Raw genomic sequence first — 57,159 nt, 5'->3', positions numbered from 1 at the left:
GCGGCGGCGCCCTCCTTGTCGCCGGACAGGTACTTGTCCTGGATCTCGGCGGCCTCCTTCTCGTACCCCATGCGCTGGGCGAGCTGGTTGTAGAAGTTCTGCTTGCGGCTGCCCATCCCGCCGACGTACAGCGCGGTGTAGGGGCGGAACATGTCGGCGAGCGCGGTCACGTCCTTGTCGGCGCCGACGGCGAGCGGCAGCGTCGGGCAGACGTCGAAGCCCTCCATCGTCAGCCCGGCCTTCTCCCGGCCCGCGCGCAGGTACGTGATCGCGGTGGCCTCCAGGTGCTCGGCCGAGGGGAAGATCAGCAGCGCGCCGTCGGCGATCTCACCGGTCTGCTCCAGGTTCTTCGGACCGATCGCGGCGACGTAGAGCGGGATGTGCTCGCGCTCGGGGTGGACGGTCAGCTTGATCGGCTTGCCCGGGCCGCCCGGCAGCGGCAGCGTCCAGTGCTCGCCCTCGTAGGAGAGCCGCTCGCGGGTCATCGCCTTCCGTACGATCTCCACGTACTCGCGGGTCCGGGCCAGCGGCTTGTCGAACTTGACGCCGTACCAGCCCTCCGAGACCTGCGGACCGGACACACCGAGGCCGAGGCGGAAACGGCCGCCGGAGAGCGAGTCGAGGGTGGCGGCGGTCATCGCGGTCATGGCGGGCTGGCGGGCCGGGATCTGGAAGATCGCCGAGCCGACGTCGATGCGCTCGGTCTGCGCGGCGACCCAGCTGAGCACGGTCGCCGCGTCGGAGCCGTAGGCCTCGGCGGCCCAGCAGACGGCGTATCCGAGCCGGTCGGCCTCCTGGGCGACGGCCAGATTGTCCGCGTCCATTCCGGCACCCCAGTAGCCGAGGTTGATCCCGAGCTGCATGACCGATCCCCTTACCCATCAGTAACGTCCCTTGTGCCGGAGACCCTAGCGCGCGGACGGGCATCCTGGCAGGAACGGGTTCCGGCTCTGATCATCCGGGTTGTCCACAGGGCCACCACGAGGTGAGTTCTGGCCAGTAATCTCGGCGTCCATGGAGCAGAGGCATCTCGGCCGTACCGGCCTTCGCGTGTCCCGGATCGGACTCGGCACCCTCACCTGGGGGCGGGACACCGACGAGCATGACGCCGCGGAGCTGTTGAAGGTGTTCTGGGAAGCGGGCGGGAACCTCGTCGACACCGCGGACGTGTACGGCGACGGGGAGGCCGAGTACGTGCTCGGACAGCTCATAGAAGGGCTGGTCCCGCGCCGGGACCTGGTCATCTCCACCAAGGCAGGCAGCGTGCCCGACCCGGACCGCCGGTTCGACGGCTCGCGGGGGCACCTCCTGTCGGCACTCGACGCCTCGCTCCAGCGTCTGGGCACCGACTACGTGGACCTGTGGCACGTGCACGCCTTCGACGCGGGCACCCCCCTGGACGAGACCCTCCAGGCGCTCGACCTCGCGGTCAGCAGCGGACGCGCCCGGTACGCGGGGGTGTCGAACTTCTGCGGCTGGCAGCTCGCCAAGGCCGCCACCTGGCAGCTCGCCGCGCCCGGCACCCGGACCAGGCTGGCGAGCACGCAGATGGAGTACTCCCTGCTGCAGCGCGGCGTCGAGCGGGAGGTCCTGCCCGCCGCCCTCGACCTGGGCGTCGGACTGCTGCCCTCCTCGCCGCTCGGCCGGGGCGTGCTCACCGGGAAGTACCGGGACGGCACGCCGTCCGACTCCCGGGGCGGCTCGGAACACCTCGCCCCCTTCGTCGCGCCGTACCTGGACGACACGGCGAGCAGCATCGTGGACGCGGTGGCGACCGCGGCGGACGGCCTCGCCGTCACGCCGCTGCAGGTCGCGCTCGCCTGGATCCGCGACCGCCCGGGGGTCGCCGCCCCGATCGTCGGCGCGCGCAACGCGCAGCAGCTCATGGGCGCGCTGTCAGTGGAGGCCCTTAGTCTTCCTGACGAGATCTGCCGGGCGCTCGACGACGTGTCGGCACCGGTGCACCACTATCCCGATCACGACTGGAGCACGCTGTGAGCACGGAGCCCGAGACCACGGAGGAAGCGGAGCCGAAGGCCCCGGGCGCCACGGCGGAGGACCGCACCCCCGGGGCCGCCGCCGCGGCCTCCCCGGCCGTCGGCGCCGACAGCGGGCCGGACGGCGACGGGGACAGCGGCCGGGACACCGGCGAGGACACGGACGCAGCCGCCGAGGGCGGAGCGGCGAGTGCCGGGGAGCCGACCGGGACGGCCGCGGACGGGGCCGACGGCGAAGCGGCCGGCGCCGAGGGGACCGGGAGCGAGGCGGCCGCCCAGCGCTCCGAGGCCGAGGCCGAGCTGGCCGCCCAGCGGCTGGAGCGGGAGCGGATCGAGCGGCGGAAGGCGGAGAAGCGGGGCCCGATCGCCGCCGGTGCCGGGCTCAGCGGCACCGCCGCCGATCTGCTGGCGGCGGTACGGGCCGTGGAGAGCGGCGAGAAGCCCGTGGCCCCCGTCCTCCGCCGGCCCGAGCCCGCCCCGCGCGCGGCCGCTCCGGAGCCCGCCCGCCGCCCGCAGCAGATGTCCGCACCGGCCGCGCCCGCGCCGGCTCCCGCCCCGCGGACCGTCGAAGCCGTCCGGGCCGTCCTGACCGGCGCCGGCGCCCCGGACGGGCTCGCGCCGCAGGTCGTCGCCGCCCTGGGCGAGGGCGCGGACGGGCAACTGCGCGAGGACCCCTGGCAGTTGCTCCGGGTCACCGGGGTGCGGCCCGAGCAGGCCGACGGGTTCGCCCGGGCGCTGCTCGGAACGGAATGCGGTCCGGACGACGAACGGCGCGGCCGCGCGCTCACGGTGTGGCTCCTCGAACAGGCGGCGCTCGCCGGGCACACCGCCCTGGACGCCCCGGCGCTCACCGCCGCGCTCACCCAGCGTGCGGTCCCGGACCCGGACGCGGCCGTGCAGAGCACCCTCGCGGAGGGCGAGGCGCTGGTCTTCCAGGACGCGCTGGAGACGGCGGCCCCCGTGGCGGCCCCCGCGCGCGACGACGCCGGGGACGACGCCGGCGAGGGCGAGGAGCGCCCCGTGCGCGTCCTCGTGGGCCTGGAGCGGTACGCGCTGGCCGAGGAGAGCCTCGCCGACGGGCTGGCCCGGGTGATGAACTCCGCGCCGAAGGACGACGGTTCCGGGGCCGACTGGGAGCGGGCCGCCGACTCGGCCGGCCGCTCGGCCGCCGAGCTGATCCGCACGGTCGCGGGCCACGGCCTGGTCCTGCACACCGGCGGGGACGCCTCCCGCGCGGAGGCGGCGGCCCTGCTGCGGGCCGCGCGGGGTCTCGGCCTGCGCGCCTGGGCGGCCCGGCACACCACCGGCGGCGCCGACGTCCACGCCTTCGGGACGGCCCCGCGGGGCCTGCCGGGCGGACCGGAGGACGCCGCGGACGGTGAGCACGGGGAGCACGCGGAGCGCGGCGAGTACGGGGAGCGCGGTGCGGACTCCTTCGTCGTCACCGTCGCGGATCTGCTGTCGGGCGTGCGGGGCCCGGGCCGGGACGCGGACGGCGCCCTGGACCTCGACCTCCTCGTCGTCCTCGACGCGCCGCAGCTCGACGTGGAGACGGGGGCCGCGCTCGCCGAGTCGTTGCCGGACGGCGCACGGCTGGTGCTGAGCGGTGACCCGGGGGTGCTGTGGTCGGCGGGTCCGGGCAGGGTCTTCGCCGACCTGCTGGCCGCGCGCGTGTGCCCGCAGGTCGCCTCGCGGACGCCGGACCCGGGACCCCTCGGCGAGCTGGTCTCCGGCATCGGGATCGGCGAGCTGAACCAGGTCGAGGCACCCGGCAAGGAGGTCGTGATCGTGCCGGTGCGCGACGCCGGTGAGGCGGTGCACCGCACCGTGCAGCTGGTCGCGGACTCGGTGCCGCGCGCGATCGGCATCCCTGCCGAGCAGACGCAGGTGATCACTCCGGGGCACGGCGGCGCGGTGGGCACGCGCGCGCTCAACACCGCGCTCAAGGAGCGGCTGAACCCGGGCCCCGGCCGGTTCGGGGGCTTCGACCCCGGCGACCGGATCGCGTACTCCCCCGCGCCGGGCCGGACGATGCCGGGCCATGTGGTGCGGGCCGACGCGGAGGGGCTGCACCTGGACTGCTCGGGCGCCCCCGTCGTCGTACCGAAGGAGCGGGTGGAGCAGTCCGTCCGGCCCGGGTGGGCGCTCACGGCGCACCAGGCGGTCGGCCTGCGCTGGCCCGCCGTGGTCGTGGTGCTCCCGGGGGACGCCGCGGCGGCTCTGACCAGACCGTGGGTCTACACCGCCTTCGGCCGCGCCGAACGCCATCTGTCGGTGGTCCACGGGGTGGAACAGGCACTGCAGCGGGCGGTCGCCGAGGTCCCGCAGAAGCCGCGCACCACACGTCTGCCGGCGCTGCTCAGGGCCCAGGTCCCGACAGCGGGCTGAGAAAGGGAAGGGCGGTCACCGGGCTCCGGTGACCGCCCCTCCTCGTGCCGGGATCAGCGATCGGCGTCCAGGGGTTCCAGGTCCGCGTCGTCGTCCAGCTCGGAGTCGGTGTCGAGGTCGTCGTCCAGTTCCTCGTCGTCCGACTCGTCGTCGAAGACAGCGCTCACGTCGAAGCGGCAGACGACGCGCTGCGGGTCGATCGCCTCGAAGGGGCTCTCCAGCCACTCGCCGGGGTCGGCCGGTTCGTCCGCGGCCGTGACCCAGAGCGTCGAGTCGCCCTCCTCCAGCCCGAACTCCTTGTGCCGGGAGGCGATCTCGTCCGGTTCGAACTCGCCGAACAGCACTCCGAGCGCCCCGTGGACCGTGCCGGACGCCGCGTCGAAGCCCGCGGCCGCGGTGGCGCCGTCCTCCTCCACCGCCTCGACCCGCTGGGCCTGTGCGAGCAGTCGCTGGGGCTCCGCCACCGCGTAGTCCCGGCGGATCAGGACACTGAGGGCGTTCGGCTCCTCGGGGCCCGTGTACGGCGGCAGCGTGTCGTCGCCGGCCGGGATCTCGAAGGGGGTCACCTCGTCGTACCGGTCGTAGAGCAGCTCGTCGTACTCCTCGGCCGCGGCGGCCAGCTCGTTGAACGCCTCGTAGACGGCCGGGTCGTCATCGCCCGACCTGCGCTCGACCGCGGCCAGGTGACGGTCGAGAGCGGTCTTGACCGCCTCTGCGGCGGCGCGTACCTCGGCAGCGGTGGGCTGCACAGCATCAGACATAGTGCAGACGCTATCCGTACACGGCCTCTGCCCGCACAATAGATGCGATGCCGGAATACGAATTTGTCGAGGTGTACGTGCCGCGCGGGGTTTCCCGCAAGGAGGCCACACGGCTGCTGACCGACCACGCGGAGTACGGACACTGGGAGTTGGACCGCCTCAGCCTGCATCGCGACGGCAGCCGCAGGGTGCGGTTGCGCCGGCGGATCATCCGCCAGGTGCGCGCCACGTGGTGAGCGGAAGCGGCTGAGGCGGAGCGGGCCCGGCCCGTGCGGGGCCCGCTCCGTCCGCCGACGCCACCGGGGGACACGGGTGGCGTCGCGATGGCGCCTGCGCGGGTACGCGCGGCCTGCCGCGTCCGTCCCTGTCCCCCGGGGTCCCCCGGTGCCGTCTCCCGGGGCGTCCGCCCCGCCCGTCATGACGGTCAGGCGTTCGCGCGCGCCCGCCGGTACAGCACCGCGCCCGCCAGGAGCGCGCCCGCGCCCACCGGGATCACCGCGCCGAGCGGCAGCTCACTGCCGGTGTGGGCGAGCTGGGCGGCACCGTGCGGCTGCGAGACGGACTGCGTTCCCCGGTGGATCGGGTACGCGGTGGACGGCGTACCGGGGTTCCCGGGCTGACCCGGAGTGCCGGGCTGACCCGGAGTGCCGGGCTGACCCGGGGTGCCGGGGGTACCGGGCTGACCCGGGGTGCCGGGCTGACCCGGAGTACCGGGAGTGCCCGGGGTTCCGGGCTGGCCCGGATTCCCCGGGTGGCCGGGGTGTCCCGGGTGCCCAGGGTGACCGGGCTCGCCCGGGTACCCAGGGTGACCGGGAGGACAAGGCTCACCGGGGTGTCCCGGGTGACCGGGCTGGCCGGGGTGTCCGGGGTGACCCGGGTATCCAGGGTGACCGGGCTGACCCGGGTGTCCGGGATGTCCGGGGTGACCCGGCTGGCCCGGGTGTCCGGGGTGACCCGGCTGGCCCGGGTGCCCGGGGTGACCCGGCTGGCCCGGGTGCCCGGGGTGACCCGGCTGGCCCGGGTGTCCGGGGTGACCCGGCTGGCCCGGGTGTCCGGGGTGACCCGGCTGGCCCGGGTGTCCGGGGTGACCCGGAGGGTTCGTCTGGTGGCCACCGCCACCGTTCCCGCACGCGTTGCCCAGTGCCCCGTTGCCGAGTCCGATCACGTTCACGCTGTTGCCGCAGAGGTTGACCGGGACGTCGACCGGCACCTGGACATGGTTGCCGGAGCCGACCCCGGGAGAGCCCACGGCGTGCCCTCCGGCGTGCGCACCGCCGGCGCGACCGCCCCCGTGACTCCCTGAGGACGACCCTCCGCCGCCCTGGTTGACGCATGTGTTGCCCATCGCCGGGTTCAGCAACCCGACGACGTTCACGGTGTTTCCGCACGCGTTGACCGGCACGTGCACCGGCGCCTGCACCGTGTTGCCCGACAGCACACCGGGCGAGTGGGACGTGAAACCGTTCGCTCCCGAGTCGGCGTGCGCGTAGCCCCCGGTCGCGGCGATCACGCCGGTCGCGGCCGCCACGGTCATCAGGCCCTTGCGGGTGACCTGTCGCATAGCTGTATTCCCTGCCTTAGCCATCGGCTTGGACGATCCGGAAAGCGCGCGCACCTCACCGGCGCGTGCGCGGAAGCCGGTCGGCCCCTCGTGGAGCCGGGCTCGTCTGGAGCCGGCCTCAGGGGGTGGGGCACAACGTCAGTGGTTGATGCAGGTGTTGCCGAAGGCGGGGTTCAGCAGCCCGATCACGGAGACCGTGTTGCCGCAGACGTTCACCGGGACGTGAACGGGCACCTGGATGACATTGCCGGAAACGACGCCCGGGGAGTGCACGGCGGCACCCTGAGCACCCGAGTCGGCGACAGCCAGGCCCGCACCCGCGAGAACCAGACCACCAGTGGCAGCCGCAGCGGCGACGACCTTCTTGATCATTATTCCTCCTTGTTGGCAATGCGATCCCAGCTTCGGATCGCATCACCTGTAACGAGGAAGGAGTAATGGAGCTACGAGCTTATGGTCGGATTCACTCGTGCCGGGCGACCTCCGTACGCACGGTCGATTGCGGGCGTCAACACGTCAGGACGCCTCGATGAACCGGTCGAGCACGCGGACACCGAACTGCAGCGCGTCCACCGGCACCCGCTCGTCGACCCCGTGGAACATGCCCGCGAAGTCCAGCTCGGGCGGCAGCTTCAGCGGGGCGAAGCCGAAGCAGCGGATCCCGAGGTCGGCGAAGGACTTCGCGTCCGTGCCGGCGGAGAGCATGTACGGGACGGCGCGGGCGATCGGGTCCTCGGCCGACAGCGCGGTCTGCATGGCGTCGACCAGTGCCCCGTCGAAGGTGGTCTCCAGTGCCTTGTCGGCGTGCACGTCCTCGCGCCGGACCCGCGGGCCGAGGATCCGGTCCAGATCCGCGAGGAACTCCTCCTCGTGGCCCGGCAGATAGCGCCCGTCGACATGGGCGGTCGCCTGCCCCGGGATCACGTTGACCTTGTAACCGGCTCCCAGCTGGGTCGGGTTGGCGGTGTTCTGCAGGGAGGCGCCGATGAGCTTGGCGATGCCGCCGAGCCTGGCCAGCGTCTCGTCCATGTTCTCCGGGTCGAGCTCGGTGCCGAGCGCGTCGCCGAGCTCGTCCAGGAAGTGCCGCAGGGTCTTGGTCACCCGCACCGGGAACTTGTGCCGGCCCAGCCTGCCGACGGCCTCGGACAGCTCGGTGATGGCGTTGTCCCGGTGGATCATCGAACCGTGCCCGGCGGTGCCGTCCACGGTCAGTTTCATCCAGTGCATGCCCTTCTGCGCGGTCTCGACGAGATACAGCCGCAGCTTCTCGTTGACCGTGAAGGAGAACCCGCCGACCTCGCCGATCGCCTCCGTGACCCCCTCGAAGAGGTCCGGGTGCTTGTCGACCAGGTGCCGGGCGCCCCAGGTGCCGCCGGCCTCCTCGTCCGCCAGGAACGCGAGCACGATGTCGCGGGGGGGTTTGCGGCCGGTGCGCAGCCGGTCCCGTACGACCGCGAGGGTCATCGCGTCCATGTCCTTCATGTCGACCGCGCCGCGGCCCCAGACCATGCCGTCCGCGATCTCCCCGGAGAAGGGGTGGTGGGTCCAGTCCGCCGCGTTGGCCGGAACGACGTCCGTGTGCCCGTGGATGAGCAGCGCGGGGCGCGAGGGGTCCTCGCCCTCGATGCGGGCGACCGTCGAGGCACGGCCCTGGTGGGACTCGAAGATCTGCGGTTCGAGCCCGACCTCCGCGAGCTTCTCGGCAACGTACTCCGCCGCCTTGCGCTCACCCGGCCCGGAGTGGTCGCCGTAGTTGCTGGTGTCGATCCGGATCAGCTCGCGACAGAGGTCCACGACCTCGTCCTCGCCGGAGACGCCCCTGGTCGTGTTCGACTCGCTCACGCTGTTTCCTCCCACTGTCACCGCTGGTGGTCCTCCCTCATCCTCTCCCCCACCCCCCGCCCGACCCAAGGCCGGACCCGGCCCGTCACGCGCCGTTCACGCGGCGACGGGGCGTGATCGGAGGCCCTCGAAAGCCTGGTAATGTTTCCTCTGTCGCCGCGAGGGAAACCCGCGCGACAGACACCTTGTCCGGGTGGCGGAATGGCAGACGCGCTAGCTTGAGGTGCTAGTGCCCTTTATCGGGCGTGGGGGTTCAAGTCCCCCCTCGGACACACAGTGATGAGCGAGGGCCGCGACCGTCAGGTCGCGGCCCTCGCTCATTGTGTCCACGGTGTCACGGACGGATGTGGGGCAGATCTCGTCAGCCTGACATACCCCCACGTCAGCGCCTCCCCCACACAGCGGAATGATCGGTTCCGATGCCTCGCGCGGCCCCCTCACATGGCTGATGACCAGGCACGGGGCTAGCGTCGTACTAAAATTCCACGCTTGTTTGGTGCTGGACCGGAATATCCCCAGGCATACCTGCGGGCCCCCCAGCTCCCCGGACACTCCGGGAACAACTCGTGAGGACCTGATGGCAGCCCTCGAGCAAGGCCCCGCTTTCGCACTGTTCGACGAGGAGGTGCGCGCGGAGTTCGGCGACCCGGCGCGCTTCTCCGCCTCCGCCGCCGCCTCTCCCCGCACCCTGGTCGACATCCTCGACGCGTCCGTCCGCGCCCACCCCGACGAGCCCGCCCTGGACGACGGGCACCGCAGCCTCACCTACCGTGCCCTGTCGGTCGAGGTCGAGTCCCTGCGCACCCGGCTGAGCGACGCCGGGGTGGGTCTCGGCGACCGCGTCGGCGTCCGCGTCCCGTCGGGCACCAACGATCTGTACGTCGCCGTCCTCGCCGTGCTGGCGGCCGGCGCGGCCTATGTGCCGGTGGACGCCGAGGACCCCGACGAGCGGGCCGAGCTGGTCTTCGGGGAGGCCGGGGTGCGGGCCGTCGTGGGCGCCGGCCACCGGCTGACCGCCAACGGCGTCTCCGAGGTTCCCGCCGCCCGGCCAGGAGTGGACCATGACGCGTGGATCATCTTCACCTCCGGCTCCACCGGCAGGCCCAAGGGCGTCGCGGTCACCCACCGCAGCGCCGCCGCCTTCGTCGACGCCGAGGCGGACCTCTTCCTCACCGATGACCCCATCGGGCCCGGCGACCGGGTCATGGCCGGCCTCTCCGTCGCCTTCGACGCCTCCTGCGAGGAGATGTGGCTGGCCTGGCGGTACGGCGCCTGCCTGGTGCCGGTGCCGCGCTCCCAGGTCCGCAGCGGCGCCGACCTGGGACCCTGGCTGGTCGAGCAGGAGATCACCGTGGTCTCCACCGTGCCCACCCTGGCCGCTCTCTGGGAGCCGGAGACCCTCAACGAGGTCCGGCTGCTGATCTTCGGCGGCGAGGCCTGTCCGCCCGAGCTGGTGCAGCGGCTGGTGACCGAGGGCCGCGAGGTGTGGAACACCTACGGCCCCACCGAGGCCACCGTCGTCGCCTGCGCCTCCCTGATGACCGGCGAGGAGCCCATCCGTATCGGCCTGCCCCTCAACGGCTGGGAGCTCGCCGTCGTCGACGAGGCCGGCGAACCGGTCGCCATGGGCGACAGCGGCCAGCTGGTGATCGGCGGGGTCGGTCTCGCCCGCTATCTCGACGCCGAGAAGGACGCGGAGAAGTACGCGCCGCTGGAGTCGCTCGGCTGGCAGCGCGCCTACCGGAGCGGTGACCTGGTCAAGGCCGAGCCCGAGGGGCTGGTCTTCCTCGGGCGCGCCGACGAGCAGATCAAGCTGGGCGGCCGCCGGATCGAGCTCGGTGAGGTGGACGCGGCCCTGCAGGCGCTGCCCGGCGTCGCCGGGGCCGCGGCCGCGGTCCGCACCGCGCGCGGCGGGAACCAGCTCCTCGTCGGCTATGTCGTCACCCAGGACGGCTGGGACCACGCGAGCGCCGTCGAGAAGCTGCGTGCCGCGCTGCCGGCCGCCCTCGTCCCGCTGCTCGCCCCCGTCGGGGACCTGCCGACCCGGACCTCCGGCAAGGTCGACCGGGCCGCGCTGCCCTGGCCGCTGGAGAGCCTGGAGACCGGCGGGGCGAAGGAGCAGCTCTACGGCACCGAGGCCTGGCTCGCCGAGCAGTGGAGCGAGGTCCTCGGCATCCCCGTGAACAGCGCCTCCGACGACTTCTTCGCCATCGGCGGCAACAGCCTCGCCGCCGCGCAGCTCACCACCCGGCTGCGCGCCCGCCACCCCAGCGCCGCGGTGCTCGACATCTACCAGCAGCCCGTGCTGCGCAAGCTGGCCCGGCATCTGGAGAAGTCCGCGCAGGACGACGCCGCCGAACGCGTCGTCGCGCCCGTTCCGCCGCGCGCCAAGATCGTCCAACTGCTCGTGCTCGTCCCGCTCTTCACCCTGCTCGGGCTGCGCTGGACCGTGGCGCTGGCCGCGCTCGGGAACGTGCTGCACTGGTTCGGCCCCTACCCCTGGGCGCCGGACACCTCGTGGTGGCTCGTCGGCGCCGGGGCGCTCGTCCTCTTCAGCCCGCCCGGACGGCTCGCGATCGCGGCGGGCGGGGCCCGGCTGCTGATGCGCGGTGTCAAGGCCGGACGTCATCCCCGGGGCGGCAGCGTGCACCTGCGGCTGTGGACGGCCGAGCGGCTGGCCGAGTTCAGCGGAGCGACCGCGCTGACCGGTTCCTGGCTGGAGCGGTACGCCCGCGCCCTGGGTGCCAAGATCGGCACGGATGTGGACCTGCACTCGCTGCCGCCCGTGACCGGCCTGCTCAAGCTGGGCCGGGGCGCCGCCGTCGAGTCCGAGGTGGACCTGTCGGGGTACTGGCTGGACGGTGACCGTCTGGAGATCGGCCCGGTGAAGGTGGGCGCGCACGCCGTCGTCGGCACGCGCAGCATGCTCTTCCCGGGTGCCCGGGTCGGCAAGCGGGCCGAGGTCGCGCCCGGCTCGGCCGTCGCCGGGCAGATCCCCACCGGGCAGCGCTGGGCCGGAGCGCCCGCCGTCAAACTCGGCAAGGCCAAGCGCGCCTGGCCCAAGGAGCGCCCGCGCCGGGGCACGTACTGGCGCGCCATGTACGGCGCGACGGGCTTCGCGCTGACCGCGCTGCCCTTTCTCGGCGGACTGGCCGCGCTCCTCGTGGCGAGCCGGTTCGTCACGCCGGACGCGGGCCTGGCCGAGGCCCTGCGGGGCGCCGCGGTGGCGCTGGTGCCGGCCACGCTCGCCTTCGGGCTCACCTACGCGCTGCTGATCCTGGTCGGCGTGCGGCTGCTCAGCCTCGGGCTGCGCGAGGGCACGTACCCGACGCACAGCAGGATCGGCTGGCAGTCCTGGACGGTCACGCAGTTGATGGACCGGTCCCGGGAGACGCTGTTCCCGCTGTACGCCGGGCTGATCACCCCGGTGTGGCTGCGGCTGCTCGGGATGAGGATCGGCCGGGGCGCCGAGGTCTCCACCGTGCTCGCCCTGCCGAGCCTGACCACCGTCGGTGAGGGCGCCTTCCTCGCGGACGACACCCTCACCGCGCCGTACGAGCTCGGCGGCGGCTGGATGCGCATCGGGCGGGCCGAGATCGGGCGCCGCGCGTTCCTCGGCAACTCCGGGATGACCGCGCCCGGCCGCAGCGTGCCCGACGGCGGTCTGGTCGGCGTGCTCTCCGCGACGCCCAAGAAGGCCAAGAAGGGCAGCTCCTACCTGGGGCTGCCGCCGGTGAAGCTGCCGCGTGCCACGCAGGACGGTGACCAGAGCCGCACCTACGAGCCGCCCGCGCGGCTGCTGTGGGCGCGCGGTCTGGTGGAACTGTGCCGGATCGTGCCGGTCTTCTGCTCGGCCGCGCTCGCCCTGCTCACCGGCGCCGCGCTCTGCGCGCTGGGCGCCTGGGCCTGGGCACTGTGCGGAGTGGTGCTGCTCGCGGCGGGGGTCGCCGCCGCGGTGCTGTCCATCGTCGCGAAGTGGCTGCTGGTGGGCCGGCACCGGGCGGGCGAGCACCCGCTGTGGAGCGGGTTCGTGTGGCGCAACGAGCTGGCCGACACGTTCGTCGAGGTGGTGGCCGTGCCATGGCTGGCGGGTTCCGTACCCGGTACGCCGCTGATGACGGCGTGGCTGCGCGCCCTGGGCGCCCGGATCGGCAAGGGCACCTGGATCGAGAGCTACTGGCTGCCCGAGACGGATCTGGTCACCCTGGGGGACGCCGCCACGGTCAACCGCGGCTGTGTGCTGCAGACCCACCTCTTCCACGACCGGATCTTGCGGACGGATAATGTGGTCCTCCGTGAGGGCGCCACCCTGGGCCCGGGCGGAATCGTCCTTCCCGGCAGCACAGTCGGGGCGCGCAGCACAATGGGACCCGCGTCGCTCGTCATGGCGGCGGAATCCGTTCCCGACGACACCCGCTGGCTGGGCAACCCGATCGAGGCATGGCGTTCCTAGGCGCGGCCCGTACGGCGTCCGGGGACGGTGCACCGGCACGTCGTACGAGCACAGCGCAGGGAGCAGACGCAGCAGTGACCGTTCAGCAGACAGTGGGATCGGACCCGTACTTCCCGGCCAACGGTGATCCCCGCTACCGGGTGCATCGGTACGAGCTCGCGCTGGACTACCGTCCCGGCCCGAACCGGCTCTCCGGCACCGCGCGGATCAACGCGATAGCGGGCCGGGCGGCGCTCGCGGAGTTCCAGCTGAACCTGGCCGACTTCCGGATCGGCCGGATCCGGGTCGACGGCAAGGCGCCGCACTACACCCACCGGGGCGGCAAGCTGCGGGTCCGCCCCGCCAAGCCGATCCGGGCCGGGGCCGCCTTCACCGTGGAGGTGCACTGGGCGGGCAACCCCAAGCCGGTGAACAGCCCCTGGGGCGGGCTCGGCTGGGAGGAGCTGGAGGACGGGGCCCTGGTGGCCAGCCAGCCGGTGGGAGCGCCGTCCTGGTATCCGTGCAACGACCGCCCGGCCGACAAGGCCTCGTACCAGATCTCGGTCACGACGCCGTCGGCGTACGTGGTGGTGGCGGGCGGCAGGCTGCTGACCCGCACGACGAAGGCGTCGACGACCACCTGGGTGTACGAGCAGGCGGCGCCGACGTCGAGTTACCTGGTCGGGCTGTCGATCGGGAAGTACCAGACGGTGCTGCTGGGCGACCCGGGGCTCGGGGGTGTGCCGCAGTCCGGGTACCTGCCCGCGGACCTGCTCCCCGCGTTCTCCCGGGACTTCGCGCGGCAGCCGGCGATGATGGAGCTGTTCGAGGAGCTCTTCGGGCCCTATCCGTTCGGTGAGTACGCCGTGGTGGTGACCGAGGAGGAGCTCGACGTCCCGGTCGAGGCGCAGGGGCTGTCGCTGTTCGGCGCCAACCATGTGGACGGGGCACGGGGTTCGGAGCGGCTGGTCGCGCACGAGCTGGCGCACCAGTGGTTCGGCAACAGTGTCTCCATCGCGGACTGGCGGCACATCTGGCTGAACGAGGGGTTCGCGAAGTACGCGGAGTGGCTGTGGTCGGAGCGGTCGGGCGGCCGTACGACGCAGCAGCTCGCCGCCGTGGCGCACCGGAAGCTGTCCGGGCGGCCGCAGGACCTGGTGCTGTCCGACCCGGGGCGCAAGCTGATGTTCGACGACCGGCTGTACGAGCGCGGCGGGCTCACGCTGCACGCCGTGCGGTGCGCGCTGGGCGACGCGGCCTTCTTCCGCATGCTGCGCGGGTGGGCCGCGCTGCACCGCGGGGGCGCCGTCAGCACGTCGGCGTTCCTCGCGCACGCCGCGCGGTACGCGGTGGAGCCGCTGGACGACCTCTTCGCCGCGTGGCTGCACACGGCGAAGCTGCCGCCCCTGCCGGTCCTGACGGCATCGCTCCCGGCCCGGCCCACGTACCCGCCGACGGACGCGGGCTCCGCGTAGCGGCTGCCGCCGGCCCGAGGCGTCCCCGCCGCACGCGACCCGATCGGCCGCCCCTCCGCGCCCCGGACGACACCCCCGAACGCCCGACGGCGGACCGCTCCCGCCGGCCCCGCCGGGAGCGGCCGCGGGGTGGAGGAGAATGGCCGGCATGACCAGTCGTAGCTGCCCCTGCGGGCTGTCCGAGCCGTATGCGGCGTGCTGCGGGCGCTTCCACCGCGGCGAGGCCGCCGCGCCGACCGCGGAGGCACTGATGCGCTCGCGGTACAGCGCCTTCGTCCAGCGCGACGAGGGGTATCTGCTGCGGACCTGGCACCCGCGGACGCGCCCGCCCCGGGTGGAGTTCGACCCCGGCACGCGGTGGACGGGGCTGGAGATCCTCGGCACCGGTCAGGGATCGGCGTTCCACTCCACGGGGACCGTGACGTTCCGCGCGTCCTACCGGGGCGGCTCGCTGCACGAGCGGAGCCGCTTCGAGCGGGTCGACGGTGCCTGGGTGTACGTGGACGGCGACTTCGCCGAGTAGCCGCCGCGCCGCACGGTCGTCACGGCGCCAGGATGTCGAGTTCCTGGAGGGCGCCGACCGTGATCTCACGGGTGAGTTTCTCGGCGCGGACCGCGTCGCCCTCGCGGACCGCCTCCGCGACCTGGACGTGCAGGGTGACGGCGGCCGGGTCCGGGTCCTCGAACATGATCTCGTGGTGGGTCCGGCCCGCCAGCACCTCGGCCACGACGTCGCCGAGGCGGGCGAACATCTCGTTGCCGGACGCGGTGAGGATCACCCGGTGGAAGGCGATGTCGTGGACGAGGTACGCCTCCAGCTGGTGGCCCCGTGAGGTCGCGACCATGCCGAGGGCGCACTCCGTGAGTTCGGCGCACTGCCCGGCGGTGGCGTGCCGGGCGGCCAGCCCCGCCGCGACGGGTTCGAGGGCCGAGCGCAGCACGGTGAGCGAGCGCAGCTGGTGGGGGCGGTCGGCACCGGCCAGCCGCCACCGGATGACCTGCGGATCGTAGACGTTCCACTCGGCCTTGGGACGGACGGTCACGCCCACCCGGCGCCGGGACTCCACCAGGTGCATGGACTCCAGCACCCTGACCGCCTCGCGCATCACGGACCGCGACACCTCGAAGCGCTGGGCCAGTTCGTCCGTGATCAGCACGCTCCCCGGCGGGTACTCGCCCGCCGTGATGGCCGGTCCGAGGGTGTCCAGTACCCGTCCGTGCAGCCCCCGGCCCCGTGTGCTCATGGGGTTCAGGGTACGAGGGCGAGCCCGCGATCAAAAAGTCAGACTTATATGTCACAGACTCTTGAATTAGTCCTACCTAATAGGTTTCAGTGTCGTCGACATCAGATGTCGACGAAGACGGTGAGGCAGCGATGAGCACCCCCCATGTCGTCGTGGTCATGGGCGTCGCGGGAACCGGCAAGACCACCATCGGTCCCCTCCTCGCGGCCCGGCTCGGCGTTCCGTACGCCGAGGGCGACGACTTCCACCCCCAGGCCAACATCGACAAGATGACGGCGGGGACCCCCCTGACCGACGAGGACCGGTGGCCGTGGCTGGACGCCATCGGCCACTGGGCGCACCAGCGCGCCGGACTCGGCGGGGTCGTCAGCAGCTCGGCACTCAAGCGGAGCTACCGCGACCGCCTGCGGGCCGCGGCACCCGGGGTCGTCTTCGTGCATCTGACCGGTGACCGCGCGCTCATCGAGGACCGGATGTCGCACCGCCAGGGGCACTTCATGCCGACGGCGCTGCTGGACTCGCAGTTCGCCACCCTCCAGCCGCTGGAGGCCGACGAGGCGGGCGTCCCCGTGGACGTCTCCGGCGGTCCCGAGGAGATCGCCGACCGGGCCGCGGCCGCGCTCCGGACCCTGCCCGAGCCCCCGCGGTAGCTCCGGCTCCGCACCTCCCCGTCCCCGAATCCCCAGTCCCCGTATCCCCCCTCCCCCACTCCCCGAAGACCTTTCTCACAGCAAGGGATCACCGTGACCAGACTCAGCGTCGAGACACTGGCAGCGGACGCCGTCGACCCGATCACCTCCGCGGGCCACGCCCAGCTGGGTGTCGCCGTACTGGCCGGCATCGCCGTCATCGTCCTGCTGATCACCCAGTTCAAGCTGCACGCCTTTCTGGCCCTGACCATCGGCTCGCTCGCGCTCGGCGCGGTCGCCGGGGCGCCGCTCGACAAGGTGATCGTCAGCTTCACCACCGGCCTCGGCTCCACCGTCGCCGGGGTGGGCGTCCTCATCGCCCTGGGCGCGATACTCGGCAAGCTGCTCGCCGACTCCGGCGGCGCCGACCAGATCGTCGACACGATCCTGGCCAAGGCGGGCGGGCGTGCCATGCCGTGGGCGATGGTGCTGATCGCCTCCGTGATCGGGCTGCCGCTCTTCTTCGAGGTCGGCATCGTGCTGCTGATCCCGGTCGTCCTGATGGTCGCCAAGCGCGGCAACTACTCCCTGATGCGCATCGGTATCCCGGCGCTGGCCGGCCTGTCCGTGATGCACGGTCTGATCCCGCCGCACCCCGGCCCGCTGGTCGCGATCGACGCGGTCAAGGCCAACCTCGGTGTCACGCTCGCGCTCGGCGTGCTGGTCGCCATCCCGACGGTGATCATCGCGGGCCCGCTCTTCTCCCGGTACGCGGCCCGCTGGGTCGACGTGCCCGCCCCCGACCGCATGATCCCCGCGCGCGCCTCCGAGGAGCTGGAGAAGCGTCCCGGTTTCGGCGCCACCCTCGCCACCATGCTGCTGCCGGTCGTCCTGATGCTGTCCAAGGCGCTGGTCGACATCGTCGTGGACGACCCGACGCACCAGGTGCAGCGCGTCTTCGACGTCGTCGGATCGCCGCTGATCGCGCTGCTCGCGGCCGTCCTCGTGGGCATGTTCACGCTGGGCCGCGCGGCCGGATTCACCCGGGACCGCCTCTCCACCACGGTGGAGAAGTCCCTCGCGCCGATCGCGGGCATCCTGCTGATCGTGGGCGCGGGCGGCGGCTTCAAGCAGACGCTGATCGACTGCGGTGTGGGCCAGATGATCCTGGACATCTCCAAGGACTGGTCGATCCCCGCGCTGCTGCTCGCCTGGCTGATCGCGGTGGCCATCCGGCTCGCGACCGGTTCGGCGACCGTCGCCACCATCTCGGCGGCCGGTCTGGTCGCCCCGCTGGCCGCCGGCATGTCGACCGCGCACACCTCGCTCCTGGTCCTCGCCATCGGCGCGGGCTCGCTCTTCTTCAGCCATGTCAACGACGCCGGATTCTGGCTGGTGAAGGAGTACTTCGGACTGAGCGTCGGCCAGACGGTCAAGACCTGGTCGGTCATGGAGACGATCATCTCCGTGGTGGCCGGCGGTCTGGTCCTCCTGCTGTCCCTCGTGATCTAGGGGTACGGGCATGGGTCACCCCCTGTTCGACATCAGCGGCCGGACGGCCCTGGTCACCGGCTCCAGCCGGGGCATCGGACTCGCGCTCGCCCGCGGGCTCCTGGAGGCGGGCTGCACGGTCGTCCTCAACGGGCGCGACGCCGACCGCCTGGACCGGGCCGCCGCCGGACTGCCCGGCGACGTGCGCACCGCGGTGTTCGACGTCACCGACGGCCCGTCGGTGGCCGCCGGTATCGCGGACGTCGAACAGCGGGTGGGCCCGCTCGACATCCTGGTCAACAACGCGGGGATGCAACTGCGGGCCCCGCTGCTGGAGTTCACGGACGCGGACTGGCACCGCATCCTGGACACCAACCTCACGAGCGCGTTCCTGGTCGGCCGGGAGACCGCGCGCCGGATGACCGGACGCGGCCACGGCAAGATCATCAACATCTGTTCGCTGCAGAGCGAGGTCGCGCGTGCGGGCATCGCGCCCTACGCCGCCACCAAGGGCGCGCTGAAGATGCTCACCAAGGGCATGTGCGCGGACTGGGGGCCGCACGGGGTACAGGTGAACGGACTGGGTCCCGGGTACATCGAGACCGAGCTGACCCGGCCCCTCGTCGAGGACGAGGAGTTCAGCGACTGGGTGCGGCGGCGCACCCCGGCCGGGCGGTGGGGCCGTACCGAGGACCTGGTCGGCGGGGTGCTCTTCCTCGCCTCGCCGGCGGCGGACTTCGTCGGCGGACAGGTGCTGTACGTCGACGGCGGCATGACGAGTGTGCTCTGAGCGGCCCGTGCGGGACTCCGGCTCGGGGACGCGTCGGGGAAGGGACACGACGATGCTCGGTTGTGTGATCCACGGACAGGACGATCTGCGGGTCGAGGAACTGCCCGCGCCGTCCGCCGGCCCCGGGCAGGCGCTGGTCGCCGTCCGCTACGGCGGGATCTGCGGGTCCGATCTGCACTACTGGCGGCACGGCGGCGTGGGCGACTTCCGGCTCCGGGAGCCGATGGTCCTGGGCCATGAGGTCGTCGGGACGGTGGTCGGGTACGGCGCCGGGGCCTTCGGCCCGGTCCCGGGTACGGCCGTCGCCGTGCACCCGGCGACCGCGTGCGGGACATGCCCCGAGTGCGCCGACGGGCGGGCGAACGTGTGCCGGGACACCCGCTACCTGGGCAGCGCGGCGCGTACGCCGCACGTCCAGGGCGGGTTCTCGGCGCTGCTCGCGGTACCCGCCGGGCAGCTGCGCCCGCTGCCCGCGGGGCTGGCCCCCCGCCGCGCCGCGCTCGCCGAACCCCTGTCGGTCGCCCTCCACGCGGTGCGCCGGGCCGGGCAGGTGCGGGGCCGGCATGTGCTGGTGACCGGGGCCGGGCCGATCGGCTGCCTGGTGGTGGCCGCCGCGAGGGCCGCGGGCGCGGCGCGGGTGACCGTCACGGATCCGCTGCCGCGGGCACTGGAGTACGCGTCCCTGGCCGGGGCCGACACCCTCGTCCGGGCCGACGACCCGGACGACCCGGGGTGGCCCGCGTGGACCGACGTGGCCGTCGAGGCGTCCGGGGCGGCCGCGGGACTGGACACCTGTCTGCGGCTCGTGCGGCGCGGCGGGGTCGTGGTCCAGCTCGGCATGCTGCCGCCCGGAACCAGCCCGTTCGCCGGGAATCTGCTGGTGAGTCGCGAGATCGAGCTGCGGGGCGCGTTCCGTTTCGACGCGGAGTTCGACGAGGCGCTGGCCCTGCTCGCCGCCGAGCCCCGCTTCGACACGCTGATCAGCGCGGTCGTGCCGCCGGCGGAGGCCGAGGAGGCGTTCGCCCTGGCGGCGGACCGCACCCGCTCGTGCAAGGTGCTGCTGGACTTCGGGGAACCCGGCCGGGGCGAGAAGCCGTAGCGGACGGGTCCCCGCCGACGCCGCGCCCACGGGGATCGCCCCCGTACGGACGGCACCTCCGCGGGCCGAACGCGGTCCGTGGACCCGGACCAGGCCGTGGACCCGGTCCGGGCCGTGGGGCTAGGCCTTGTTATCGGGGCGCCACAGCGGGTGTTCCCGCTCCGCCCAGTGCCGGCTCACCGTGCCGGTGCGCATCCCCCGCCTGGCCTCCGGATCGCCGAGGGCCATCCCGACGTGGCCCCCGAGGACGATGCCGATCGTCAGGGCCAGCCAGTCGTGGACGAATGTCGCCGACGTCCGCCACATCAACGGGGTGAGGTGCGTGAACCACATGAGCAGCCCGGTGGCGAGCATGACCAGACTCGCGCCCGCGATCCAGGCCGCGTACGTCTTCTGGCCTGCGTTGAACTTGGCCGCGGGCCGCGAGGAGGGCGACCGGTCCCGCCGCAGTGCCGCGCGCATCCACCGGCGGTCGTGCGGGCCCCAGCGGTTCAGCCTGCCCAGGTCCGCCCGGAAGGCCCGGGAGGCCAGACCCGCCAGGACCGGCAGCGGGAGCAGCAGACCCGCGAACTCGTGGACCCTGACGACGAGTTCACGGCGTCCCACCAGCTCGGCGAAGAACGGGAGATACAGGCAGGCCGCCGTCGCCACGCACACGCCCATCAGCAGGGCCGTCACGCGGTGCACCCAGCGCTCGGCCCGGGTGAAGCGGCGTACGTACGCGGAGGGCGCCGAGAGGGCCGGGGCGTCGTCAACTCGTGGGTGCATCGTCGCGTCCGTTCGAACGGCCGACCCACGCGTCCACGTCGTAGCCCCGGTCCTCCCAGTACCCGGGGCGCACGTGGTCCGTGACGGTGATGCCGGAGAGCCACTTGGCGGACTTGTAGAAGTACATGGGAGCGACGTAGAGGCGGACCGGCCCGCCGTGGTTGTGGCCGAGGTCCTTGTCCTGCATCCGGTGGGCCACCAGGACGTCGGAGCGCCGGGCCTGGCTCAGCGTGAGGCTCTCCGTGTACGCGCCGTCGAAGCAGGTGAACCGGATCGCGCGGGCCGTGGGGCGCACGCCCGCCGCGTCGAGGAGCTGGGAGAGGCGTACTCCTTCGAAGGGTGTGCCGGGGACCCGCCAGCCGGTGACGCACTGCACGTCGTGCACGAGCCGGGTCTGCGGCAGCGCCTTGAGGTCGGCCAGGGTGTAACTGCGGGGACGGTCGACCAGGCCGTCGATCGTGAGGCGGTAGTCCGCGGCGCCCTTGTGCGGGACGGAGGAGGTCACGGAGTAGTAGCGGAAGCCGCCGCCGTTGGGGAGCAGGCCGGTCAGGCCGGTGGGGTCGCCGGCGAAGAGCGACTCCAGGCCCCGCTGGAGCGGGGGCGCGGCCAGCACGCCGAGCGCACCGAGTCCGAGGGTGCCGAGCAGGAGCCGGCGCCCGATGGGCGTGCCGGGCTCGTCGGGGCGTTCCGGTTCCCGTGCCGCGGGGCGCTCCGGCGAGCGTGCCGACGGGGCCTCGGAGGTACGTCCCCGCTGCCGTTCCGGCCCCGGTTCCCGGGAATGTTCAGGGTTCACACACCCATACGAGCACTCGCGACCCCCTTCAGGCCAGCGGCGGAGGGTGTCCGTCAGAATTCCGTCATCACTTTCTCAGTTTTCTCAGACTCCGGCGGAGCGTCCGGTGCGCCGCGGGCCTGCCCGGCCCGCGGCGTCTCCCCTCCCGGAACGGGCTCCGGGGCTCCGGGAACCGGAACGCTCAGGCTCCTGAACCGGCCCCCGGGCCGGACGGGGAACCCGGGCCGGCTCCGGCCCCGGCCCCCGGCCCGGAGTCCGCCGCCTTGTCCAGTTGGAAGGCCTCGTTGCCGAGTCCGATCCGGGCGTGTGCCTCCGGTGCGCGGGACCGCAGCACCAGGCCCTGGACCACGCCGACGAGCAGGGCCGCCAGGACGAGGGCGGGCAGCAGCCGGCTCAGTGTGGAGTCCGGACCGGTGCCGACCAGGACGTCGAAGTCCTTCACGGTGTAGCCCGCGATCACGAGCAGGGCGAGCCCGGAGACGGCCGCGGTGACCAGGCGCCAGGCCTGGGCCCGTGCGGCGCCGCGGCGGACGAAGAAGACGATGACGGAGAGCGAGGCCGCCGCCATCAGCAGGATGACGCCCAGCGCGCCGACGTTGCCGCCCCAGGTGAACAGGTGCAGCACGGGCGCGGTCGGGTCGCCGGTCGGCTTGTCGTCGGTCACGGCGAAGACGACCAGGACGATCACGGAGACGGCGGTCTGCAGGAGCGAGCCGGTGCCGGGGGCGCCGCTGGCTCCGGTGGTCCGGCCGAAGGCGGCGGGCAGGAGTCCTTCCCGGCCCATGGCGAAGGCGTACCGCGCGACGACGTTGTGGAAACTGAGCAGCGCCGCGAACATGCCGGTCACGAAGAGCACGTGCAGCACGTCCGTGAAGGTGCCCCCGAGGCGTGACTCGGTGAGGAAGAACAGCAGTCCGGCGCTCTGCTTGCGGGAGGCGTCGACGATCCCCGAGGGCCCCGTGGCGACGGTCAGCGCCCAGGAGCTGATCGCGAAGAAGACGGCGACGAAGCCGATCGCCAGGAACATCACCCGGGGGACGAGGATGTGCGGGCGGCTCGTCTCCTCGGCGTACACCGGTGCCTGTTCGAAGCCGGTGAAGGCGGCGATGCAGAAGCAGAGCGCGGTGCCGACCCCGGCCCCGGTGAGCGTGTCCGGGTTGAAGGCGTGCAGCGAGAGTCCCTGCTTGCCGGGATCGGCGACGGCCGCCACGTCGAAGATGACGACGAGTGCCACCTCGACGACCAGCAGGACACCGAGCACGCGGGCGTTGACGTCGACCTTCAGCCAGGCGAGCGCGCCGACGACCAGCACGGCCGCCAGGGCCGGGATCCACCAGGCCATCTCGACGTCGAGGTAGGTGGAGAACAGCCCGGACACCTCGAAGCCGAAGATGCCGTAGATACCGACCTGGAGCACGCTGTAGGCGAGCAGCGCGACCGCCGCGGCGCCCGCGCCCGCGGTGCCGCCGAGGCCGCGGGCGACATAGGCGTAGAAGGCGCCCGCGTTGTGCACGTGGCGGCTCATCTCGGCGTACCCGACGCTGAAGAGCACCAGCACCACGCCGAGGATGACGAAGAGCAGCGGCTGCCCGACGATGCCCATCACCGCGAATGTGGTGGGCATGACACCCGCGACCACCATGAGGGGGGCCGTCGCGGCCAGGACGGACAGCAGCAGCCCTCCGGTGCCCAGCCGGTCGGCCTTCAGGGCGCGGTCCTGCCCCTTGAAGGTGCTGATGCCGCCGCGGGCCGCGGCGGGTCTTCCCGTGTCTGCACTGCTCGGGGTGCTCGAACTGCCCGTCGTCATCGCGGGGTCGTCCTTTCGGATGTCCGGTGGTGCGGTTTGCTGGAGCGGTCGTTCACACCGTGCCGAGCGCGCGGTCGCGGGCGGCGCGGAAGGCCTTGTACGGGTCGCGGTCCGGGTACGACCACGGCACCGGGGTGGCGTGCGGCCCGATGCGGTGGAACAGGGCGGCCGCCTCGGCGCCCCGGCCCTCACAGGACTTCGCGTGCGCGAGGAAGTTGAGGTCGAGGAGGCGGCGGGGGTGGTCGTCGTGCTCCCATTCCAGCCACCAGTCGAAGGCGGCCTTCATCACCTGGCGGGCCCGGCGTCCGACCCAGTGCCCGGAGGCGGCCGGGTCGGCGGGTTCACTGCCCGTGCCGGCGAGCACGCGGTAGCGCTCGGCGTGCGCGACGACGGGCAGGATCGCCAGGGGGGAGTCCGCGGGGGCCTGTTCGGCCGCCCAGTTGGCGAAGTCGTAGACCTCGTGGAGCGGGTCCTGCCCCGCCTCGGCCCGGCGCTCGGCGAGCCGGGCGACCATCAGATGGTGGGCGTGGTGGTGCTCGGGATGGCGGTGGCGCACCTCGTCGAAGAGCCGGACCACGTCGGCCTCGCCGCCGAGCGTGCGCTCCAGCGTCAGCAGACCGAGCCAGGGAGTGGGGTCGGCGGGGGCGAGCGCGGCGGCCGTGTGACAGGTCTCGCGGGCCCGTTCCGGACGGTCCCTGCCCTCCAGGGCGCGCTGGACGGTGGCACAGGCGAGGAGGACGGAGGCGTCGGCGGACTCGGGCTCGGCGAGTTGCCATTCCCGCGCCCACGCGAGGGTGCTGGGCTCCTGCGCGAGGACGGTGACGCGGTGGCCGCGCCGGTCCCACTCGTCGCCGGTGACGGCGAGCAGCGAGCGGACCGCGGTCCAGCGGCCCTGTGCGAGCGCGGAGCGCACGACGACGAGTTCGGCGTCGTCGAGTGCGGCGTCGAAGGCCTGGGCCGTGCCTTTGCGGCCACGGCCGAGGGGAGGAGGGGGTGGCGACACCGCGAGGGTTCCTCACAGACGCGGCTGGTCAGGGTGGCGATCGCGGACAGCAAACCCTTGGCTGAGGGTTCACGTCAAGGCCTGTCCGATGTCCTACACGTGTCAACTCCTCAGGCATGGGCACGAGTTGATCACGGAACCGGCGGAGGGGCGGCAGGAGACGCCGTACGGACACCCCACGCGCCCGCACGCCGGAAGCCGCCCGGAGACCGCGGGTCCCGGCCGACAGCACCGCCACGCCTACGCGCCCGCACATCGGGAACGCTCCCGGGAGCCGCCGCACCCGACCGACAGCACCTGCACGCCCGCACGCCCGCCGGAAGCCTTCCCGAAGGCCGCGGCAGCACCCCCACGCCCGTACGCCGGACGCGCCCGTACGTCGGGCGCGTCCCCGGGAGCCGCCGCACCCGGCGGGCGACGGCGGGGGCGCGCCCCCGCGTCCGGTCGACCCCCGGAGGGACCCCGCTCAGCCCACCGCGTCGGCCGCCGCGCGTCCCGCCGTACGGCCGGAGAAGAGGCAGCCGCCCAGGAACGTCCCCTCGAGGGACCGGTAGCCGTGCACCCCGCCGCCGCCGAAGCCGGCGACCTCTCCCGCCGCGTACACGCCCGCCAGCGGGTCCCCGCCCTCGGTCAGGACCCGCGACGAGAGGTCCGTCTCCAGGCCGCCGAGCGTCTTGCGGGTGAGGATGTGCAGGCGTACAGCGATGAGCGGACCCGCCTTCGGGTCGAGGATGCGGTGCGGCGCCGCGGTGCGGATCAGCTTGTCGCCGAGGTAGTTGCGGGCCCCGCGGACCGCCGTCACCTGGAGGTCCTTGGTGAACGGGTTCGTGATCTCCCGGTCGCGCGCGACGATCTCGCGGCGCAGCGCCGCCTCGTCGATCAGCGGCTCCTTGGTGAGCGCGTTCATGCCGCGCACGAGCGCGCCGAGGTCCTTCTCCACGACGAAGTCCGCGCCGTTGTCCATGAACGCCTTGACCGGGCCCGGTACGTCGGCGCGGGCCCGCCCGAACACGCCCTTGACGGACTTGCCCGTCAGGTCCGGATTCTGTTCCGAACCCGAGAGCGCGAACTCCTTGCCGATGATCTTCTGGTCGAGCACGAACCACGTGTGGTCGTACCCGGTCCGCATGATGTGTTCGAGCGTGCCGAGCGTGTCGAAGCCGGGGAAGAGCGGCACCGGCAGCCGGTTGCCGCGGGCGTCCAGCCAGAGCGAGGAGGGGCCGGGCAGGATGCGGATGCCGTGGTTGTCCCAGACGGGGTTCCAGTTCTGGATCCCCTCGGTGTAGTGCCACATGCGGTCGCGGTTGATGAGGCGCGCGCCGGTCTCCTCGGCGATCCCGAGCATCCTTCCGTCGACGTGCGCGGGCACACCGGAGATCATGCGCTCGGGCGGAGTGCCCAGCCGCTCGGGCCAGTTGGCGCGCACCAGGTCGTGGTCGCCGCCGATACCGCCCGAGGTGACGATCACCGCCTGCGCCCTCAGCTCGAACGCGCCGGTCACCGTCCGGCCGCTGGCCTGGCCGCGCTCGATCGCGGACGGTTCCAGGATCTCGCCGGTGACGGTGTCGACGGAGCCCGCGCTGCGGGACAGGCCGGTGACCCGGTGACGGAACCTGAGCTCGACGAGGCCGCGCTCGGCCCCGGCCCGCACCCGCCGTTCGAAGGGGGCGACCAGTCCGGGCCCGGTCCCCCAGGTGATGTGGAAGCGGGGTACGGAGTTCCCGTGGCCGTTGGCTCCGTAGCCGCCGCGCTCCGCCCAGCCCACCACCGGGAAGAAGCGCACGCCCTGCCCGTGCAGCCAGGACCGCTTCTCGCCGGCCGCGAAGTCCACGTACGCCTCGGCCCAGCGGCGCGGCCAGTGGTCCTCGGCGCGGTCGAAGGCCGCCGTGCCCATCCAGTCCTGGAGGGCGAGCGCGTGGCTGTCCTTGATGCGCATCCGCCGCTGCTCGGGCGAGTTCACGAAGAACAGACCGCCGAAGGACCAGTGCGCCTGGCCGCCGATCGACTGCTCCGGCTCCTGGTCGAGGAGGATCACCTTGCGGCCCGCGTCGACGAGCTCCGCGGTCGCGGCGAGGCCCGCGAGACCCGCTCCGATCACGATCACATCTGCGTCGTAGGCCATGGGCCCGTCCTCTCGGCATGACGTCCGCCATGTCGGCTTCGTCACAAGTCGCCGTCGTCACGGCTGATTGACAGGAAAGTGGTGGTCAGCACATCGACGGGGACCGACCGGGACAGCCGGTGACCGTCCCGCCGTTGTTACTGACCGGTCAGATCCTTCGGCAAGAGGAGTGACCGAGTCAACCGTCCCGTTGCCGCCACTCCGTGGGCAGGGTCTCGCGGCGGGCACTACAGTCGGCGGGATACGCACCCGTGACCCGATCTGACCCCGGATGTATCGAGGTACCCAGCGTGTCGCTTCTCGTTCTGGTTCTCTCGGTGAGCGCGGCCTGTTGTCTCGGTTTCGGCTTCGTGCTCCAGCAGAACGCGGCGTCGCGCGCGCCGTTGAACGACTTCCTCTCCCCCCGCCTGCTGCTGGACCTCATCCGGGTGCCGCGCTGGCTGGGCGGTATCGGGCTCATGGTCTGCGGCATGGTCCTCGGCGCGGTCGCCCTGGGCAAGGGCGAGGTCTCCCAGGTGGAACCGCTCCTCGCCACCAACCTGCTGTTCGCGCTCGGCCTCTCCCGCCACCAGACGAAGAAGCCGCTGGGCCGTCAGGGCTGGTCCGGGCTCGCCCTCCTCGCGGGCGGGGTGACCGCGTTCATCCTGGCGGGCCGTCCCAGGGGCGGTGACGCGGTGTCCGACCCCCTGCGGCACTGGCTGATCATCGGCGTCATGACCGGGCTCGCGCTGCTGCTCACCACCTACGCCAGACGCTCCCGGCTGGGCGCCGCTCCGGTGCTGCTCGCCCTGGCCGCCGGGATGCTGTACGGGGTGCAGGACGCGCTCACCCGGGTGAGCGGGCAGCGGTTCGGCGCGGGCGGCTGGGGCGAACTGCTGACCGCCTGGCAGCCGTACGCCGTGCTGGTGCTCGGGGTCTCGGGGCTGGTGCTGGTGCAGAGCGCCTTCGAGACGGCGGAACTGCGCATGTCGCTGCCCGCGCTCACCGCCGCCCAGCCGCTCGCCGGGATCCTCTGCGGGGTGGGGTTCCTCGGGGACCGGCTGCGGACCGACGTGGGCGCGCTGACCTGGGAGGCGGCGGGGCTCGCGGCGATCGTGACGGGCATCGTGCTGCTCGGGATGCACCCCGCGATGCCGGCGGGCGCGAAGCGGACGGAGCCCGCGCGGGACCTTCAACGACGCTGAGGAGAGGGGCCGGGCCCAGGGCGGACACGACGGCTCAGGGGGGCCGGGGCCCGCGCGGCCGGCCCGCCGAACGGTGCCGTTCCCGCGGGACGCGGCCACCCGAACGCCCGAACGTTCACGCCCGGCCCGGGGCCCCGAGAACATCCTGGCGGCGGCCCGGACGGGACCGCCCGGATCTGACCGCCCGTACCGGACCGCTCGTACGGGACAGCCCGGATCTCACCGCCCGGATCTCACCGCCCGAACGGGACCGCTCGTACCGGACTGGTTGGATGGAGACATGAGCGCCGCTGACGAGATCCTCGACATCGTGGACGAGAACGACGTGGTCGTCGGGGAGTCCCCGCGCGGAGAGGCGTACGCGCGCGGGCTCCGTCACCGGTGCGTGTTCGTCCGGGCCCGCGACGCGGAGGGCCGGCTCTTCGTCCACCGCCGCACCGCCACCAAGCTCGTCTTCCCCTCCCTGTACGACATGTTCGTCGGCGGGGTCGTCGGCGCGGGCGAGTCGTACGACTCGGCCGCCCTGCGCGAGGCCGAGGAGGAACTGGGGGTCTCCGGGCTCCCGGACCCCGTCTTCCTCTTCAAGTTCCTCTACGACGACGGCGCGGGGCGGACCTGGTGGTCGGCCGTCTACGAGGTCCGCTGCGACCTGCCCGTGAACCCCCAGGTGGAGGAGGTCGCCTGGCACGCCTTCCTCACCGAGGAGGAGGTGGAGCGGCGCCTGCCGGAGTGGACCTGGGTGCCGGACGGGCTCGCGGCGTACGAGCGGCTGCGGGAACACCGGGCGACGGGCTGATCCCTGGCGCCGCCGGACGCGGCGGCCCGCGCCCGGGCACGGCCGAGTAGGGTCCGGGGCGTGATCGAATTCGTACGGAACGTCCGGCTGTGGTTCGCGCCCGGGGAGGTCCGGCAGGAGGGCGGCACCCCCGACTACCGGTTCTCGCTGGCCAACGAACGCACCTTCCTGGCCTGGCTGCGCACCGCGCTGGCACTGATCGGAGGCGGTTTCGCCGTCGACCAGTTCCTGCCGGACCTGCGGTGGGCCTGGCGGGCCGGACTCGCCCTGGCCCTGCTGGCGGCGGGCGTGCTCTGCTCGCTGCGGGCCGTCAACCACTGGGTGCGGTGCGAGCGGGCGATGCGACGGGGCGAGGACCTCCCCGTCTCGCGTTTCCCGGCCCTGCTGAGCATCGCGGTCGCCGTGGTCGCGGTCGCGATGGTCGTCGTCGTCCTCGCCGGCTGGGAAGGATGACCGCGCCCGCCCCGGAGCGGGACCCGGGACTGCAGCCGGAGCGCACCCGGCTCGCGTGGCGGCGCACGACCCTGTCGAGCACCGTCGTCGCCGTGCTGGCGGCCAAGGCGGTGCTGCACGGCGGCCGGTCGACGGCCGGCGCGGCGGCCGGTGTCCTGTGCGGAGCGCTGTGGCTGGGGTTCCTCGTGCTCGCGCACCGCCGTATCCGGGTGCTGGCCGTGCCCGGCGCCGCGGGCCCGCCCGCCCTCGCACCGCTCCACGCGACGGCGGCGACCCTGTGCACGGTCGCGCTCGCGGTCTGCGCGGCGGCGCTGGTGTTCTGAGAACCCCGGAGCCGGGTACGGGCGCGCCCCTCCACCCGTGGACCACCCGGACCGTCCCTCCCGGACGCCACACGCGCCAAAATGGTGGGAAATTGCCATAAATGCGATGATTTCTGGCGTTAGCCTGAGCCGTCGCTTCCCGCCCCCCACGAAGGTGAGCACCATGACCGCCCTTCATCCGGAACACTCGGCCCACCGGCACACCCACGGACCGGCCTGCGGACACACCGCGGTGCCGCACGGGGACCACGTCGACTACGCCCACGACGGACACCTGCACCGTGAGCACTCCGGACACTGGGACGAGTGCGAGCCGAGCGGCCACACGGCGCACGAGGACCACGGCGGTCACCGGCACGGCGCGGACTGCGGCCACCCCGCGGTCGAACACGGCGACCACCTCGACTATCTGCACGACGGACACCGGCACGCCGAGCACGACGGGCACTGGGACGACCACTAGGCCGTGTCCCGCGACGCCCCCTCGGCGTCTCCCCCGGCACCCGGGGGAGACGCCGATCACGTTTGGCGTACACCCTGGACGACATACCGACTGGTCGGCATCATGGTCACGTCACGCTCTCTCGTGTGGAGGAGAAACGATGAGTCCCGACCACCCGCCAGGTCTCGATCTCGACCGGCTGCGTGGCCTGCTCGACGCCGAGCGGCCCGGTCTGACGCACGGCCCGCTGACCGGCCGGCTGATCGAGGGCGGACGGTCGAACCTCACCTACGCGGTGACGGACGGGACCACGCGATGGGTCGTACGACGGCCTCCGCTCGGCCATGTGCTGGCCACCGCCCACGACATGAAGCGCGAACACCGGGTGATCAGCGCACTGCACCCGACGGCCGTCCCGGTGCCCCGGCCGGTGCTGCTCTGCGAGGACGTGGAGGTGCTGGGCGCGCCCTTCTACGTCATGGAGTTCGTGGACGGCACGCCCTACCGCACCGCCGAGCAGCTCGCCCCGCTCGGCGCCCGGCGCACCCGGGACGCGGTGCTCGGACTGGTCGACACGCTCGTCGAACTGCACGCCGTGGACCCCGCCGAGGTGGGTCTCGCCGACTTCGGCCGACCCGAAGGCTTCCTGGACCGGCAGCTGCGGCGCTGGGGAAAGCAGCTGGACGCCTCCAGGAACCGTGAACTGACCGGGATCGACGAACTGCACGCGGCCCTGGGGCGCGCGCTGCCGCACTCCCCCGCACCCACCGTCGTGCACGGCGACTACCGCCTCGACAACGTGCTGATCGGCGACGACGACCGGATCAAGGCGATCCTGGACTGGGAGATGTCCACGCTCGGCGATCCGCTGACCGACCTGGGTCTGCTGGTGATGTACAGCGCGCCCCTCGAACTGCCCGACTCCCCCATCAGCACGACCGCTTCGGCCGCCGGCCACCCGGACCCGGCCGAGATCGTCGAACGGTACGCCGCGCGCTCGGGGCGCGACGCCGCCGACGTCGCCTGGTACACGGCGTTCGCCTGGTTCAAGCTCGCCGTGATCCTGGAGGGCATCCACTACCGCTACACGCTCGGACAGACCGTCGGCGCGGGCTTCGACCGCATCGGCGACCTGGTGCCGTTCTTCATCGAGCACGGCCTGACCACTCTTCAGGAAGGCTGATCCGTCATGGACTTCGCATTCGACGCGCGCACCGAGGAGCTGCGCGGCAGGCTGCTCGCCTTCATGGACGAGTACGTGTACCCGGCGGAGACGGTGGCCGAGGAGCAGCGTGCCCTGCTGGCCTCGCCGTGGGACACCCCCGCCGTCGTCGGCGAGTTGAAGGCCGAGGCGCGCAGGCAGGGCCTGTGGAACCTCTTCCTGCCCGACGCCGAGTACGGCGGCGGACTCACCAACCTCCAGTACGCGCCGCTCGCCGAGATCACCGGCCGCAGCCCGCACCTGGCGCCCACCGCGCTGAACTGCGCGGCGCCGGACACCGGCAACATGGAGGTGCTCGCGCAGTTCGGCGACGAGCAGCAGAAGAAGCAGTGGCTGGAGCCGCTGCTCGCCGGTGAGATCCGTTCGGCGTTCGCGATGACCGAGCCGGAGGTGGCCTCCTCCGACGCCACCAACATCACCACGCACATCGAGCGGGACGGCGACGAGTACGTCGTCACCGGCCGCAAGTGGTACATCTCCGGGGCGATGAACCCGGACTGCAAGATCTTCATCGTGATGGGCAAGACGGACCCGGACGGGACGGACCTCCGCCGGCAGCAGTCCATGGTCCTGGTCCCGCGGGACACCCCGGGGGTCGAGGTCCGGCGGGCCATGCAGGTGTACGGCTACGAGGACCACTCCCACGGCGGGCACGCGGAGGTCGTCTTCCACGGGACCCGCGTTCCCGTCACCAACCTGGTCGGCGAGGAGGGCGGCGGGTTCGCCATCGCCCAGGCCCGGCTCGGCCCCGGCCGTATCCACCACTGCATGCGGCTGATCGGCATGGCCGAGCGGGCGATCGAACTGATGTGCCGCCGGGCGGTGTCCCGGACGGCGTTCGGCAAGCCGCTGGCCCAGCAGGGCGTGGTCCAGAACTGGATCGCCGACGCCCGGGTCGCCGTCGAGCAGCTGCGGCTGCTGGTGCTGAAGACCGCCTGGATGATGGACACGGTCGGCAACAAGGGCGCCCACACGGAGATCCAGGCCATCAAGATCGCCACTCCGCGCACGGTCGTCGACATCCTCGACAAGGCGGTGCAGCTGCACGGTGCCGGGGGCGTGAGCCAGGACTTCCCGCTGGCGGAGCTGTGGGCGGCCGCGCGCACGCTGAAGCTCGCGGACGGGCCCGACGAGGTGCACCAGCGGTCGCTGGCGCGGCGGGAGATCAAGAAGTACGTGTGACGGCGGGGCGGTGGGGGTCTTCGCCCCCGCCACCCCTACCCGACCCGTCCGTTCCGGGGGCTGCCGCCCCCGGACCCCCGCTTCGGCCTGGACGGCCTCGTCCTCGAGCGCCGGACGGGCTGCTGGTGCCGGCCAGCGCTGAAAGGACGGTGGCCGATGTGGCCCGTTCGGCGCGGGCGCGCATCCTCAGCCCTTCCGGAGCCATCCGGCGCCGGCCCGCACCATTCAGCCCGTCCGGCGTTTGAGGACGAGCCCTTCGGGCGAAGGCGGGGGTCCAGGGGGCGCAGCGCCCCTGGCGGGGGTCCGGGGGCGGAGCCCCCAGGACTGGGCGCAGGAAGAGCGGGCCCCGGAAACGGGGACTACGGCCGTAGCGCACGCAGCAGCAGGTCCGACAGATGCTCGGCGACCTCCTGCGGAGTGAGCGGACCGTCCGGGCGGTACCACGTCGACAGATGGTGGACCGATCCGAAGTGGTAGTCGACGACCAGGTCCGCCGGGGTGGCCGTGGAGAACACGCCCTTCTTCTGGCCCTCCTCGATCAGCGCGCGGAAGCGTTCGTGGTAGCGGCGCCGCTCGGACCGTACCTGCTTGAGCTTCTCGGGGCTGAGGTGGTGCATGGACCGGAAGAAGATCGAGGCGTCGTCGAGGTTGTCGATGGTCGTGACGACCACGTCGGCCGCCGCGCCCCTGACCCGCTCCTCCACCGGCGCGTCGGAGTCCGCGAACGCGTCCAGCCGCTCCTGCTGGATACGCAGCACGCGCGCGTACACCTCGTGCAGGAGGTCGTCCTTCGAGCCGAAGTAGTGGTAGAGCGCGCCCTTGGTCACGCCCGCGGCCTCGACGATCTCCTGCACGGAGGTCCGGTCGTAGCCCTGCTCGGCGAAGAGCCGGGTGGCGGCGGCCAGGAGTCGCTGCGGGACGGGCGTACCGTCGCCGTCCGTCGTTCTGGGCACTGCCGCCACCTGCCTTCCGTGCGTGGTTCGATGAGAGCGCCGCTCCGTGGAGCCCGCCGCCCGGTGAGGAGCGCCGTCCACTGAGATTGTCGTCTACTCCGGGCCCTGCGAGCGCGTACGCAGTTCCCGACGGAGGATCTTCCCACTCGCCGTCTTCGGCAGGTCGGGCAGGATCTCCACGTGCCGCGGATACTTGTAGGCGGCCAGTCTCTCCTTGCAGTACGCGGCGAGCGCGTCGGGGTCCTCCTCGGCGCCCGGCCGCAGGCTGATGTAGGCCTTCACGGTCTCGCCGCGGTAGCCGTCGGGGATGCCGACGACGGCCGCCTCGCGGACCGCCGGGTGGGTGTAGAGCACGTCCTCGACCTCGCGGGGCCAGACCTTGAAGCCGGACGCGTTGATCATGTCCTTCTTGCGGTCGACGACGTAGAGCCAGCCCTCCGGGTCCATGAATCCGATGTCGCCGGTGCGCAGCTCACCGTCCGGGAAGGTCTCGGCGGTCGCCTCGGGGCGCTGCCAGTAGCCCGGTACGACCTGCGGTCCCCTGACGAGGATCTCGCCCTGTTCCCCGAACGGGACCTCCTGGCCCTGGTCGTCGACGATGCGGACGACGCTGTCGGGGCCCGGCAGGCCGACGGCCAGCGTGCCCGAGACCGGGTCGACGGGGGCCTCCCGGCCCGGCGGTACGGAGGCGCACGGGGCGGTGCACTCGGTGAGCCCGTAACCGTTGCGGATGTAGGGACCGAATCCGGCGCGGAACTTCTCCACCAGGGCGGGCGGCAGCGGTGCGCCGCCGGAGGAGATGTTCACGAAGGACGAGAAGTGGTCGGGCGTGACGGACGGATGGGCGGCCAGGGCCATGAAGGCGGTCGAGGGGCCCACGGTGTAGAGCGGCCGGTGCTCGGCGAACGCGTCGAGCACCACCCCGGCCTCGAAGCGGTAGGCGAGGACCAGGGTGCCCGCGCTGTTGAGGCAGGCGGCGAGCTGGCAGACCATGCCGGTGATGTGGAACAGGGGCGCCATGGCGAAGTACACCGGGGCCTCGGGCAGCCCGAGGCCGGTCCGCTGCCGCTCGGCGTTGTACATGATGTTGCCGTGCGTGTTGGTGGCGCCCTTGGGGGTGCCGGAGGTGCCGGAGGTGTAGCTGATCAGCGCGGTGTCCGACGGACCCGCGTCGCGGCCTCCGGGTGCCTTGCCGCCCTGCGCGGCGACGGTCCCGAGGTCGTCGGCGTCGACGGCCCCCGGCAGTCGGTCGAAGGTCAGCACCCGTGTGTCGTCGCGGGTCTGGAAGTCGAGTTCGCAGGCGGTGAGGACGATGCTCACCGCCGAGTCGGCCGCCGTCCCGCGCAGGTACGACTCCCACGCCCGGTCGGAGCAGACCAGGGCGCGCACGTCGGCGTCGTGCAGGACGTGGCGCACCTCGCCCGACTTGTACATGGGGTTGACCGGGACGACGGTCGCGCCGGCCTTCCAGGCGCCGAGCAGCGCGAGCACGAAGTGCGGGGAGTTCTGCAGCAGGATCGCGACCCGGTCACCGCGCCGCAGGCCGCGGGCGGCGAGGTGTCCGGCGACCGAGTCGCTGAGCTCGTCCACCTCGCGGTAGCTCAGCCGGCCGTCGAAGTAGGCGAGCGCGGTGCGGTCCGGCACGTCCCGCACGGCCGTGCGCAGGGCGTGCACCAGGGAGTCGGCGGGGCTGACGGGGGCGCGCTGCGCGTCGCTGAGGAGGGCCACCCAGGGGCGGTCGGCATAGGTGGTCACCGGCCCGCCTCCCACTTCTGCTGGATGTGGTTCATGTTCGTCAGCCAGCGGTCGGGTTCGGTGGCGCGCACCTGGTAGTAACCGGCGACCTCGGGGTGCGGCAGGATCAGGAAGCGGTCCTCCTCGATCCCGGCGAAGAGGGCGTTCGCGACGTCCTCCGGCTCGATGGCGGTCGGCTGGAGCACCAGGTCGCCCGCGCTGCCGGTGGCGTCGAGCATGTCGGTGCGCACGCCCTGCGGACAGATCGCGTGCACCTTCAGGCCCCGGTGACGGTAGGTCAGCGAGAGCCACTCGGCGAAGGCGTACGCGCCGTGCTTGGTGACGCTGTAGGGCGCGGCGCCGATCATGGTGAGCAGTCCGGCGGCGGAGACGGTGGACACGAACCGGCCGCTGCCGCGCTCCAGCCAGGCCGGGAGCAGTGCGTGGGCGGCGCGGACGTGGGCCATCACGTTGACGTCCCAGGCGAGCTCCCAGACCTGCTCGCCGGCCGCCTCGGTACCGCCCGAGGCGACGCCCGCGTTGGCGCAGTAGACGTCGATCGTGCCGCCGAGGGCGTCCCGGGCCTCGGCCACGATCGTGGACGCGTCGCCGGGGACCGCGGTGCCGCCGATCTCGTCGGCCACGGCCCGGGCCTTGGCGGCGTCGAGGTCGTTGACGACGACTCTGGCCCCCTCGGCGGCGAAGCGGCGGGCCAGCGCGGCCCCGATGCCGCCTCCCGCACCGGTGACGACCACTCCCGCATCCTGCACGGCTTCCACCATCGGTCTCCTTCGACGCGACGCCAATCGGCTCTGCGAGCAGCCGGCTCCGTACCCGGTCGTTCCGTACCCGCTCGGTTCGTACCCGGTCGGTTGCCCACCCGGTCGTCCCCGCACTCGGCCGGCTCTGCTGCGACGCCAGACTAACCAGTCGGTATGTTGCAAGGGAAGGGGCTTCGGGCCCGTGCGGGGCGCCTGGGAGTGTGACATGGTGCGGGTGAGCCGCGCGGGTCCGGCCGGGCGACCGGCTCCGGCGGGTTCCGCACGTCGGGCGGTTGCGCATAGCGTGCCGGTGCCCACCTTCCGCGATCACGGAGGTCCCCCCATGCGCCTCTCCCGGCGAGCCCTTCTCACGGCCACCGCGGCGGCCGGACTGGCGGCGGTGCCCGCCACCACCACCGGGACGGCGGTTCCCGTCGCCACCACCGCGCCGGCCGCCGGCCGCCCCCTGCGCACCGGCTTCGACCGCCTCCGGGGCGACGGTTACGCGCTCCTGCACGGTCACCGGGTCGGGATCGTGACGAATCCCACCGGCGTCACCGCCGACGTGCGCCACATCGTCGACGTGATGCACGCCGACACCCGGGTGGACCTGGTCGCCGTCTTCGGCCCGGAACACGGTTTCCGCGGCACGGCGCAGGCGGGCGGCTCGGAGGGCCGCTACGACGACCCGGCGACCGGGCTGCCCGTCTACGACACGTACCTCAAGAGCGGGCAGCCGCTCGCCGACGTCTTCACCGCCTCCGGCGTGGACACCGTGGTCTTCGACATCCAGGACGTGGGCGCGCGCTTCTACACCTACATCTGGACGCTGTACGACTGCATGGAGGCCGCCCGGCTCGCGGGCAAGCGCTTCGTGGTGCTGGACCGGCCGAACCCGGTGACCGGCCGGGCCGCCCTGGGGCCGGTGCTGCACAAGGAGTTCGCGAGCTTCGTCGGCCGGAAGCCGATCGCGCAGGCGCACGGGATGACGGTGGCGGAGCTGGCGCGGCTGTTCAACAAGGAGTTCCTGGCCGAGCCGGTGCCGCTGGAGACCGTCCTGATGTCGGGCTGGAAGCGGTCGGACTTCTTCGACGCCACGGGCCTGCCCTGGGTGCCGCCGAGTCCGAACATGCCCACGGCGGACACGGCCCTGGTGTACTCCGGCACCTGCCTCTTCGAGGGGACGAACCTGTCGGAGGGGCGGGGTACCACACGGCCCTTCGAACTGCTCGGCGCCGAGGGGCTGGACGGCCGGTGGGCCGCGGCGGCCGGTGGCCTAGGCCTGCCCGGCGTGCACTTCAGGGAGGCCTATTTCGCCCCGACCTTCTCCAAGTTCGAGGGCAGGACCGTCGGCGGGGTGCAGGTCCATGTGCACGACCGGGCCACGTTCGACCCGGTCCGCACCGGCATCGCGCTCCTGGTGACCGCCAAGAAGGCCTGGAGCGGCTTCGCCTGGCGTCCGGACAACTGGATCGACAAGCTGACCGGCTCCACCCGGGTGCGCACGATGATCGACGCGGGGGCGACGGCCGACGAGGTCGCGGCGTCCTGGCGGGACGAGCTGGAGGCCTTCCGGCGGACCCGGAAGGCCCATCTGCTCTACGCCTGACGGGTGTCCCGGCGGCGCGACGGGTGACCGTCCCGCCGCCGGGCGGATGCCTACGGCGCGACCGCGATCAGCGGTGCGACGTGTACTCCACGACCTGCTGGTACGTCGGCCGGTTCTGCCAGGTGATCCTGCCGTGCTTGATGCCGCCGAGCGCCCGCTGGACGATCGAGTCGGCGCACCACTGGTCGCCCGCCGAGCACTGATCGTCCCCGGGGTAGACCTGGGCGGCGGTCAGGCCCGCGGCGGTCTTGAGCGTGCTGATCAGGATGTCCCGGCAGGCGCTCAGGCTGCCCCCGCCGCAGTACTTCTGGGCCAGCCCGCCCTGCACCGACTGGCCCAGCACCGCTCTGATGTCCTTGTCGACATAGCTCCACCAGCCGTACTGGAAGGAGCTGCCGGCGTGCGCGCCGGTCGGGCCGTGCGCCGCCGACGGCGACTCGTCGACGGGCAGATTGGCGGTGAAGGCGGTGTACAGGTCGGTGCCGAGGCCCGGCGCGAACTCGGCCTTGACCAGCAGCGGCCACCAGGCGTCCAGGATGCGGATCGCGTCGGCGTCGGCATAGGTCTTCGAGCCGGCCGAGGTCTCCTTGCGCCGGGCTCCGGCCGTCACCCAGCCGGACAGCTTGGTCACCGCCGCGGCGGCCGCGGTGTCGGTGACCGGCGAGCTGTTGACGACCTGGAGCAGCTTCGGCAGCACGTCCTCGGCCCGGAGGTCGGCGAGCGCCGCGTCGGCCATCGCCTTGGTCAGCGAGGACCTGGTCACCCCGCCGGCCGCGACCAGCTTCCGCACCCGGTCCTCCAGGAGGTTGCCGCGGTGCACGGAACCGTCGCCCCAGGGGGCCGTGGTGTAGTCCTTGGCCTGCTTGTTGTTCCAGGAGATGTAGTAGTCCTGGTCAACGGAGTTGGGGTGGGCGGACGCGGGGGTGTAGGCGGCCGTGTTGGTGGCCGGGTCCCAGCTCCGCCACTCGTAGGGGGCCTGCGCCCAGACCGGGAACTCGGCGTCCACGCCGCTCGCCCGCACCGGGTTGTCACCGCTGTTGTAGTAGGCGGTGTGCGCGGAGTCGGCGTAGAACCAGTTGAAGGTGTAGTTGATGTGCTGCACCGCGCTCTGGAAGGTCGCGGGGCTCTTCACGTAGTCCGGGTCGTTGAGCATCTGGAAACCGATGATCGAGTCGGCCTCGTGCATGAAGGAGGAGCGCAGGGTGGTGTAGGCGACCTTCTTGCCGCCGACCGTCGCCCGGTACTCCACGGGGCCGTACTTGGTCCGGTAGACCTGCATGCGGTAGGAACCGGCCGCGGTGCCGTCGGCCGTGGTCGGCTTCCAGGAGTTGGTCCGCTCGACCTTGTCCATGGCCGTGCAGGTGCCGTGGTAGAGGTAGTGGTAGTCGTCCTGGCAGAGTTCGACGGCGTAGGTGTCGATGATGTCCTGGCCGGACGTCGTCGCACTCCACGAGTAGTCCTGCCCCCGGCCGAGCTCGACGTACATGCTCAGTCCCGCGAAGGACGCGCCCCGTGCGCTCAGGCCCGGGCCCTGGATCTCCTGGAGCATGAGGAGCTGCGGCGCGAAGTAGCCGGTCTGTGGGCCGAAGACGGCGATCGGATGGCCGCTCGCGGTCGCGTTGCCGCCCACCACGAGGGCGTTGGACATCCCGCGCCTGGCCGAGCTGAGGGCCGTCGCGGCCGCCGTGGCGGAGGTACCGGTGGCCTTGGCGGTGCCCGCGCTGCCGGTGCGGTCGTAGACCAGCGGCTCCTGGGCCACCGAACCCGCGTCGGGCAGCGCCTCGCCCTGCGCGGTGTCGGGCTTGGTGGCGTACGGGAAGCTCTCGCCGTCGTGGACGGTGAGCACGGCCTCGGGGTCGTTGCGCTCGCGGAAGGACTCCCAGACCCTGGTGCCCTCGGTCACGCCGTAATGGGACTGGGCGGCGAGCAGCGAGAGCGCGTTGTTGACCTCGCCGCCGCCCCCCGATCCGAAGAGCGCGCCGATCACGGAGGCCAGCGCGACCAGGTCGGTGAGTTTGAAGTGGTCGATGGTGCCGGCGTTGGTGATGGCGTCCTTGTGGCCGGTCAGGACGTACTCGCCGGGGAAGTAACGGCCGCTGTCGGAGGCGTCGATGTAGGCGTTGATGCCGTCGATGTAGGCGTTGGCGTCCGCGAGCGCCTGGGTGCCGCGGGCCCCGGCGCCGGCGGTGGCGCTGTCGATCTGCGCCTGCAGATCGGCCTCGGTGTAGGGCGCGTTGCGCCAGAACTCCTGCTCCAGGCCCTGGTTGGAGGGGGCGCCGCCGGCGAAGGAGGTCAGCTGGCCGCGGCCGACGTGCCGGAAGACGTCCATCAGCCAGAGCCGGTCCTGGGCCGCCGCGTATCCGGCGCCGTACTCGGTGCCATAACGGGTAGTACCCGTGATGTGGGGCACACCGGACTTCTTGTCGCGCACGATCGTCACGTCCGTGCGGCCGCCCGGCTTGGTGGTCGAGGCGACCTGGTCGGAGGCGACGCCGAAGGACGCGTCGTTGAAGAAGGTGTTGATCTTGTCGTCGGTGAGCGTGGAGTAGCCCGAGGCGAGGTTGCTGTAGGGGCCGAGCTGGTCCTCGGCGTGGTCGGGCTGGGTGCCGAAGACCTGGTTGAGCAGGATCTGGGCGAGGGTCGCGTTGCCTTTCTCACCGGGCGGGAGAATGTCGGAGCAGCGACCGCCGCAGTAGTCGTTGGCGGCGAGCCCGGCCGGGCCGCCCGCGGCGGCGGCCTGGGTCAGCGGGGACAGCAGGCCGGCGACCAGGACGCAGATCGAGGCGGCCTTCAGGAACTTGGGGAATCTGCGGGGAGTTCTCAGTCTGTCGAGGGTGGTACGTGGGGTGCACCGTGGCATGGCAGCTCCTCCCGACGGGGTGGGCCGGACGTTACCGCCGGTATCCCCGAGGGGGAAGATGAACATGCGTCAACTTTTCACCTTCACGGGGTGGTTGAGGCGCGGGAGGGCATACGGGAATCCCGGGCCCGTGGGAATCCGCCCGCTTCCCGGGACCTGGCTCACCGCCGTTTCGGCAGGTGAGGACAGCGAAGGAGGGCAGGCCGGGGGAGGTCGGCCGGTGGCTTGTGGCACTCGTCGGACATCGGAGGGAGCCGAATCGCGTGTCGATACGTCTATTCGGCGACGTCCTTACGACGACGACGCCGAAGTGACCGAAGTACAGGTGCAGGTGTGACGGAGGTGCAGGGCGATGGCCGGTTTCCGGAGTCTGGCGAGACAGGTGCGAGATCCGAGGAGTGATCTGGCACTGCGACGCTATTCACTGCGCAAGTGCCTTGAGCGGTTCGCTCCCTACGGGCATCGGGCGACCTGGGACCATCTGTGTTCCCGGGCCGGCTTCGGCCCCGAGGACCGGTCTCCCGACCCGGCGCGGCTCGTGGCCGCACTGGAGGAACTGGAGGAGGCCCGCTCCGTCTGGCTCGCCTACGAGGTCGGGTTCGCCGAGCGCCGCAAGAAGGAGAAGCACGACGGGCTGCGCCGGCCGGGCAGCGTGGACGACTGGCACCGGCTGACCTGGGGCGGGTTCGGTGTCGCGTGGTGCGACGATCCCAGGATCCATCCCCGTGAGCCCATGGCCGAGGTGCTGCGGCGGCTGATCGCCGCGCTGGAGCGGGAGCCCGGGGCGGTCTGCCCGGTGTGCACCGGCGAGCGCCTCGCGTGGAAGTACGACCTGGCCCACGAACCGTCGTCGGGTCCCGTCTGCAGGGGCTGCGGGATCGTCGTGCCGCGGCCCGTCCTGACACCCGAGGCGGTGGCGGAGGCGCGGCGCGGACGGCTGCTCGTCTCGGCGTAGGCGCTCCGCTCGGCTGGGCAGGGGGTGCGGTCGGTTCCGGTGCGGGGGGTCTCCGGGTTCCGTGCGTGGGGTGTGGGAGAGGGGGCGGGCAGGGATTGCGGGGTCGTTGTCCGGTGCGGGTCGTTCGGGGCCGGGCACGTCGTTCCCCGCGCCCCTACGGGACGCGGCGCCTGCTCGCCGGTCCGCGTACGGCTTCGGTTGAGCCTGCCGCCGCATGACTCGGGGTTCACCCCTGGCGAGCGGCTTCGGTGGGAGGATCGGGGTGTGATGCAGGTGTGTCTGAACGGGGTCCGGGGGGCCGGTGACGGGGTCGCCGTGCCCATGTCGCCCGGGGACTCGGCCGCGTCGGCGGCCGGGGCGGTCGGAGCCGGGGCCTCGGACGTCCATGTGCATCCCAGGACACCCTGCGGACAGGACACCCTCTCGCCGAGGGCGGTCGCGGCGGTGCTCGACGCGATCCGCGCCCGGGTCGACGTCCCGGTCGGTGTCACGACCGGTGCGTGGGCCGAGACCGGTCCCGCCGCCCGCCTGGCGCGGGTCCGGTCCTGGACGGTGCTGCCCGACCACGCCTCCGTCAACTGGCACGAGCCGGGCGCCGAGGAACTCGCGGCGGCGCTGCTCGACCGCGGGATCGGGGTGGAGGCCGGTGTCCGGTCCGGCACCGACGGCGCGGCCCGCTTCGCGGCGTCACCGCTCGCACCCCGCGTGCTGCGGGTGCTGGCCGAGGTGACCGACCCCTCCCCACGGACCGCCGAGGACTCGGCGCCGGCGCTCCTCGCCGCCATCGGCACGGCGCACGGCGCCCCCGTCCTGCTGCACGGTGCGGAGGGCGGCACCTGGCCGGTCCTGCGGCTCGCCGGCCGGCTGGGCCTCGCGACCCGGATCGGCCTGGAGGACACCCTCGTCCTCCCGGACGGCCGACGGGCTTCCTCCAACGCGGAGCTGGTGGCCGAGGGACTCGTCCGGTACGAGGCCGCCCGGCGCCCGTCGTAGCCCGGCCCGGGAATCCGGGCACCGGCCGCGCCCGGCACCCCGTACGCCCCCGCACGCCGCGCGGGCCGACGGTAACAGCCGTAAATGCGCTGGCTCCACTCCTTTGCGGTCCGGACAGTCGGGGACGACGAACCCGGCCGGGAAGGCCGCGGACCCCGAGGAGAAGCCGATGTCGACGCTGCGCGTCACCGCCGAAGTGCTGACCGTCCACGAGCACCCGAACGCCGACGCCCTCGAACTGGCCCAGGTGGGCCTCTACCGGGCCGTCGTCCCCAAGGGCGCCTACCGCACCGGCGAGACCGCGCTCTACATCCCGGAGCAGTCCGTGCTCCCGGCCGGGCTGATCGAGGAGCTGGGGCTGACCGGACGGCTCGCGGGCAGCTCGTCCGACCGGGTCAGGGCCGTGCGACTGCGCGGGGAGCTGTCGCAGGGGATCGTCTGCCGCCCCAGGGCGCTGGCCGAGGTCGACCTGGACCGTGCCGCCGCGGCGGGAACCGACTTCGCGCCGACGCTCGGCATCGTCAAGTGGGTCCCCCCGATCCCGCCCACCATGAGCGGTGAGATCGAGGCCGCGCCGGAACTGCTGCCCTGGGTCGACATCGAGAACATCCAGCGGTACCCGGACATCTTCGCGCCGGGTGAACCCGTCGTGCTGACGGAGAAGCTGCACGGCTCCGCCTGCCTGGTGACTCACCTGGCCGACGAGGGACGCACGCACGTCTCCTCCAAGGGCTTCGGGGCCAAGTCCCTTGCGCTCAAGGAGGATCCGCGCAATCTGTACTGGCGTGCCGTGCACGGCCACGGAGTCGCACGGGTCGCGGCCCGGCTCGCCGAACGGCTCGGCGCACGCCGTGTCGGCATCTTCGGCGAGGTGTACGGGGCGGGTGTGCAGGACCTCTCCTACGGTGCGGACGGCCGCCGCGAGTCCCTCGGTTACGCGGTGTTCGACGTGTCCGCGGAGATCGACGGCGAGGTCCGCTGGCTGGACGCCGCCGCCCTGCTGGAGGGCGAACTGCCGCTGGTGCCCCGGCTGTACGAGGGCCCGTACGCCATCGACCGGGTGCTGGAGACCGCCTCGGGCCGCGAGACGGTCTCGGGCCGCGGACTCCACCTGCGCGAGGGCGTGGTCATCCGGCCCGCGGCCGAACGGCACAGCCCGGTGACGGGCGGCCGGGCCATCGCGAAGGCGGTCAGCCCGGCCTATCTGACCCGCAAGGGCGGCACGGAGTACGAGTGAGCCGTACGGAGGCGTCCGCCTGGTCCCGGCCCGTGTCCGGCGCGCCCCGCCGCGGACCGGGGCGGGCGGTACGGGTCACCCCGGGTCGCTGCGCGGCCTGGGGCACGGCCGGGGAGCGGGCCCGGGACGCCGGGGAACGCGTCCGGGAACGCCGGGGCGGGAGCGCCGTGGAGCGCCGGTTTCAGCGGCAGCCGTCCGGGTCCCCGCGCCGCTCCGGCGCCGGCCGCGGCGCGGTGGTGGGCTCGGCCATGAGCCGGGAACCGGCCCGGCGCTCACCGAAGACGTCGTCCGGGTTGGAGAGCACACAGTTGTCCAAGGACAGACACCCGCACCCGATGCAGTCCGTCAGATGATCCCTCAGCCTGCTCAACTGCCTGATGCGTTCGTCGAGTTCGGAACGCCACGCCTCCGAGAGCCGGGCCCAGTCCGCGCGCGTCGGGGTCCGCTCCTCGGGCAGCTCGGCGAGCGCCTCACGGATGGTGGCCAGCGGGATGCCGACCCGCTGGGCGGCGCGGACGAAGGCGACACGGCGCAGCGCGTCACGGTGGTAGCGACGCTGGTTACCGGTGGTGCGCCGACTGCTGATCAGGCCCTTGGACTCGTAGAAGTGCAGGGCCGAGACGGCGGCACCGCTGCGGGCCGACAACTGGCCGACGGTCAGCTCGTGGATCTCCTCGGGGATCTGGGGCACCCCTCCAACCCTACCGACCTCGTCACCCGCCCGGTCCGTTGACATGCGCCCCGCACCCGACCATGCTAAGCAGTCGCTTAGACATAGGACATGGGAGGTCAGCGAGATGGCAGAGCCGAGGACGTTCGCGACGGTCGACGAACTGCGCGCCGCCGTGGGCGAGCAGCTGGGGTACAGCGACTGGGTCGAGATCGACCAGAAGCGGATCGACCTCTTCGCGGAGGCGACGGGCGACCACCAGTGGATCCACGTCGACCCCGAGCGGGCCGCGTCGGGCCCGTTCGGCACGACGATCGCGCACGGCTACCTCACCCTGTCCCTCCTGCCGCTCTTCGGCCCGCAGCTGCTGAGCGTCGAGGGCGTGCAGATGGGCGTCAACTACGGCACCAACAAGGTGCGTTTCCCCGCCCCCGTGCCCGTCGGCTCGCGGCTGCGGGCCACCGCGAAGGTCACCGGCGTCGACGACGTGGCCGGCGGTGTCCAGGTGTCCGTGGCCTTCACCGTGGAGCGCGACGGCGGCGACAAGCCGGTGTGCGTCGCGGAGTCGGTGTCGCGCTACTACCTCTGACCCGTCTCCGGGCTCCGAACGGCGCCCGCCGCGGGACCGTGCCGGGCCGCTCCCCGGGCCCGGTCCCTCCCGGCCGGGGTCCGGCCGTCGGCCCTACGCCCCGGATCCCACCATGCGCAGGACCAGGTCGGCGTAGAGCCCGCCGACCTCGTCGGGCGTGCGGGGGCCGTCGACGTTGAACCAGCGGGCCACGTCGATGCAGAGCGAGAGCACCGCGAGCGTGGTGCCCGGGACGTCCGGGACGTCGAAGTCGCCCGCCGCGACCCCGTCCTCGATGATCCCGCGCACCGCGGCGTCGGTCTGGCGCCGCAGGGCGATGATCTCGGCCCGGGCCTCGGGGCCGAGCGCGTCGAGTTCGTACTGCACGACCCGCGCGGTGGTGTGCTGTCCCGCGTGCCACCGCACGAAGGACCGCACGGCGTCGGTGAGCCGCTCGGCCGCGCCGCCCTCGCCGTCGGCCGCCGCCCGCACGATGGCCAGGGCCTTGTCGTGGCCGATCCGGCTGATCCGGTGAAGCAGTTCTTCCTTGGTCTTGTAGTGGATGTAGAGCGCCGCCGGGCTCATGCCCGCCCGCCCGGCGATGTCCCGGGTCGTCGTCGCGTGGTACCCGCGCTCGGCGAAGGCCTCCACGGCCGCGACGAGCAGCCGCCGGGCCGCGTCCGGGGTGACCTCGGCCCACGGCTGCATCTCGCCGCCGGCCGTCTCCTGCGCCGTACTCATCGCTGGTTCGCCCCTTCCACTGACAGGACGAACACCATACCTCTGATACTGAGCGGGCGCTTAGTGTGGCCGCTCAGGACGGCCGCCCCGGACTCAGAGCTTTTCGAACGGGCTGTAGGAGCGCTGTGCGAGGTGCGCCTCCTGCCGGTCCCTGATCACCTTGGCCAGCGTGAAGCACGAGGTGACCAGATAGAGCACGGCGACGCCCAGGAAAGCGCGCACCCAGGTGTCGGCCTGCAGCTTGAAGATGCCGACGGCGGTCGCGACCATGGCGACGGAGAAGGAGGCGACCGCCTGGCCGTAGAAGGCGGCGGTGGACTGCTGCTTGACGGATGTGTCAGTCATGCGGACCAGGATCGGCCCGTGGGGCCCCGGCCGCATCCGCTCCCGTACTCACCCGGGTACTCACTCGCCCGCGCGCTCAGAAGGCCGAAACCCCGGTCAGCGCACGCCCGATGACGAGCTTCTGTATCTGGCTGGTGCCCTCGTAGAGGGTCATCACCCGGGCGTCGCGCAGCAGTTTGCCCGCCGGGTACTCGTCGATGTAGCCGTAGCCGCCGAAGACCTGCAGCGCGTTGTTCGCGGCGCGGACGGCGGCCTCCGAGGCGAAGAGCTTGGCCTTGGAGGACTCGGTGGCGAACGGCAGCCCGCGGTCGACGAGGTCGGCGACCCGCCAGGTCAGCAGGCGCGCCGCGTCCACGTCCACGGCGATGTCGCTGATCAGTTCCTGGACGAGCTGGTGGTGGGCGATGGTCTTGCCGAACTGCTCCCGCTGCGCCGCGTACGTGACGGCGGCGTCGAGCGCGGCCTGGGCGATGCCGACGCAGCCGGCGGCCACCGACATCCTCCCCTTGGCCAGGGCGGACATGGCCACGGAGAACCCCTTGCCCTCCGTTGCCAGCATGGCGCTCGCGGGGACGCGGACGTCCTCCAGGACGAGTTCCGCGGTGGCCTGGCCGCGCAGCCCGAGCTTGCCGTGGACGGTGTGGCGGGTCAGCCCCGGGGTGTCCGTCGGCACCAGGAAGGCGGTGACGCCCCGGTGGCCGGGCGCGTCCGTCGACCTGGCGAACAGCAGCACCACGTCCGCCCATGTCCCGTTGGTGATGAACATCTTGGTGCCGTTGATGACGTAGTCGTCGCCGTCGCGCACCGCCCTGGTGGTCAGATGCCCGGCGTCCGATCCGGTGCCGGGTTCGGTGAGGCCGAAGCAGCCTACCTCGGTGCCCGAGGTCAGCCCCGGCAGCCACCGCCGCTTCTGCTCCTCGCTCCCCCAGTGCGCGATCGTCTTGGCGACCAGGCCGAGCGAGACGGAGACGATGCCGCGCACGGACGAGTCACCGCGCCCCAGCTCCTCCGTCACCAGGCAGTACGCGAGATGGTCGCCGCCGCTGCCGCCGTACTCCTCGTCGACCGTGAGGCCGAGGAATCCGACCTCGCCGAGCTTCTTGACGAGGGACCGGTCGACTTCCTCCGCGCGGTCCCACTCGACGACGTGGGGGGCGATCTCGCGGTCCACGAAGTCCTTGGCGAGCTGCCGGACGGCGGTCTGCTCCTCGCTGAGCTCCAGGTTCATGACGGAACACCCCACAGGAAGGCCGTATATCCGAAAATGTAAATTAGCACTGCTAGTTTAACTGTGCAGCCCTACTATGTGCGCCATGGCCCGACCGCGCAAGCCCCTCCTCAGCACCGACCGGATCGTCGAGACGGCGCGGGCCCTGGTGGACGCCGAGGGCCTGGCGGCCCTTTCCACGCGCCGGCTCGCCGCCGAACTGGGAGTGAGCGGACCGTCCCTCTACAACCACTTCCGCACCAAGGACCAGATCCTGGAGGCGGTCGCGGACTCCGTGAGCGCGCAGGTCGATCTCACGGTGTTCGAGGACGGACGGGACTGGCGCACCGCCCTGCACGACTGGGCTGTCTCCTACCGGAGCGCCCTGCGCGACCACCCGAACATCGTCCCGGTCCTCGCCCGCGGCCCCGGCCGCCGGCCCGCCGGGCTGCGCCTGGCCGACGCGGTCTTCGGCGCGATGGTGGGCGCCGGCTGGCCGCCCGCGCAGGCCACGTCCATCGGCGCCCTGATGCGGTACTTCATCATGGGCTCCGCCCTCGGCTCCTTCGCCGGCGGCTTCGTCGACGACGAGACCGCCTACGACCCCGCCGACTACCCCCATCTGGGCCAGGCGCATCTGCTCGCCGAGCAGCAGGAGAAGGTCGACGAGCGGGCGTTCGAAGTGGGGCTCACGGCGCTGCTGGACGGGTTGGCGCAGCAGTTCGGACGGGTGGGCGCGACGGAGTGACCGGGCCCCGGCCGGGCGGAGCCGGACGAAGTCCGGGCGACCGTGTACGGCGGACCTCGTACGACGGACCGTGTTCGGAGGACGCCTGTGAACCCGGCGCACGGCCTTCGGAGCCCCGACGGGCGGCGCACGCCCCGGGAGCCTGGCGGGCGGTGCGCGACGCGTGGCGCGCGGGGCACGACGCCGCCTGGCGGGCGGGGCCGTCCGGAGCTACGGACCCGGCGGCCAGGACCGCGAGGCCGGTCCCGTGACGGCGGTGGACGGGTTCGCCGCCATCGTTCGGCCGTCGCCGAACCCTTCCTGGCGCATGCTGGGCGTATGAGCAGACGGAGGGAGCCGGTCGCACCCGGACTGGCGGCGCTGGCCGGGATGATCGCCGACGAGACCCGCGCCGACTTCCTGCTCGCGCTGCTCGACGGCCGCGCCTGGACCGCCGGGGAGCTGGCCCGGCACGCCGGTGTCGCGCCGTCGACGGCCAGCGAACACCTCGGCAGACTGGTCGCGGGCGGCCTGCTCGCGGAGGAGCGGCAGGGCCGTCACCGCTACGTACGCCTGGCCGACAGCCGCGTCGCCCAGCTGGTGGAGGACCTCGCCGCCCGGATCGCGCCCGCCGCCGGGCGCCCCCGGTCGCTGCGGGAGGCCGGCGCGGGCTCGGCGATGGCCCGAGGGCGCACCTGCTACGACCATCTCGCCGGGCGGCTCGGGATCGCCCTCACCGACGCCCTCACCCGGCGCGGACTGCTCCGCCAGGACACCGGCTTCGCCTTGACCGACGCGGGACTTCGGTGGTTCGACACGGCCGGCATCACCCTGGACCGCACCGGCCGACGCCCCCTCAGCCGCGCCTGCCTGGACTGGACCGAGCGCCGCCCCCATCTCGCGGGGACCGCGGGCGCGGCCCTGTGCCGCCACGCCCTCGACGCCCGCTGGTGCGTGCGCATCGGATCGGAGCGTGCGGTCGCGGTCACCCCGGAGGGGGAGCGCGCCTTCGCCGAGCTCCTGGGCGTCGAACCGACGGCGCTGCGCTGAGGGATCCGCCGGGCCCAGCCCGTTCCGTTCACCACGGCGACCGAAATCCGCCGGTCCGGCGCCCCGCCCGAACCTAGCCTCAGGAGCATGATGAACGCCTCCTCCCCCGTCCCCGCCCGCCGCACGGAGCTGCTCGCCGCGGGCGCGGCGACGGTGACCGTCGTGCTGTGGGCCTCCGCCTTCGTGTCGATCCGCAGCGCGGGCGCGGCGTACTCCCCCGGGGCACTGGCGCTGGGCCGGCTGCTGGCCGGCACCGTGGCGCTGGGCGCCCTCTGCCTGGTGCGGCGGGAGGGCCTGCCGCCACGCGCTGCCTGGCGTGGGATCGCGCTGTCCGGCCTGCTGTGGTTCGGCTTCTACATGGTGGTGCTGAACTGGGGCGAGCAGCAGGTGGACGCCGGCACGGCCGCGCTGGTCGTGAACATCGGCCCGATCCTGATCGCGCTGCTCGGTTCCCGGCTGCTGGGGGACCCCATGCCGCCGCGGCTGCTGGCCGGCATGGCGGTGTCGTTCGCCGGCGCGGTCTCGGTGGGGCTGTCGATGTCCGGACGGGGCGGTTCCTCGGTCCTCGGTGTGGTCCTGTGTCTGCTCGCGGCGGGCGGTTACGCGGCGGGCGTCGTCGCCCAGAAGCCGGCCCTCGGCCGGGCGAGCGTGCTCCAGGTCACCACCTTCGGGTGTCTGGTGGGCGCGGTCGCCTGCCTGCCGTTCGCGGGACAGCTGGTCCACGAAGTGGCGGACGCGCCCGCCTCCGCCACCCTGAACGTGCTCTACCTGGGTGTCTTCCCGACCGCGCTGGCCTTCACGACCTGGGCGTACGCCCTTGCCCGGACCACCGCGAGCCGGATGGGCGCGACCACGTACGCGGTCCCCGCGCTGGTCGTCGCGATGTCCTGGCTGTTCCTCGACGAGGTCCCGGGCGTGGTCACCCTGGCGGGCGGCGCCCTGTGCCTGGCCGGTGTCGCCGTGTCACGGTCCCGGCCGCGGGCCGCCGGTCCGGCGCGCGCGACGGTCTCCCCCCGCCCGTCGGAACGCGCCTGACCCGGCGGGCACTCGCCCCGGCCGGCACTCGGCCCGGCGGGAAGGCACCACGCGCGGACAGGGACGCGGCGCCCCTGATGAGCGGGCAGGCCCGGATGTACGGGCCGCCGGAACCCCGGCTCGCGGGCGGACCCGGGGTTCAGGGGGCGCGGCGGTGACACGTCCCGGTCCCGCGGGCGGCCACCGCCTAGAGGACCACCACCGCCCGTCCGCCCTTCCCGGCCACCATGTTCTCGAACGCCCCAGGGATGCCCTCCAGCCCGATCCGCTCGGTGACCAGCATCCCCAGGTCCAGCCGTCCTTCCCGTACGTGCTCGGCGAGCACCGGCAGGTCGCGCGCCGGGTCGCAGTTGCCGTACACGCACCCGGCCAGGGTCCTCCCCCAGTGGAAGATCTCCAGCGCGTTGAAGGTGACCTGCTGGTCCTTGCCGCCGATGCCGACGACCGTGGTGCGGCCGCCGCGCCGGGTGGAGTCCCACGCGGCGCGGATCGTCACGGCGCGGCCGACGCACTCGACGGCCACGTCGACGCCCTGCCTGCCGGTGAGGGCGCGGATCTCGCGGGCGGTGGTGTCGGAGGCCACGACGAAGTCCGTGGCGCCCGCGGCGCGGGCGAGTGACTCCTTCGCGGAGGAGACGTCGACGGCGACGATCCTCGACGCGCCCGCGATCCGCGCCGCCTGGAGCGCCGCGAGGCCCACTCCGCCGGCCCCGAACACGGCGACCGTCTCGCCGGGCCGGACCGCCGCGGAGTGGTGGACGGCGCCGTAGCCGGTGAGGACGGCGCAGCCGAGCAGGGCGGCGTCGGTGAGCGGGATGCCGTCCGGTGCCGGAAGCACGCACCCCGCGGCGACCACCGTCTCCTCGGCGAACGCGGCCACGTTCAGGCCGGGATGGAGGTCGCTCCCGTCGGACGTGCGCCGTGCGTACACGTTCCCCGCGCCGGTCAGCGCGTCGGCGCAGAGCCACACCTCCCCCAGCGAGCAGGCGTGGCATCTCCCGCACGAGGGAGCCCAGTTGAGGACGACGGCCGCACCGGGGACGATGCCCGTCACGCCCTCGCCGACGGAGACGACGGTCCCGGCGCCCTCGTGGCCGAGCACGGCGGGGACCGGGACCCGCATGGTCCCGTCGGACAGCGAGAGGTCGGAGTGGCAGACCCCGGCGGCGGCCAGCCGGACGCGGACCTGGCCCGGGCCCGGCGCGGGGAGGTCGATCTCGGCGATCTCCAGCGGGGCGCCCACGGCGGGAAGGACGGCGGCGCGAACCATGTGCGTGCTCCTGGGGTCTAGAACTGGAGGGACTTCGTCTGGAGGTACTCGGACAGACCGTGCGTGCCCAGCTCGCGTCCGACGCCGGACTGCTTGTAACCGCCGAAGGGGGCACGGGGGTTGAAACGTCCGCCGTTGATGTCGACCTGCCCGGTGTCGAGCCGTCGCGCGAACGCCACCGCCTCGGACTCGTCGCCCGCCCAGACGGCTCCGGCCAGCCCGTAGACCGTGCCGTTGGCGATCCGGACGGCGTCCTCCTCGTCCGCGTACCGCAGGATGGACAGCACCGGCCCGAAGATCTCCTCCTGGGCGATCGTCATCCCCGGCTCCACATCGGCGAAGACGGTCGGGCTGACGAAGTACCCCTGGGGGCGCGGGGCTTCGGGGCCGCCCGCGACGAGCCGGGCGCCCTCGGCGACGCCCTTCTCGATGTAACCGATCACCCGGGCCTGCTGCTTGGCGTTGACGACCGGACCGATCCGGTCGCCGTACCGGGCCGCGGCCGCGGCGGCGAGCCCCACGGCCTCCTCGTACTGCGACTCGTGCACCAGCATGCGGGTCCAGGCGCTGCACGTCTGGCCGGAGTTGGACATCACGTTCGCGACGCCGACGTTGACCGCCTTCGCGAGGTCCGCGCCGGGCAGGATCACGTTGGCGGACTTGCCGCCGAGTTCCAGGGCCACCCGCTTGACGGCGGCGCCGGCGGCGGCGCCGATCCGCCGGCCGACGGCGGTGGAGCCGGTGAAGGAGACGAGGTCCACGTCCGGGTGCTCGGCGAGTGCCTGCCCCGCGACCGGCCCGAGGCCGGTGACGAGGTTGAAGACGCCCGCCGGCACGCCCGCCTCCGCGACCGCCTCGGCGAAGAGCTGGGCGGTCAGGGGGGTGTCCTCGGCCGGCTTCAGGACGATCGTGCAGCCCGCCGCGAGTGCCGGCGCGACCTTGGCGACGATCTGGTGGAGCGGATAGTTCCAGGGGGTGATCGCGCCGACCACCCCGACGGGTTCCTGGTGGACGACCGAGTTGCCGACCTTCTCCTCGAAGGCGTACGTGGCCGCGAGTTCGGCGTAGGACCCGGCGACCTGGATCGGCACACCGGCGTGGACCGCCTGCGAGAAGGCGAGCGGCGAGCCGAGCTCCGCCGTGACGGTCTCGGCGATCTCGTCCCTGCGGGCGTCGAGCACGTCCCGCAGGGCGGCCAGCCGTTCGGCACGTTCCCCGGGCGGGGTGGCGGCCCAGCCCGGGAAGGCGGCGCGGGCGGCCCGTACGGCGGCGTCGACGTCCTCGGCGGTGCCCGCCGGGACCCGGCCCAGCACCTGCTCGTCGACCGGGTTCACCACCTCGATGGTGCCGGAGCCGACGGCGGGGCGCCAGGCACCGTCGATGTACATGCCGTCATGTGCCTTCATCGTGTTCCTCCCGGGCGGGGCCGCGTCGTCCGGACCCTAAACTAGCGATGATAGTTTTGCGGCGCCAGAGGGTCGGGGGCGCGTGCGGCCCGTATGCACCCCGGGGACTCGGAAGTCCGCGCGGGCGGGCGCGGCGAGCCGGGCGGTGGCGGCGAGCCCCCGGGCGCGGATGCCGGGCCGGGACGTGCGCGCATGTCCGGCGAACTCACTCGTCCAGGTCCGGCAGCCGCGCCGGGGCGGGGCAGATGCGTTCGCCGTGCTGGTCGAAGACGAACAGGTGGGCGAGGTCGACGAGGAGGGGGACCTGCAGGCCGTGCCGGAGTTCGAAGTCGGGGGTGGTGCGGACGACCAGGTCGCCGGGCAGGCGCCCGTCCGGCGGGGTGCCGTCCGCGCGCGGGGGCTCCGCGTCCTCCGGGTGCTCCAGGACGCCCACGGGTCCGGCCCGCAGTCCCGCCGCCCGCTCCCGGAGCCTGCCGAGGACGGTGCCCGCACGGCGCCGGCGGCGCACCGGACGGGCCGGACGCGGCGCCTCCAGCTCCGGCACGAAGGCGGGCCGCGAGCCGGTGTTGAAGTGGACGAGCACCTCGTGCCCCTGGAACTCCACGTGTTCGACCAGGCCGCTGATCGGCACCTCACCGGGCCTCGCCTCCGACGGTCTGGCGATGCGGACCCCCTCGGAACGCAGGCCGACGATGACCTCCCTGCCCTGCTGCACCCGGAGCAACTGATGGTCGAGACAGAGGGGTTCGGGCAGCCGGAGGTACTGCCGGCCGAGACTGACGGTCATGGCGCCGTCGAGCGGGGCCCGGACGAGGCCCCGCAGCAGATTGATGCGGGGCGTGCCGATGAAGGCGGCGACGAAGACGTTCGCGGGCAGCGCGTAGACCGTGCGGGGCGAGCCCAGTTGCTGGAGCACGCCGCCGCGCAGGACGGCGACCCGGTCACCGAGCGAGAGCGCCTCGGCCTGGTCGTGGGTGACGTACACCGTGGTGACGCCCAGTTCGCGGGTGAGGGAGGCGATCTCGGCCCGCAGGTGGTTGCGGAGCTTGGCGTCGAGGTTGGACAGCGGCTCGTCCATCAGGAAGGCGGACGGGTGCCGGGCGATGGCGCGGCCCATCGCGACGCGCTGGCGTTCGCCGCCCGACAGCTGGTTGGGGAAGCGGTCGAGGAGGTCCTCGATGCCGAGCATCCGGGCGGTGGCGTCGACGCGGGGGCGCGGGTCCTCACCGGGGGCCTCGATGCGCAGCGGGAAGCCGATGTTGTCGCGGCTGGTCATGCTCGGATAGAGGGCGAAGTTCTGGAAGACCATCGCCATGTCCCGTTCGGCGGGCGGCAGATCATTGGCGAACTCGCCGTCGAGGCGCACCTCGCCCTCGCTCGGGTCCTCCAGCCCGGCGATCATCCTCAGCACGGTCGACTTCCCGCAGCCGGAGGGTCCGAGCAGGACCAGGAACTCTCCGGGCCGGATGTCGAGCGAGAGCCGTTCCACCACGCGGGCGCCGCGCGCGTACGACTTGCTGACCTGGTGCAGGGAGATGGCGCGTGTCATGAAGGGTGCCCCCGGGGGCTCACAGGGCGCTGGTGCTCCGCGGTCGGACGTCCCGGGCGGGTCGCGGGGGACGTATGAGTCACGGAAGCTAACGGACCGCGCACGCCCGGGGGAAGACACCCGGCGGGATCGGTCGGCACGGTTCACCCCGGGAGGAAACGGACGATCGCCTACCGCCCCCGGCGGGGCTCCGGCCGCCGGGTTACGGGCCGGCGGCCGTCACCCGGTGCCGGACGGGACGCCCGCGCGACGCCGCACCGGGCGCGGTCGCCGCATCCGGTCCCGACGAACTCCGCCCGCCCGAACCCGGCTTCGGCGCACCCGGCCCAGGCGAATCGCCGTGCCACCCAGTCCCGTGCACGCCGTGTACGGGGCTGGACGACCGGGCCCGGCGACCCGGCGGCCGGCCGGCGAGCCCGGTGCGGGTGACCGGTCGCCGGCCGGAGGCACCGTGCGCGGGTCCCGCTCCGGCGAGCGCTGGAGCGGGTGTCCTGGTCAGACCCCCGTCTCGGCGGGGGCGAGTTCGACGGGGACGCCGTTGAGCACCGCCGTGCCCGACAGCGGGTCGAGGAGCGAGCCGTCGAGGAGCTGGTTGACGTTGACGCCGGGGTCGAGGGCGGCGTGGCTCATCCGGGTGCCGGGACGGTCGTGTCCCCAGCCGTGCGGCAGGCTCACCACCCCGCGCCGCACGGCGTCGGTGACCTCCGCGGGGGCGGTCACCTCTCCCCCGGCGCCCTTGACGCGCACGGCCGCCCCGTCGGCGAGGCCGAGGCGTGCGGCGTCCTCGGGGTGGATGTGCAGCGTGCAGCGGTTGGAACCGCCGGTGAGGGCGGGCACGTTGTGCATCCAGCTGTTGTTGGAGCGCAGATGGCGACGGCCGACGAGCACGAGCGCCGCCGGACGTTCGCGCAGGGCGTCCCGCAGCCGCGGCAGGTCGTCGGCTATGGGGGCGGGGAGCAGTTCGATCCTGCCGCTGCGGGTCTTCAGCGGCTGCGGCAGACGGGAGCGCAACGGCCCGAGATCGATGCCGTGCGGCTCCGCGAGCAGCCGGTCCAGGGTCAGGCCGTCCGGGCGGGCGCCGAAGCCGTCCCCGTACGGGCCGAGGCGCAGCATCAGGTCGAGGCGTCGCTCGGGGCCGGTCTCGCCGCCGAGCGCGGCGGCGAGTTCACGCGGGTCGCGCCCGTGCACCGGTCCATGGGTGTCCCGGACCGCCTTGGCGAGGGCGGAGTCGACGACCATGGTGTCGACCGCGGACGGGTCGGCCCCGTGCCTGCCGGTCGCCGCGAGCACCAGACGGGCGAGGATCTCGGTCTCCGCCATCCGGCCGGGTTCGAGGGGGACGGCGGGCCGGTTGTAGCGGACCTGGTTGCGCACGGCGAGGGTGTTGAAGGCGAAGTCGTGGTGGGCGCTCTGCGAGGGCGGGGGCGGCGGCAGGACGACGTGCGCGTGACGTGAGGTCTCGTTGAGGTACGGATCGACGCTGACCATGAAGTCGAGGGCGTCGAGGGCCTTGTCGAGGCGGTCCCCGTCGGGGGCGGACAGGACGGGGTTGGCGGCGACGGCGACGACCGCGCGGACCGGGGTCCCTTCGGGGGTGGCGGTGTCGATCTCCTCCGCGAGGGCGGACAGCGGCAGTTCGCCCTTCGCCTCGGGGTGCCGGCTCACCCTGCTGTGCCAGCGGCCGAGCGCGAAGCCGTGCCCGGGGCCGGCCGGCCGGGGCGTCCGGTCGGTCGCGGCGAGCGGGAAGAGGGCGCCGCCGGGCCGGTCCAGGTTGCCGGTGAGGATGTTGAGGACGTCGACGAGCCAGCTGGCGAGCGTGCCGTGCGGAACGGTGCAGCTGCCGATGCGTCCGTAGACGGCGGCGGTGGGGGCGGCGGCCAGCTCGCGGGCGAGTTCCCGGATGGTGTCGGCGGGCACGTCACAGGCCTCGGCCGCGGCCTCGGGGGTGAAGTCCGCGAGGGCGTCGGCGAGTTCGTCGACTCCCTGGAGGTGCGGGGTGAGGTCACCCGGGTCGGCGAGCTTCTCCTCGAGGAGGACATGGGCCATCGCCGCGAGCAGCAGGGCGTCGGTGCCGGGCCGGACGGCGACGTGACGGTCGGCGAGCCGTGCCGTGCGGGTCCGGCGCGGGTCGATGACCGTGAGCCTCCCGCCGCGGGCCCGCAGCGCCTTGAGCCTGCCGGGGAAGTCGGGCGCGGTGCACAGACTCCCGTTGGACTCCAGGGGGTTGGCGCCGATCACCAGCAGATGGTCGGTGCGGTCGAGGTCCGGCACGGGGATGGCGTTGGCGTCGCCGAAGAGGAGCCCGCTGGACACGTGCTTGGGCATCTGGTCGACGGTGGAGGCGGTGAAGACGCTGCGGGTGCCGAGGGCGGAGAGCAGGACACCCGGATAGAGGGCGCCGGCCATGGTGTGGACGTTGGGGTTGCCCAGGACGATGCCGACGGCGTGCGGGCCGTACCGGTCCACGACGGCGCGCAGCCCGGCCGCGACGGCGTCGAAGGCCTCCTCCCACGTCGCCTCGCGCAGTACGCCGTCCTCGCGCACGAGCGGGGTGCGCAGTCGGTCGGGATCGCCGTCGGCCGCGCCGAAGGAGGCGCCCTTGGGGCAGAGGAACCCCTTGCTGAACACGTCCTCGCGGTCGCCGCGGGCGCCGGTCACCCGGGTCCCCTCGATGGTGAGCGTCAGCCCGCAGGTGGCCTCGCAGAGGGGGCACACCCGCAGGGCGGTACGGGAGCCCGGCGCGGCGGCGTCCGGCGTGACCGGGTCCGGCGTGGTCCCGGGGAGGCCGGCACCCGGCGCGGTGCCTGGGGTGCGGGAGTCTCGGGTGGTGCCTGCGGTGCGGGACACGGATCCTCCCGGAGGACGGTGGCGGCGGTGGCACACGGACGGGCCGAGCATACCGACCGGTACGGATGACGGGGAGGGGCTTCGGGACACGGGGCCGGGAATCCCCGTACTCCACCCCGGCCCGCGCCCGCTCCCGGGGCACCACCCTCTGGGCCCCCGCCCCTCTGGGACCCCGTCCTCCGAGGCCCTCCTCCGCCCGGCCCACCGGTCCATGCCGTGATGCCCTCGGTCCACGCTTGATGCCCCCGGTCCACGCCCGATCGCCCCGCCCGGCCCCGCGACGCCCGAGGCGCGACCGGGATCAGATCGGCCGAAGCCCGGGCCCGGATCGGCCGAGGCACGGCGGGTTCGGCCGGGGACCAGGCCCGGCCCGGCTCAGTCGAGGACGCGGCCCAGGTACGCGCGCAGCAGTTGCCGGGTCTCGGCGATGATCCCCTCGTCGCCCTGCGGTGCGACCCGGAAGGCGAGGTGGACCAGGGTGTCGGCGGCCTCCACGGCGACGAGGAAACTGCGTCGCAGATCCTCGTCGGGGGTGCGGTCGAGATAGCCGGAGAGCAGTTCGGTGAGCCGGTCGGCGACGCGGGTGTTGGGTTCGGCGTGACCGGTGCCGACCGGTATCTGGTTGCCGAAGTCGACCAGGGAGAAGCCGGGTGCGGTGCGTTTCATCGCGAGGTACTCGTCGAGCACGGCGTCCATGGCGGCCCGCCAGTCTCCCGCGCCGTCCGGCCCCCCGAGGCGCCCGGCGACCCGTTCCGTGTAGTGCTCCAGGTTGCGCTGGGCCAGCGCGTCGGCCATGGCGCGCTTGTTGCCGAAGAAGCGGTAGACGGAACCGATCGGC

49 protein-coding genes and 1 tRNA gene (2 of these 50 only partly in view) are annotated in these 57,159 nt (G+C 73.1%); 26 read left to right on the top strand and 24 right to left on the bottom strand.

From position 1 onward, the window contains the following. On the bottom strand, positions 1-863 hold the 5' portion of the coding sequence (locus OG776_RS32205) for an LLM class F420-dependent oxidoreductase (RefSeq protein ID WP_148007670.1). Its footprint begins 193 nt before the window's first position; only the first 863 of its 1,056 coding nucleotides appear in the window; it begins with the start codon at positions 861-863; the stop codon falls past the left edge of the window. Positions 864-1,014: 151 nt separating this feature from the next. Between OG776_RS32205 and OG776_RS32200 the strand changes: the two genes are divergently transcribed. Beyond that, entirely contained in the window at positions 1,015-1,998 is a 984-nt protein-coding gene (locus OG776_RS32200; protein ID WP_148007669.1) for an aldo/keto reductase, read from the top strand. Continuing rightward, positions 1,995-4,385, top strand: a complete 2,391-nt coding sequence (locus OG776_RS32195; protein WP_329322960.1) for a helix-hairpin-helix domain-containing protein — start codon at positions 1,995-1,997, stop codon at positions 4,383-4,385. The genes OG776_RS32200 and OG776_RS32195 overlap by 4 nt, the downstream gene beginning before the upstream one ends. A 53-nt stretch (positions 4,386-4,438) precedes the next feature. Here the strand turns inward: OG776_RS32195 and OG776_RS32190 are convergent, their stop codons facing one another. Next, positions 4,439-5,146: a hypothetical protein gene (locus OG776_RS32190; RefSeq protein ID WP_148007667.1), complete on the bottom strand. Its 708-nt coding sequence runs from the start codon at positions 5,144-5,146 to the stop codon at positions 4,439-4,441. 47 nt (positions 5,147-5,193) lie between these two features. Between OG776_RS32190 and OG776_RS32185 the strand changes: the two genes are divergently transcribed. Next, positions 5,194-5,382, top strand: coding sequence for a DUF5703 family protein (locus OG776_RS32185; RefSeq protein ID WP_148007666.1), 189 nt, complete (start codon positions 5,194-5,196; stop codon positions 5,380-5,382). 188 nt (positions 5,383-5,570) lie between these two features. On the opposite strand, the gene OG776_RS32180 is transcribed toward OG776_RS32185, so the two are convergent. From OG776_RS32180 to OG776_RS32170, 3 genes are all read right to left on the bottom strand, one after another. Further along, the gene (locus OG776_RS32180) at positions 5,571-6,680 is read right to left on the bottom strand and encodes a chaplin (RefSeq protein WP_443077388.1); all 1,110 of its coding nucleotides are present in this window, start codon (positions 6,678-6,680) and stop codon (positions 5,571-5,573) included. Between the two features lie 165 nt (positions 6,681-6,845). Beyond that, the gene (gene chpH, locus OG776_RS32175) at positions 6,846-7,079 is read right to left on the bottom strand and encodes a chaplin ChpH (protein ID WP_148007664.1); all 234 of its coding nucleotides are present in this window, start codon (positions 7,077-7,079) and stop codon (positions 6,846-6,848) included. A gap of 144 nt (positions 7,080-7,223) precedes the next feature. After that, positions 7,224-8,549, bottom strand: a complete 1,326-nt coding sequence (locus tag OG776_RS32170; protein ID WP_148007663.1) for a M20/M25/M40 family metallo-hydrolase — start codon at positions 8,547-8,549, stop codon at positions 7,224-7,226. 187 nt (positions 8,550-8,736) lie between these two features. Between OG776_RS32170 and OG776_RS32165 the strand changes: the two genes are divergently transcribed. The 4 genes from OG776_RS32165 to OG776_RS32150 all read left to right on the top strand — a co-directional run bounded on the left by OG776_RS32165 (position 8,737) and on the right by OG776_RS32150 (position 14,979). Beyond that, a tRNA-Leu gene (locus tag OG776_RS32165) sits at positions 8,737-8,821 on the top strand. Positions 8,822-9,126: 305 nt separating this feature from the next. Then, entirely contained in the window at positions 9,127-13,002 is a 3,876-nt protein-coding gene (locus tag OG776_RS32160; protein ID WP_329322958.1) for a Pls/PosA family non-ribosomal peptide synthetase, read from the top strand. Between the two features lie 74 nt (positions 13,003-13,076). Then, complete coding sequence (locus tag OG776_RS32155) at positions 13,077-14,456, top strand: M1 family metallopeptidase (RefSeq protein ID WP_329322957.1); 1,380 nt, start codon at positions 13,077-13,079, stop codon at positions 14,454-14,456. A 148-nt stretch (positions 14,457-14,604) separates the two neighbouring features. After that, positions 14,605-14,979 carry a YchJ family protein gene (locus OG776_RS32150; RefSeq protein ID WP_390722576.1) on the top strand — a complete coding sequence of 125 codons (375 nt, stop codon included), beginning with the start codon at positions 14,605-14,607 and terminating at the stop codon, positions 14,977-14,979. Between the two features lie 19 nt (positions 14,980-14,998). Here the strand turns inward: OG776_RS32150 and OG776_RS32145 are convergent, their stop codons facing one another. After that, positions 14,999-15,700 (bottom strand): FadR/GntR family transcriptional regulator, encoded by a 702-nt coding sequence (locus OG776_RS32145; RefSeq protein WP_148007659.1) that lies wholly within the window; start codon positions 15,698-15,700, stop codon positions 14,999-15,001. A 131-nt stretch (positions 15,701-15,831) separates the two neighbouring features. Between OG776_RS32145 and OG776_RS32140 the strand changes: the two genes are divergently transcribed. The 4 genes from OG776_RS32140 (at position 15,832) to OG776_RS32125 (ending at position 19,709) form a co-directional block, all read left to right on the top strand. Continuing rightward, the gene (locus OG776_RS32140) at positions 15,832-16,350 is read left to right on the top strand and encodes a gluconokinase (protein WP_329322956.1); all 519 of its coding nucleotides are present in this window, start codon (positions 15,832-15,834) and stop codon (positions 16,348-16,350) included. A gap of 93 nt (positions 16,351-16,443) precedes the next feature. Beyond that, the gene (locus OG776_RS32135) at positions 16,444-17,841 is read left to right on the top strand and encodes a GntT/GntP/DsdX family permease (protein ID WP_329322955.1); all 1,398 of its coding nucleotides are present in this window, start codon (positions 16,444-16,446) and stop codon (positions 17,839-17,841) included. A gap of 10 nt (positions 17,842-17,851) precedes the next feature. After that, entirely contained in the window at positions 17,852-18,610 is a 759-nt protein-coding gene (locus OG776_RS32130) for an SDR family oxidoreductase (RefSeq protein ID WP_148007657.1), read from the top strand. Positions 18,611-18,662: 52 nt separating this feature from the next. After that, on the top strand, positions 18,663-19,709 hold the full coding sequence (locus OG776_RS32125) for an L-idonate 5-dehydrogenase (protein WP_329322954.1): 1,047 nt from the start codon (positions 18,663-18,665) through the stop codon (positions 19,707-19,709). A gap of 120 nt (positions 19,710-19,829) precedes the next feature. On the opposite strand, the gene OG776_RS32120 is transcribed toward OG776_RS32125, so the two are convergent. The 5 genes from OG776_RS32120 to OG776_RS32100 form a co-directional block, all read right to left on the bottom strand. Beyond that, positions 19,830-20,477 carry a cytochrome b/b6 domain-containing protein gene (locus OG776_RS32120; protein ID WP_329322953.1) on the bottom strand — a complete coding sequence of 216 codons (648 nt, stop codon included), beginning with the start codon at positions 20,475-20,477 and terminating at the stop codon, positions 19,830-19,832. After that, on the bottom strand, positions 20,461-21,138 hold the full coding sequence (locus tag OG776_RS32115; RefSeq protein WP_329323788.1) for a molybdopterin-dependent oxidoreductase: 678 nt from the start codon (positions 21,136-21,138) through the stop codon (positions 20,461-20,463). The genes OG776_RS32120 and OG776_RS32115 overlap by 17 nt, the downstream gene beginning before the upstream one ends. 313 nt (positions 21,139-21,451) lie before the next feature. Then, complete coding sequence (locus tag OG776_RS32110; protein WP_148007653.1) at positions 21,452-23,077, bottom strand: APC family permease; 1,626 nt, start codon at positions 23,075-23,077, stop codon at positions 21,452-21,454. 52 nt (positions 23,078-23,129) lie between these two features. Continuing rightward, positions 23,130-24,080 carry a hypothetical protein gene (locus OG776_RS32105; RefSeq protein ID WP_148007652.1) on the bottom strand — a complete coding sequence of 317 codons (951 nt, stop codon included), beginning with the start codon at positions 24,078-24,080 and terminating at the stop codon, positions 23,130-23,132. 466 nt (positions 24,081-24,546) lie between these two features. After that, positions 24,547-26,202 carry an FAD-binding dehydrogenase gene (locus OG776_RS32100; RefSeq protein WP_148007651.1) on the bottom strand — a complete coding sequence of 552 codons (1,656 nt, stop codon included), beginning with the start codon at positions 26,200-26,202 and terminating at the stop codon, positions 24,547-24,549. A gap of 290 nt (positions 26,203-26,492) precedes the next feature. Between OG776_RS32100 and OG776_RS32095 the strand changes: the two genes are divergently transcribed. From OG776_RS32095 to OG776_RS32065, 7 genes are all read left to right on the top strand, one after another. Next, positions 26,493-27,386: a DMT family transporter gene (locus tag OG776_RS32095; protein ID WP_148007650.1), complete on the top strand. Its 894-nt coding sequence runs from the start codon at positions 26,493-26,495 to the stop codon at positions 27,384-27,386. Positions 27,387-27,666: 280 nt separating this feature from the next. Beyond that, the gene (locus OG776_RS32090; protein WP_148007649.1) at positions 27,667-28,182 is read left to right on the top strand and encodes an NUDIX hydrolase; all 516 of its coding nucleotides are present in this window, start codon (positions 27,667-27,669) and stop codon (positions 28,180-28,182) included. A 60-nt stretch (positions 28,183-28,242) separates the two neighbouring features. Continuing rightward, complete coding sequence (locus tag OG776_RS32085; RefSeq protein WP_148007648.1) at positions 28,243-28,635, top strand: YidH family protein; 393 nt, start codon at positions 28,243-28,245, stop codon at positions 28,633-28,635. Next, positions 28,632-28,958, top strand: a complete 327-nt coding sequence (locus OG776_RS32080) for a DUF202 domain-containing protein (protein ID WP_148007647.1) — start codon at positions 28,632-28,634, stop codon at positions 28,956-28,958. Before OG776_RS32085 ends, OG776_RS32080 begins: the two co-directional genes overlap by 4 nt. 163 nt (positions 28,959-29,121) lie before the next feature. Beyond that, positions 29,122-29,421 carry a hypothetical protein gene (locus OG776_RS32075; protein WP_148007646.1) on the top strand — a complete coding sequence of 100 codons (300 nt, stop codon included), beginning with the start codon at positions 29,122-29,124 and terminating at the stop codon, positions 29,419-29,421. A 139-nt stretch (positions 29,422-29,560) separates the two neighbouring features. Further along, a complete protein-coding gene (locus OG776_RS32070) occupies positions 29,561-30,583 on the top strand; it encodes a phosphotransferase family protein (protein WP_148007645.1) in 1,023 nt (340 codons plus the stop codon). A 6-nt stretch (positions 30,584-30,589) separates the two neighbouring features. Then, positions 30,590-31,804, top strand: coding sequence for an acyl-CoA dehydrogenase family protein (locus tag OG776_RS32065; RefSeq protein ID WP_329322950.1), 1,215 nt, complete (start codon positions 30,590-30,592; stop codon positions 31,802-31,804). Positions 31,805-32,163: 359 nt separating this feature from the next. Here OG776_RS32065 and OG776_RS32060 read toward each other — a convergent pair whose 3' ends face one another. From OG776_RS32060 to OG776_RS32050, 3 genes are all read right to left on the bottom strand, one after another. Next, positions 32,164-32,757, bottom strand: coding sequence for a TetR/AcrR family transcriptional regulator (locus OG776_RS32060; RefSeq protein WP_148007643.1), 594 nt, complete (start codon positions 32,755-32,757; stop codon positions 32,164-32,166). A gap of 93 nt (positions 32,758-32,850) precedes the next feature. After that, positions 32,851-34,512: a class I adenylate-forming enzyme family protein gene (locus OG776_RS32055; protein ID WP_329322949.1), complete on the bottom strand. Its 1,662-nt coding sequence runs from the start codon at positions 34,510-34,512 to the stop codon at positions 32,851-32,853. Beyond that, positions 34,509-35,273 (bottom strand): SDR family oxidoreductase, encoded by a 765-nt coding sequence (locus OG776_RS32050; RefSeq protein WP_148007641.1) that lies wholly within the window; start codon positions 35,271-35,273, stop codon positions 34,509-34,511. Before OG776_RS32050 ends, OG776_RS32055 begins: the two co-directional genes overlap by 4 nt. A gap of 322 nt (positions 35,274-35,595) precedes the next feature. On the opposite strand from OG776_RS32050, the gene OG776_RS32045 reads away from it, so the two are divergent. Continuing rightward, positions 35,596-36,861, top strand: coding sequence for an exo-beta-N-acetylmuramidase NamZ family protein (locus OG776_RS32045; RefSeq protein WP_329322948.1), 1,266 nt, complete (start codon positions 35,596-35,598; stop codon positions 36,859-36,861). Positions 36,862-36,928: 67 nt separating this feature from the next. On the opposite strand, the gene OG776_RS32040 is transcribed toward OG776_RS32045, so the two are convergent. Next, the gene (locus OG776_RS32040; RefSeq protein WP_329322947.1) at positions 36,929-39,721 is read right to left on the bottom strand and encodes a penicillin acylase family protein; all 2,793 of its coding nucleotides are present in this window, start codon (positions 39,719-39,721) and stop codon (positions 36,929-36,931) included. Between the two features lie 352 nt (positions 39,722-40,073). On the opposite strand from OG776_RS32040, the gene OG776_RS32035 reads away from it, so the two are divergent. From OG776_RS32035 to OG776_RS32025, 3 genes are all read left to right on the top strand, one after another. Further along, a complete protein-coding gene (locus OG776_RS32035) occupies positions 40,074-40,676 on the top strand; it encodes a hypothetical protein (protein WP_329322946.1) in 603 nt (200 codons plus the stop codon). A 264-nt stretch (positions 40,677-40,940) separates the two neighbouring features. Further along, a complete protein-coding gene (locus OG776_RS32030; protein ID WP_329322945.1) occupies positions 40,941-41,669 on the top strand; it encodes a 3-keto-5-aminohexanoate cleavage protein in 729 nt (242 codons plus the stop codon). A gap of 169 nt (positions 41,670-41,838) precedes the next feature. Next, positions 41,839-42,906: an RNA ligase (ATP) gene (locus tag OG776_RS32025; RefSeq protein ID WP_148007637.1), complete on the top strand. Its 1,068-nt coding sequence runs from the start codon at positions 41,839-41,841 to the stop codon at positions 42,904-42,906. Positions 42,907-43,087: 181 nt separating this feature from the next. Here OG776_RS32025 and soxR read toward each other — a convergent pair whose 3' ends face one another. After that, positions 43,088-43,597: a redox-sensitive transcriptional activator SoxR gene (gene soxR / locus OG776_RS32020; RefSeq protein WP_148007636.1), complete on the bottom strand. Its 510-nt coding sequence runs from the start codon at positions 43,595-43,597 to the stop codon at positions 43,088-43,090. A 106-nt stretch (positions 43,598-43,703) separates the two neighbouring features. Here soxR and OG776_RS32015 point away from each other — a divergent pair, with 106 nt between their 5' ends. Then, complete coding sequence (locus tag OG776_RS32015; RefSeq protein ID WP_148007635.1) at positions 43,704-44,165, top strand: MaoC family dehydratase; 462 nt, start codon at positions 43,704-43,706, stop codon at positions 44,163-44,165. A 93-nt stretch (positions 44,166-44,258) separates the two neighbouring features. Here the strand turns inward: OG776_RS32015 and OG776_RS32010 are convergent, their stop codons facing one another. The 3 genes from OG776_RS32010 to OG776_RS32000 all read right to left on the bottom strand — a co-directional run bounded on the left by OG776_RS32010 (position 44,259) and on the right by OG776_RS32000 (position 46,458). Next, positions 44,259-44,885, bottom strand: coding sequence for a TetR/AcrR family transcriptional regulator (locus OG776_RS32010; RefSeq protein ID WP_148007634.1), 627 nt, complete (start codon positions 44,883-44,885; stop codon positions 44,259-44,261). 93 nt (positions 44,886-44,978) lie between these two features. Then, entirely contained in the window at positions 44,979-45,230 is a 252-nt protein-coding gene (locus tag OG776_RS32005) for a YiaA/YiaB family inner membrane protein (RefSeq protein ID WP_148007633.1), read from the bottom strand. A 76-nt stretch (positions 45,231-45,306) separates the two neighbouring features. Further along, positions 45,307-46,458, bottom strand: coding sequence for an acyl-CoA dehydrogenase family protein (locus OG776_RS32000; protein ID WP_148007632.1), 1,152 nt, complete (start codon positions 46,456-46,458; stop codon positions 45,307-45,309). Between the two features lie 85 nt (positions 46,459-46,543). Between OG776_RS32000 and OG776_RS31995 the strand changes: the two genes are divergently transcribed. The 3 genes from OG776_RS31995 (at position 46,544) to OG776_RS31985 (ending at position 49,249) form a co-directional block, all read left to right on the top strand. Beyond that, positions 46,544-47,185 carry a TetR/AcrR family transcriptional regulator gene (locus OG776_RS31995; RefSeq protein ID WP_148007631.1) on the top strand — a complete coding sequence of 214 codons (642 nt, stop codon included), beginning with the start codon at positions 46,544-46,546 and terminating at the stop codon, positions 47,183-47,185. 318 nt (positions 47,186-47,503) lie between these two features. Continuing rightward, the gene (locus tag OG776_RS31990; RefSeq protein WP_329322944.1) at positions 47,504-48,214 is read left to right on the top strand and encodes an ArsR/SmtB family transcription factor; all 711 of its coding nucleotides are present in this window, start codon (positions 47,504-47,506) and stop codon (positions 48,212-48,214) included. A gap of 87 nt (positions 48,215-48,301) precedes the next feature. Further along, positions 48,302-49,249 (top strand): DMT family transporter, encoded by a 948-nt coding sequence (locus OG776_RS31985; protein ID WP_148007629.1) that lies wholly within the window; start codon positions 48,302-48,304, stop codon positions 49,247-49,249. A gap of 187 nt (positions 49,250-49,436) precedes the next feature. Here OG776_RS31985 and OG776_RS31980 read toward each other — a convergent pair whose 3' ends face one another. From OG776_RS31980 to OG776_RS31960, 5 genes are all read right to left on the bottom strand, one after another. Then, the gene (locus OG776_RS31980; protein WP_148007628.1) at positions 49,437-50,519 is read right to left on the bottom strand and encodes a Zn-dependent alcohol dehydrogenase; all 1,083 of its coding nucleotides are present in this window, start codon (positions 50,517-50,519) and stop codon (positions 49,437-49,439) included. A gap of 17 nt (positions 50,520-50,536) precedes the next feature. Next, positions 50,537-51,925: an aldehyde dehydrogenase family protein gene (locus tag OG776_RS31975; protein WP_148007627.1), complete on the bottom strand. Its 1,389-nt coding sequence runs from the start codon at positions 51,923-51,925 to the stop codon at positions 50,537-50,539. 205 nt (positions 51,926-52,130) lie between these two features. Further along, positions 52,131-53,474 (bottom strand): ABC transporter ATP-binding protein, encoded by a 1,344-nt coding sequence (locus OG776_RS31970; protein ID WP_148007626.1) that lies wholly within the window; start codon positions 53,472-53,474, stop codon positions 52,131-52,133. 495 nt (positions 53,475-53,969) lie between these two features. Further along, a complete protein-coding gene (locus tag OG776_RS31965) occupies positions 53,970-56,189 on the bottom strand; it encodes a molybdopterin oxidoreductase family protein (protein ID WP_261994433.1) in 2,220 nt (739 codons plus the stop codon). A gap of 507 nt (positions 56,190-56,696) precedes the next feature. Next, positions 56,697-57,159: the 3' portion of a TetR/AcrR family transcriptional regulator gene (locus OG776_RS31960; RefSeq protein ID WP_148007624.1), read on the bottom strand. The gene runs 158 nt beyond the window's last position; only the last 463 of its 621 coding nucleotides appear in the window; its start codon lies beyond the right edge, outside the window; its stop codon occupies positions 56,697-56,699.

This window comes from Streptomyces sp. NBC_01689 (genome assembly GCF_036250675.1).
In the GTDB taxonomy this organism is placed as follows: Bacteria; Actinomycetota; Actinomycetes; order Streptomycetales; family Streptomycetaceae; genus Streptomyces.
This window is presented reverse-complemented; position numbering and strand designations above follow the sequence as displayed.

Coding starts and splice junctions, on each gene's coding strand:
- OG776_RS32035 (WP_329322946.1), top strand. CDS start 40,074: ATGGCCGGTTTCCGGAGTCTGGCGAGACAGGTGCGAGATCCGAGGAGT.
- OG776_RS32025 (WP_148007637.1), top strand. CDS start 41,839: ATGTCGACGCTGCGCGTCACCGCCGAAGTGCTGACCGTCCACGAGCAC.
- OG776_RS32090 (WP_148007649.1), top strand. CDS start 27,667: ATGAGCGCCGCTGACGAGATCCTCGACATCGTGGACGAGAACGACGTG.
- OG776_RS32040 (WP_329322947.1), bottom strand. CDS start 39,721: ATGCCACGGTGCACCCCACGTACCACCCTCGACAGACTGAGAACTCCC.
- OG776_RS32200 (WP_148007669.1), top strand. CDS start 1,015: ATGGAGCAGAGGCATCTCGGCCGTACCGGCCTTCGCGTGTCCCGGATC.
- OG776_RS31980 (WP_148007628.1), bottom strand. CDS start 50,519: ATGGTTCGCGCCGCCGTCCTTCCCGCCGTGGGCGCCCCGCTGGAGATC.
- OG776_RS32130 (WP_148007657.1), top strand. CDS start 17,852: ATGGGTCACCCCCTGTTCGACATCAGCGGCCGGACGGCCCTGGTCACC.
- OG776_RS31975 (WP_148007627.1), bottom strand. CDS start 51,925: ATGAAGGCACATGACGGCATGTACATCGACGGTGCCTGGCGCCCCGCC.
- OG776_RS32065 (WP_329322950.1), top strand. CDS start 30,590: ATGGACTTCGCATTCGACGCGCGCACCGAGGAGCTGCGCGGCAGGCTG.
- OG776_RS32145 (WP_148007659.1), bottom strand. CDS start 15,700: ATGAGCACACGGGGCCGGGGGCTGCACGGACGGGTACTGGACACCCTC.
- OG776_RS32125 (WP_329322954.1), top strand. CDS start 18,663: ATGCTCGGTTGTGTGATCCACGGACAGGACGATCTGCGGGTCGAGGAA.
- OG776_RS31970 (WP_148007626.1), bottom strand. CDS start 53,474: ATGACACGCGCCATCTCCCTGCACCAGGTCAGCAAGTCGTACGCGCGC.
- OG776_RS32100 (WP_148007651.1), bottom strand. CDS start 26,202: ATGGCCTACGACGCAGATGTGATCGTGATCGGAGCGGGTCTCGCGGGC.
- OG776_RS32185 (WP_148007666.1), top strand. CDS start 5,194: ATGCCGGAATACGAATTTGTCGAGGTGTACGTGCCGCGCGGGGTTTCC.
- OG776_RS32140 (WP_329322956.1), top strand. CDS start 15,832: ATGAGCACCCCCCATGTCGTCGTGGTCATGGGCGTCGCGGGAACCGGC.
- OG776_RS31990 (WP_329322944.1), top strand. CDS start 47,504: ATGAGCAGACGGAGGGAGCCGGTCGCACCCGGACTGGCGGCGCTGGCC.
- OG776_RS32015 (WP_148007635.1), top strand. CDS start 43,704: ATGGCAGAGCCGAGGACGTTCGCGACGGTCGACGAACTGCGCGCCGCC.
- OG776_RS32075 (WP_148007646.1), top strand. CDS start 29,122: ATGACCGCCCTTCATCCGGAACACTCGGCCCACCGGCACACCCACGGA.
- OG776_RS32150 (WP_390722576.1), top strand. CDS start 14,605: ATGACCAGTCGTAGCTGCCCCTGCGGGCTGTCCGAGCCGTATGCGGCG.
- OG776_RS31995 (WP_148007631.1), top strand. CDS start 46,544: ATGGCCCGACCGCGCAAGCCCCTCCTCAGCACCGACCGGATCGTCGAG.
- OG776_RS32070 (WP_148007645.1), top strand. CDS start 29,561: ATGAGTCCCGACCACCCGCCAGGTCTCGATCTCGACCGGCTGCGTGGC.
- OG776_RS32120 (WP_329322953.1), bottom strand. CDS start 20,477: ATGCACCCACGAGTTGACGACGCCCCGGCCCTCTCGGCGCCCTCCGCG.
- chpH (WP_148007664.1), bottom strand. CDS start 7,079: ATGATCAAGAAGGTCGTCGCCGCTGCGGCTGCCACTGGTGGTCTGGTT.
- OG776_RS32050 (WP_148007641.1), bottom strand. CDS start 35,273: ATGGTGGAAGCCGTGCAGGATGCGGGAGTGGTCGTCACCGGTGCGGGA.
- OG776_RS32190 (WP_148007667.1), bottom strand. CDS start 5,146: ATGTCTGATGCTGTGCAGCCCACCGCTGCCGAGGTACGCGCCGCCGCA.
- OG776_RS32110 (WP_148007653.1), bottom strand. CDS start 23,077: ATGACGACGGGCAGTTCGAGCACCCCGAGCAGTGCAGACACGGGAAGA.
- OG776_RS32160 (WP_329322958.1), top strand. CDS start 9,127: ATGGCAGCCCTCGAGCAAGGCCCCGCTTTCGCACTGTTCGACGAGGAG.
- OG776_RS31985 (WP_148007629.1), top strand. CDS start 48,302: ATGATGAACGCCTCCTCCCCCGTCCCCGCCCGCCGCACGGAGCTGCTC.
- OG776_RS32180 (WP_443077388.1), bottom strand. CDS start 6,680: ATGACCGTGGCGGCCGCGACCGGCGTGATCGCCGCGACCGGGGGCTAC.
- OG776_RS32000 (WP_148007632.1), bottom strand. CDS start 46,458: ATGAACCTGGAGCTCAGCGAGGAGCAGACCGCCGTCCGGCAGCTCGCC.
- OG776_RS32005 (WP_148007633.1), bottom strand. CDS start 45,230: ATGACTGACACATCCGTCAAGCAGCAGTCCACCGCCGCCTTCTACGGC.
- OG776_RS32045 (WP_329322948.1), top strand. CDS start 35,596: ATGCGCCTCTCCCGGCGAGCCCTTCTCACGGCCACCGCGGCGGCCGGA.
- OG776_RS32010 (WP_148007634.1), bottom strand. CDS start 44,885: ATGAGTACGGCGCAGGAGACGGCCGGCGGCGAGATGCAGCCGTGGGCC.
- OG776_RS32080 (WP_148007647.1), top strand. CDS start 28,632: ATGACCGCGCCCGCCCCGGAGCGGGACCCGGGACTGCAGCCGGAGCGC.